The organism is Streptomyces sp. NPDC003379 (assembly GCF_053589195.1).
The window spans coordinates 34,903-90,703 of sequence record NZ_JBSFRK010000026.1 but is presented as its reverse complement, the minus strand read 5'-3'; the positions used below and the strand labels follow the sequence as shown (position 1 = coordinate 90,703).

Sequence of the window (55,801 nt, the reverse complement as noted above, 5' to 3'; positions counted from 1 at the left end):
TAGATGACCTCGATGGCCAGTGAGGCCACCGCCGCGATGGCGACCGCCGCCCACGGCATCGTCGTGCCCTCCAGCTTCAGCTGGAAGAAGTCCTGGAGCCAGGGCACGGTCAGTACGAGCAGGAAGCCGAGACCCATCGCGCCGATGAGGCCGATCCGCCACCACGTGTAGGGGCGGGCGATGATGGCGAGCACCCACATGGCGATCAGGAACAGCGCCAGGGTCGCCGCGCTGGTCTCGGCCTCCCGCGCGCCCGCGCCCTCGTAGTGGTGGCGGGCCAGGAGGTACGTCGCGAAGGTGGCGCCGCCCGCGATGACGCCGCCCGGGATCGCGTACCGCATGACCCTGCGGACGAAGTGCGGCTGCGCGCGCTCCTTGTTGGGGGCGAGGGCGAGGAAGAACGCCGGGACGCCGATCGTGAGGGTGGACAGCAGCGTCAGGTGCCGTGGCAGGAACAGGTACTCGACCTGCGAGCAGACCACGAGCAGCGCGAGGATCACCGAGTAGACGGTCTTCACTAGGAACAGCGTGGCGACGCGCGTGATGTTGCCGATGACGCGGCGGCCCTCGGCGACCACGGACGGCAGCGTCGCGAAGCTGTTGTTGAGCAGCACGATCTGGGCGACCGCCCGCGTGGCCTCCGAGCCCGAGCCCATCGAGACGCCGATGTCGGCGTCCTTCAGGGCCAGTACGTCGTTCACGCCGTCGCCCGTCATCGCGACCGTGTGGCCGCGTGACTGGAGGGCGCCCACCATGTCCCGCTTCTGCTGCGGGGTGACCCGCCCGAAGACCGCGTTGCCCTCCAGCTCCCGCGCCATCTCGCCCTGCTCGGTGGGCAGTCGCCGCGCGTCGACGGTGTTCCCGGCGCCGGGCAGCCCGAGCTTGCCCGCGACCGCGCTCACCGAGACCGCGTTGTCACCGGAGATGACCTTGGCGGCGACGTCCTGCTCCTCGAAGTAGCGCAGGGTGTCGGCGGCGTCGGGGCGCAGCCGCTGCTCCAGGACGACCAGGGCGGTGGCCCGCGCCGAGGCGGCCACGTCAGGGGCGTCGAGGTCGCCGCCCACGCGGGCGAGGAGCAGGACGCGCAGGCCCTGCTGGTTGAGCTCCTCGATCTCGGTGAGGGACGGGTCGCCCTCGGGCAGCAGCACGTCCGGCGCGCCGAGCAGCCAGGCCGATGTGGTGCCGTCGCCCTCACTGAAGGAGGCGCCGCTGTACTTGCGGGCCGAGGAGAAGGGCAGGGACTCCGTGCAGCGCCACTCCTCGCTGTCCGGGTAGGCGTCGATGATCGCCTGGAGCGAGGCGTTCGGCCGCGGGTCGGACTCGCCGAGGGCGCCGAGGACCTTGCGTACGTACGTCTCGTCGCCGCCGTTCAGGGTGCGCAGCTCGGTGACGTCCATGCCGCCCTCGGTGAGGGTGCCGGTCTTGTCCAGGCAGACCGTGTCGACGCGTGCGAGCCCCTCGATCGCCGGGAGTTCCTGTACGAGGCACTGCTGGCGGCCGAGCCGGATCACGCCGATCGCGAAGGCGACCGAGGTGAGGAGCACAAGGCCCTCCGGGATCATGGGGACGATCCCGCCGACCGTGTACGCGACGGACTCCTTGAAGTCGTCGTCCTTGACGACGAGCTGGGAGATGACCAGGCCGATGGAGGTCGGCACCATCAGCCACGTCACGTACTTGAGGATCGTGGAGATGCCGGAGCGCAGCTCGGAGTGGACGAGGGTGAAGCGCGAGGCCTCCTCGGCGAGCTGCGCGGCATACGCCTCGCGGCCGACCTTGGTGGCGGTGAACGCGCCGCCCCCCGCGACCACGAACGAGCCCGACATCATCCGGTCGCCGGGCTTCTTGACGACGGGGTCCGCCTCGCCGGTGAGCAGCGACTCGTCGATCTCCAGGCTGTCGGTCTCGACGGCCTCGCCGTCCACCGGGATCTTGTCGCCGGGGCCCAGCTCCACCAGGTCGCCGAGGACGATCTCGGAGGTGGAGATCTCGGCGGCCCTGCCGTCGCGCCGCACGGTCGGCTTGGCCTCGCCGATGACGGCGAGGGAGTCCAGGGTCTTCTTGGCGCGCCACTCCTGGACGATGCCGATCCCGGTGTTGGCGACGATCACGAAGCCGAAGAGGCTGTCCTGGATCGGCGCCACGAAGAGCATGATCACCCAGAGCACGCCGATGATCGCGTTGAAACGGGTGAAGACGTTGGCCCGGATGATCTCGCCCAGGGAGCGGGAGCTGCGCACCGGTACGTCGTTGACCTCGCCGCGGGCGACCCGCTCGGCGACCTCGGCGGCGCTCAGCCCCGTGGACCGTGCCGCGGGGGGCGGCACCGGGTGGACCGGGTCGAGCTCGGCGCCCGCGTCGATATGCGTCATGCATTCGACGGTAAGGGCGGTGATGGGGCTTCACCCCTTGAATGCCCCAAAGATCCGACCACGGTAGGAGGCGTGCGGTCGCATGGGGTCCTGTGGTCGTACGGGCTGCCGTGGCCGCGGGGACCTACCGCGGCTGCGTGGTGACCTTCGACCTCTTGATAGCGGCGTCGCGCACCCGGACGTACCAGATGCCGATGAGGCCGAGCCCGCCGCCGGCCAGGCAGGTCCACACCCACCAGGTCGTGTCGCGGTCGTCGAACCAGCCGTAGAAGGGGAGCTGGGCCACGAAGAGGACGAACCAGAGGATCGTGCCGCCGGTGATGGTGGCGACCACGGGACCCTCAAGGGGCTCCGGCGCCTCGTGCTTGGGGGTCCACTTCGTCATGCGTACAGCTTATGCCCGGCCTCCGGGCCTTGAGCGGCGGGCGGTACCGCCCTTGCGGCGCAAGGGTCTACGCGCGGAGATAGCGATTTCGGCTTCATGTATTCATACTGAAACGGCTTATGAATGGCCGGTTACTTTCGTACGAATATACAAGTCACGAGGTTCTCCATGTCCCCCTCGGCCAGTGCCCCGGTCGACGCCAGTAAAGAGCCCGCGCAGCCCCCACAGGGTGGCCTCGACGGGTACTTCAAGATCACGGAGCGGGGCTCGACCCTGGTCAGGGAAGTCCGCGGCGGCTTCGCCACCTTCTTCGCGATGGCCTACATCATCGTGCTGAACCCGATCATCCTGGGCAGCGCGAAGGACATGTACGGGCACCAGCTCGACAACAAGCAGCTGGTCACCGCGACCGTGCTCACCGCCGCCTTCACCACGCTCCTCATGGGCGTCATCGGCAACGTCCCGATCGCGCTCGCCGCGGGCCTCGGCGTGAACACCGTCGTCGCCCTCCAGCTCGCGCCCCGCATGTCGTGGCCCGACGCCATGGGCATGGTCGTCCTCGCGGGCTTCGTCGTGATGCTGCTCGTCGCCACCGGTCTGCGGGAACGCGTGATGAGCGCCGTGCCGCTGGGCCTGCGCAAGGGCATCGCGATCGGCATCGGCCTGTTCATCATGCTGATCGGCCTCGTCGACTCCGGCTTCGTCTCGCGCATGCCGGACGCCGCGCACACCACTGTCCCGCTCCAGCTCGGCGGCGACGGACACCTCAACGGCTGGCCGGTCCTGATCTTCGTGCTCGGCGTGTTGCTCACGCTGGCGCTGATGGTGCGCAAGGTGCCGGGCGCCATCCTCATCAGCATCGTCGTCATGACGATCGTCGCGATGATCGTCCACTCCGTGGCCAAGGTGCCGAGCTGGGGGCTGACCAGCCCGGAGTGGCCGGGCAACCCCGTCTCGACGCCGGACTTCGGGCTCGTCGGCGAGATCAGCCTGTTCGGCGGCTTCGAGAAGGTCGGCGTCCTGACCGGCGTCCTCTTCGTCTTCACCGTGCTGCTTTCGTGCTTCTTCGACGCGATGGGCACGATCATGGGCATCGGCGACGAGGCCAAGCTGACCGACGCCAACGGCAACATGCCGGGCATCAACAAGGTGCTCTTCGTCGACGGCATCGCGGTCGCCGCGGGCGGCGCCTCGTCCTCCTCGGCCACCACCTGCTTCGTGGAGTCCACGGCGGGCGTCGGCGAGGGGGCGCGCACCGGCCTCGCGAACGTCGTCACCGGCGGCCTCTTCGCCGTCGCGCTGTTCCTCACGCCGCTCGCCACGATGGTCCCCTCCCAGGCGGCCACGCCCGCGCTCCTCGCGGTGGGCTTCCTGATCCTGTCCGGCTCCATCCGGCAGATCGACTGGGGCGACCCCACCATCGCGATCCCCGCGTTCGTGACGATGCTGATGATGCCGTTCACGTACTCGATCACGAACGGCATCGGCATGGGCTTCATCACCTTCACCGTCCTCCGGCTCGCCGCCGGCCGCGGCCGCGAGGTGCCGGCCGCGATGTACGCGGTGTCGGCGGTGTTCGCCTTCTACTACCTGATGCCGGCGCTGAACCTGACGTAGGCGCCCTGTCCAACCGCTCGCGGCCGACTGTCAGGAGACGGGGAACCAGGCCGCGATGCGCTTGGCGGCGGTCGGGGCGTCAATGTTGTCCTGTGCGACGTCCTCGACGAACGGGCCCGCGATGGAGACGTGCGGCGGGCGGGCCGCGGCGCTGACGCCGTTGACGCGCAGGAAGAAGCGCATGGCGAGCCAGGCTGTGGGCTTGTTGCCGTCGATCAGCGCGTGGTTGCGGGCGATCGAGTGCAGCAGGGCGGCGGCCTTCTCATGGAGGGTCGGGTACAGCTCGGCCCCGAACACGTCGGTCCGGGGCCGTTCGACCGCTGAGACCAGAAGCCCCATGTCACGCACGCTGTGTTCGGTGCCGTTGACCGTGCGGGCGATCGTGAGGATCTCGTCGATCTGTACGTAGCGCACGTCAGTCACTTCAGGTAGTCCAGGATCTCCGCGTCGCTGCCATCAGCTCGGCCAGGACGTCGTCGACCTTCAACTCGGCTCGGTCCTGAGCGTCACGGATGGCCTCGATGGCCAGCTCCTGCTTGCTGCGGCCCTCGCGGCGCGCGCGCTCGGTGAGCTTCGCGTCGAGGTCGTCGGGGAGTCGGAGTGTCATCGCCATATGTCGATGACACCGGACTGGTATCAGGTGGCGAGGTGATACCAGGAGCGCGTCGCGCGAAACAGAGTGGTCCTTAGTCAGGGTAATGAGTTACTCTAACGAACATGCCGGACCTCTCCCATGGCGACGATGCCGCCGCCGTGAACGCCTTGCGCTCCGCTGTGATGCGCCTGTCCCGTCGACTCAAGCACCAGCGGGTCGACGAGTCGCTGAGCCCCACCGAAATGTCGGTGCTCGGCACCCTTGCCCGCTGCGGCAGCGCCACTCCGGGCGAGCTCGCCCGCAAGGAGCATGTGCAGCCGCCGTCGATGACCCGCATCGTCGCGCTGCTGGAGGCCAAGAGCCTGGTCCGCCTTGAGCCGCACCCCGAGGACCGCCGCCAGAAGGTGGTCACCCAGACCGAGACCGCCGAGGCCATGCTCGAAGAGAGCCGCCGCAAGCGGAACGCCTGGCTGGCCGGGCTGACCGAGCATCTCGACGAGGACGAGTGGGCGCGGCTGCGCGCCGCCGCTCCCGTCCTGGAGAAGCTCGCCCACCTGTAGGCAGCGCCACCCGGTCCTCGTCCCCCGGAGGACCGGTCCTCGTACGCCAGAGGCAATGACCCTTCGTACGCCCAAAGGAGGCGAACGCACTTTGAGTACGGGATCCGGAGCAGACTCCGCCCCCGCACCGACCACCCTCGACAAGCCCGACCGCTCCCACAAGTCGTCCATGTTCAGCTCGCTGAAGATACGCAACTACCGGCTCTTCGCGACCGGAGCCGTCGTCTCCAACACCGGCACCTGGATGGCCCGCATCACCCAGGACTGGCTGGTGCTCAGCCTCACCGGGTCCTCCGCGGCCGTCGGCATCACCACGGCCATGCAGTTCCTGCCGATGCTGCTCTTCGGCCTGTACGGCGGCGTCATCGCCGACCGCTTCGCCAAGCGGAACCTCCTCTTCTGCACCCAGGGCGCGATGAGCATCAGCGGGCTCTTCCTCGCCGCGCTCACGCTCACCGGCAACGTCCAGGTCTGGCACGTCTACGTCGCGGCCTTCTTCACCGGCCTCGTCACCGTCGTCGACAACCCGACGCGGCAGTCCTTCGTCTCCGAGATGGTCGGCCCCGACCAGGTCCGCAACGCCGTCTCGCTGAACTCCGCGAACTTCCAGTCCGCGCGCCTCATCGGCCCCGCCGTGGCGAGCGTCCTGACCGCGGCCGTCGGACCGGGCTGGGCGTTCCTCGCCAACGGCCTGTCCTTCCTCGCGCCGCTCACCGGCCTGCTCCTGATGCGCACCGGCGAGCTGCACCCGACCCCGCGCAAGCCGCGCGGCAAGGGCCAGCTGCGCGAGGGCCTCACGTACGTCTCCAAGCACCCCGAGCTGATCTGGCCGATCGTCCTCGTCGGCTTCATCGGCACCTTCGGCTTCAACTTCCCGATCTGGCTGAGCGCCTTCGCGGACGACATCTTCCACGGCGGCGTGGGGATGTACGGGCTGTTCAACACCCTGATGGCCATCGGCTCGCTGGCCGGCGCGCTCCTCGCGGCCCGCCGCGGCACGTCGCGGCTGCGGCTGCTGGCCGGGGCGGCGATCGCCTTCGGCGTCCTTCAGATGGCGGCCGCGTTCGCGCCCGAGCTGTGGATGTTCATCGCGCTGATCGTGCCGATCGGCATCCTCGGCCTGACGGTGAACGTCACCGCGAACTCCTCGGTACAGATGGCCACGGACCCCGAGATGCGGGGCCGCGTCATGTCGCTGTTCATGATGGTCTTCACCGGCGGTACGCCGCTGGGCGGCCCGCTCTTCGGCTGGCTCGCCGACGCGTACGGCGTCCGGATCAGCATGGCCGTCGGCGGCCTGGTCTGCGCGATCGCCGCGGTCGGCGTCGGCCTGATGCTGGCGCGCGCCGCGAACCTGCGCCTGAAGGTGGACCTGCGCCGAGGCCGGCAGCATGTGCGGTTCGTGCCGAGGGAACGGGAGCTGACGACCGCGGCGTAGCCCGGCCGGGCGGCGGGCGTGCGTGCTGGGCGTCCCCTCCTCTCTCCGCCGCGGTTCTGCCGCCGGACTCCGTGGCCTGCGTGCGGGCCGCCGCCATGGCTGGGCTGGGCTGCGGGGGCTTGCCCGGTGGCTCTCCGTCGCGGGGAGACTCTGTCCATGAGACTGTTCGCGGCGGTTCTGCCGCCGGACTCCGTGGCCTGCGTGCTGGTTGCCGCCATGGCTGGGCTGCGGGGGGTTGCCCGGTAGCTCTCCGTCGCGGGGAGACTCTGTCCATGAGACTCTTCGCCGCGGTTCTGCCGCCGGACTCCGTGACCCGCGCGCTGGCTGCCGCCACGGCCGGGCTGCGGGGGCTGCCCGGCGCCGACGCCCTGCGCTGGGCGGGCCCGGACAGCTGGCACTTCACGCTGGCGTTCATGGCGGAGGTGCCGGAGGAGACCGCGGCGGACCTCACCGCCCGCCTGGAGCGCGCCGCGCACCGCACGCCCCCCTTCTCCCTCGCCCTGCGCGGCGGCGGACACTTCGGTGACCGGGTGCTGTGGGCGGGCGTGGCGGGCGACGTGGCCGTGCTGCGGCTCCTCGCCCAGCGGGCGGAGGCGGCGGCGCGCAAGGCGGGCCTCCCGAGGGAGGAGCACCGGCCCTACCGCCCGCATCTGACGCTGGCGCGCGGCGGCGGGGAGACCGGCCTTTGGCCGTACGCCGACGCGCTCGCCTCCTTCGCGGGCACGCCCTGGACGGTGGACGAGCTGACGCTCGTACGCAGCCACCTGCCGAGGAGCGGGGTGGCGGGGGAGCGGCCGCGCTACGAGGTGGTCGGACGGTGGCCACTGGGAGGCGGTTCCCGGGAGCGGGGCGCGGGCGGTTAACCTCGACGGTGTGGACCCGAAGACCAGAAACCGGATCATGGCCGGTGTGCTCGTGATGATGTTCGTCGTGGTGGCGGTGGCGGCCGCGCTCGGCGGTTAGCCGACCGCGGGCCGCCCCGCGTACGCCGCGTGCCCCTTGCCGGGGCTACTGGACGAAGGGCTACCAGGCGAAGGACTCCGGTGACGGGCCGGGACCCGGGAAGATCTCGTCCAGCGCGTCGAGAAGCTCCTGGGACAGTTCCAGCTCGACGGCGCGCAGCGCGGACGCGAGCTGCTCCGCGGTGCGCGGGCCGACGATCGGCGCGGTGACGCCGGGCCGCGTCAGCAGCCAGGCCAGGGCGACCTCGCCGGGCTCAAGGCCGTGCTTGTCGACCAGGTCCTCGTACGCCTGAATCCTCGCGCGGACCTCCGGCTTGGCCAGCTCGGCGGCGGCCCGCCCGCCGCTGCGGCGCGCGCCGTCGGCCTTCTTCAGCGCGCCGCCGAGCAGGCCGCCGTGCAGCGGCGACCAGGGGATGACGCCGACGCCGTAGTCCTGGGACGCCGGGATGACCTCCATCTCGGCGTCGCGCACGGCGAGGTTGTACAGGCACTGCTCGCTGACGAGGCCGTAGCTGCCGCGCCGCCGCGCGATCTCGTTGGCCTGGGCGATCTTGTAGCCGGGGAAGTTGGAGGACCCGGCGTAGAGGATCTTCCCCTGCTGGACCAGTACGTCGATCGCCTGCCAGATCTCCTCGAACGGCGTGCGCCGGTCGATGTGGTGGAACTGGTAGATGTCGATGTAGTCGGTCTGGAGCCGCTTCAGCGACGCCTCGACGGCGCGGCGGATGTTGAGCGCGGAGAGCCGGTCGTGGTTGGGCCAGACGGCCTCGCCGTCGGCGGTCATGTTCCCGTACACCTTGGTGGCGAGCACGACCTTGTCGCGCCGCTCGCCGCCCTGGGTGAACCAGGTGCCGATGATCTCCTCGGTGCGGCCCTTGCCTGCGCCCTGGCCGTACGCGTTGGCGGTGTCGAAGTAGTTGACGCCCGCGTCGAGAGCGGTGTCCATGAGCGAGTGGCTGTCGGGTTCATTGGTGAACGGCCCGAAGTTCATGGTGCCGAGCGTGAGCCGGCTGACTTTGAGCCCTGTGCGTCCCAGCTGCGTGTACTTCATGGGGTCTTAGCCAACGGGGTGGAGGGGACTCTAGGCAAGGGGGTTCGGATCAGTCGCGGGGGAAGTTGCCAGTCTTGAGGGTGAGGCCGAGGGGGGTGGTGGTGAGGTCGATGTCCTCACCGAAGCTGTACTTCGACTCGGTTGTGTACTCGCCATTCTTGGGGGCGGTGTGGACGTAGACCCTGCCCAGGTACGGGTCGGCGATGAGATAGACGGGAACGTCGGCTTCGGCGTACGCGGCTTTCTTCGGGCCGTAGTCGTTCATCGCCGTGCTCTTGGAGATCACTTCGGCGACGAACTCGACATCCTGGTAACTCCACTGCTCCTTGTCGTTCATGACGGCACCTTCCGCCACCAGTGTCACGTCACTGGCGAAGCCGTTGAGGTGTCCCGGGTAGTCGATGCGTACGTCGGACTTCTGCCGGTCGATCGGGAAGCGGGTGCTGAGCTGGGTCAGGATGCTGAAGGTGATGGTCCAGTGGGTGTCTCGCTGTGGCGACACGAAGATATGTCCCCCGACGATCTCGGTCTTGATTCCCTCGGGGACGGGCATCCTCTCAAGCCACTCGAACATGTTGTCCAAGGTGAGCTCGTCGCCGCTCTCAGCCATCTCGATCCTGTCGGTCTCTACGACGGTCATCGTGGCGCTCCTCCCCGGCCGCCCTCGGTCGAGTGCGGCCGCGCAGTACAACGATACGCACGGCGACAAGGTCACGTCCCGCCCAACCACCCCGCCGCGTCGAGCCGGAACGCCTCCGGTGGGACGACGGCGGACAGGTCGTCCTGGAGGGCGTCCAGGCGCCGTACGCCGATCCGCTCCGCCCACTCCGCCCGCAGCTCGTCGAAGATCACCGCAGAGCGGCGCAGCGCGTCGAGGCCGTGCGGGGTGAGGCGGATCAGCTTGCGGCGGGCGTCCGCGGGGTCGTCGGTGCGGGCCGCGTAGCCGAGGGCGACGAGGCGGTCGACGGTCTTGCCCGCGGCCTGCTTGGAGACACCGAGGCGCCGGCCGACCTCACTGGCGGTGGCGCCCGCCGCCCCGATGGCCTGCATGGCGAAGCCGTGGGCGGGGCGGAGGTCGGGGTGGCCCTGGTGGGCGAGTTCGGTGTGCAGGCGGTCGATGAGGGTGCGGAAGCCGCCGAAGAGGAGGAGGGGCAGCTCGTACCCCCTGCCTTCCCTCTCGCTCTCTCCCTTGCGCCGACCGTCAACCTGGTTTACCTTCTCATCGTCAACCACGTTGTCGATAGTAGGGGGTACGTCATGTTCACCGAGCACACCGTGGAGACCGCGCCGGCCGAGTCCCGCCCCGCGATGGAGCGGGTGACCCAGGCCTTCGGCCAACTCCCGAACGCCGTCGCCCGCCTCGCCGAGTCCCCGGAACTCCTCAACGGCTTCCTGGAGTTGAGCGCGGCCTTCGAACGTACGACCCTGGACCCCGTGGCCCGCGAGGCCGTCATCATGACGGTCGCGACGCGCAACGACTGCCACGTGTGCGTTGCTCTGCACATCGGCAAGCTGCGCAAGCTGGGCGCGGGGGCGGAGCTGGTGACGGCCCTGCGCGAGCAGCGGGAGCTGCCCGACGAACGGCTCGAAGCGGTACGGCGGTTCACGCTGACCGTGCTGGCCACGGCGGGCGGCGTCGGCGACGACGACGTGAAGACGTTCCTCTCCCACGGCTACACCGAGCGGAACGCCCTCGAAGTCGTCCTCGGCATCGGTACGTACACGATGTCGACGCTGGCGAACCGGCTGACGCGGGCGGCGTGAGCGGGCGCGGGGGCCAGGAAGGCGGTCCAGGTGGTGGGGGACACCTGGAGGGTGGGGCCGGTCTCGGGGGAGTTCTTTGAGTCGCGGATGTGGATGGTGGTAGGGGTGGCGGCTATCTCCAGGCATTCGCCTTCGCCGACGCTGTAGCTGCTCTTGAACCAAGTCATTCCGGTGTTCACAGTTCGCATGCCGTCTTCTCGATGAGTTGCGCGGAGTCCTCAGGGGTGAGCGCTTGGGTGCGGAGGGTTCCGTACTTGGCTTGCAGGTTGCCCAAGTCGGGCTGCTCGGTGACGAAGTAGCCGCCCTTGTGTCCTTCGATGTAGGCGATCTGTCGCCGCTCGGTCGTCTCCAGCAGGATCATGGGCCCCATGAGTCCGGCGTGGGCCTGCCTGTCGTGCGGCATGACTTGAATGGTGACGTTCCGAAGCTCTCCGAGCTCAACCATGCTACGTAGCTGCTCCTTGAGTACGGCAGTGCCGCCCAACGGGCGGGTCAGGGCGCTGTGCTCCACGATGAAGTGGAGAACGGCGATGGGCTTGCGCGCGAGAAGGTCTTGCCGCGCCAGCCGATTCGCCACTCGATCGTCGATCTCATCGTCGTCCAGAGGCGGGTAGACGCAGTTGAACACAGCTCGTGCGTAGTTTTTGGTCTGCAACAGGCCCGGCACCACGTGGTCTTGGTACGAGTGGATGGACATTGCCATCTTCTCGTGTTCCAGAAAGTCCTCGGTCCATAGCCGGAGCCCGCTCTTCGAAAACTCCTTCTCCGCGAGAAGAACAAGTGCACCCTGTGCATCCAGAACCTCGTCCGCGATCTCGACCAGCTTCCCCTTGGGCGCCCGCTCGCCCCGCTCCACCATCGCCACCTGCGACTTGGAGTACTGAACATGCGTGCCCAGCGCCTCCTGTGTCATCCCGGCCCGCTCGCGGTAAAACCGCAGCAGCGCGCCGAACGACTCCGAACCTCGTTCACCGGAGTGCACAACGTCCTCCCCAAGTGCACGGCCCCGCACGTACCTTGCGCGGCCCTGGTCACAGTATGTGAGCGTCCGGAAGCATCTGGTGCATGAACTCGGAAACCTCATCACTCAGGGTCCACGACTGGATCCCGACGGCGGGCCACGCGCTGCGGCACGCGGGCATCCATTTCGACGCCGTACGGATCGGCGGCGCGCTGGGCGAGCAGGTCGCGTACGACCTGATGCAGTTCACGGACTTCCGCGCGGGCCCGATCATCCGCGAGGCGACGGGCGGGCGTTACTTCTACTTCCTGCTGCCCGCGCGGGCGGCGGAACCGTACGTATGGCCGGTCGGGGTGCGGGCCCTGAGCCGGGGCGCGGGGAGCCTCGCGTACGTCGGGGTGCCCGCGCTGGACGGCTACACCTGGCCGCTGGACTGGAGGTCCCGGCCGACGGAGGAAGTGCCGTTCGTGGAGGGGGAGTCGCTGCATGAGGCGGTGCGAACCGCGGCACGGTGAGACGGCCGCGCGACCCCGCGGACCGGCACGCGCTCACACGCCCAGGCGCTGGCAGTTGCCCGGGCCGTCGACCACCATGAAGTACATCTTCTTGCGGGTGTTCGGGCCGTAGACGCCGTCGGCGGTCACGCCCTCCTTCCTCTGCACCCACTTGAGCGCCGACTCGGTCCCCGGGCCGAAGATGCCGTCCACGCCGATGTTGCGCTGATACCGGCTGCAGTACTTCATGGTGTGCTGCAACTGCCGCACGGCCTTGCTCTGGTTCCCCTTGCCCAGCAGGCAGTCCACCGAGCCGCCCGCGGTCGAGAACACGTACAGCCCCCGGTACGGCTTGTACGTGGTGCACGATGGCAGCGCCGCGGCCTTCGACTTCGCGGGCTGGTCCGCGGTCGGGCGGGGCGCGTGGGCGGCCGCCGTTCCGCCCGCTGCGGTCAGGCCCGCCCCCGCCAGGGAGGCGGCGGCGAGGGCTCCGATCAGAATGCGCTTCATGGAGGCGTCCTGTTCCGTGAGGTGTGGGTGGATGATCGGCCGCTGTCTCCTCGCGGCCGGTCATCAGAGTGGCCCACAGCCCGCGCGGGGCGCGTCAAACCAGCGGTGTATCGGCCCGTAAACCTGCGCCGTACCGGTACCGCCCCGGCGTCGTCCCGAACGTCCGTGTGAACGCGTGGGAGAGGGCGTACGGCGAGCCGTAGCCCACCAGGCGGGCCACCGTCTCCAGGGGGTGCGTCGTGTCGCGCAGGAGCGTGGCCGCCCGGGTCATGCGCCACCAGGTGAGGTACGTCATCGGGGCGCGGCCCACCAGGGCCGTGAAGCGGCGGGTGAGGGTGGCGCGGGAGACGCCCGTGCGGGAGGCGAGGGCCTCGTTGGTCCAGGGGGCCTCCGGGGCGTCGTGGAGGAGACGCAGGGCTGTGGCCACCACCGGGTCGGCGAGGGCGGCGGGCCAGCCCGAGCCCGACGTGTGGTCCGTCGTCCACGCCCGGACCATGTAGACAAGGAGCAGATCCAGGAGGCCGGGGACGGCTACGTCCGTGCCGGGGCGCGCCGCCCCCGTCTCGCGGCCGAGCAGGTCGATCGCCGCCCGCAGCTCCGGGTGGCGTCCGGCGCTGCCGCGCAGGTGCACGGTCTCCGGGAGCTCGGCGAGCAGCGGGTGGGCGTGACCGCCTCGGTCGAAGCGGTACTTGCCGCAGAGCAACTCGGCGGCCGGAGCGGTGGTGGGGTGTGCGGACATCGGATCGGCGTTCGTGGTCCGCCAGCGTTCGAAGGGGACGGCCCGTTCGACCGTGCGGGCGTCCGCGGGGGAGTCCGCGAGCACATGCCCCGCGCCGCGCGGCAGCAGCACCGCGTCGCCCGCCGCGAGCGTGAAGGGGGCGCCGCCGTCGTCCGGCAGCAGCCAGCAACCGCCCTCCAGGACCACGTGGAACCCCACCCCGTCGTACGCGGGCAGCCGGCAGCACCACGAGCCGGACACCCTGACGCGGTGGGCGTCCGGCCGCCCGATCCGCGCGGCCGCGATCGCGTCGCTCACTACGTCCATGGAGGGAGAGTAAGGGGCATCGCGATGAGGCGTACGCGTATTCAGGCGAGCTGAACAGGCATTGAGACGCTCACCTTGCCCGTCTTACGGTTCGAGCATGGTTGAACTCGTTGATGAACTCATGGTGTTGGGCGACGTCGAAGTCCGTCGCGTCGTGGAGCTGGAGGCCCCCTTCCTCCCTGCCACCGAGCTCGTGCCCGGCGTGCCCGAGGAGGTGTGGCGCGAGAACGAGGGCTGGCTCGCGCCCGACTTCTGGGACCCGGACAGCGGCCGGGTCGTGGCCGCCGTACAGACCTGGGTGCTGCGCAGTGAGGGCAAGGTCGTCCTCGTCGACACCGGGGTCGGCAACGGACGCGTACGGCCGGACGCCCCGCACTTCGCGCACCTCGACACCGACTTCCTGGCCCGGCTCGCCGCCGCCGGAGTGCGTCCCGAGGACGTCGACGTCGTCGTCAACACCCACCTGCACGGCGACCACGTCGGTTGGAACACCCGGGAGAGCGGGGACGGCTGGGTGCCCACCTTTCCCAACGCCACCTACCTCATGCCGGCCGCCGACCACGCCCACTTCGGCCCGCGCGGCGCCGACGAGGAGAGCCGCGACCCGGTCTTCGCTGACAGTGTCGCGCCCGTGGACAGGGCGGGGCGGACGCTGCTGTGAAGCGGCACCCACCGCATCGACGCCCACCTCACCCTGGAGGCCGCCCCCGGCCACACCCCCGGCTCGTCCGTCCTGCGGCTCGCCTCGGGCGCCGACCGGGCCGTCTTCGTCGGCGACCTCCTGCACACCCCCGTGCAGATCCTCGAACCCGGCCACAGCAGCTGCCTCTGCGCCGACCCGCGCGAAGCCGCCGAGACCCGGGTCCGCGTCCTCGGGCGGGCCGCCGACGAACGGGAGCTGGTCGTGCCCGCGCACTTCCGCGGGGCGGGCGCGGCCCAAGTGCGGAGGCAGGGCGGGAAGTTCGCGGTCAGCCGGTGGGCTGCATGAGTGTCTGCGCGTAGGGGCCCCCGATGCCCCACGCCTGCGCCATCGCCTGCGCGAAGGCCTCCGCCAGCTTGTGTTCGCCGCTGGCGTTCGGATGCGTACCGTCGTAGGTGTCGATGTCGATGTCGTACGAGGGTGGCGGCGAGGCCAGGAGCAGCGGGGAGCGGCTCGTGTCCAGGTCCGCGACCGTCTTCGCGAGGAGGACGTTGAAGTGCGCGACCTCGGCGGCGAACGGCGCGTCCGAGGCGGCCCGGATGTTCGGGATCACCGGGAGCAGGACCATCCGGATGCGCGGGTTCGCCGTGCGGGCCCCGGCGATGAACGCCCGGACGTTCGCCGCGGTCTGCTCGGCGTTCGTGTAGAAGCCGAGGTCGATCAGGCCGAGGGAGATGAGGAGGACGTCCGCCTCGTCGCGGGCCAGCGCGCCCGCGATCCGGGGCGCCATGTGCAGCCAGCCCTCGCCCCAGCCCGCGAGGTGGTGGCGGGGGAAGTCGGGGGGCGCGTCGGCGTAGTCGTGGGAGAGGGGTTCCCCCGCCGCGTTGTCGTAGAGGGCGGTGCGCGGGCCCACCACGGCGACGCCCCCGGCGCCCAGGGTGTCGCGCAGGTGCCGCCACATCCGGTAGCGCCAGGTGTGTTCCCCGGCGCTTCCGATCGTCATCGAGTCGCCGACGAACATGAACCTGAGCATCCGCACATCATGGCGGATCACCGCCGCCACCTGCGATGTGAGGCTGAGCACCCCGCGCGGCCGCGCGGATGGCACGCTTGGGCCCATGCGTTCGCTTCGGGCTGTTCCTGCTGTCCTTCGGGCTGTTCCCTCCGTCCTCGCCGGTGCCGTGCTGCTCCTGACCGTGGCGGGGACCACCACGCCCGCCGTGGCCGACGACCACGAAGGGTTCACCATCAAGGACCCGCGGATCGTCGAGTCCAGCGGCCTGGCCGCGTCCCGCGCCCACCCCGGCGTCTACTGGACGCACAACGACCAGGACAAAGGTGCCTTCCTGTACGCCGTCGACTCCAGGACCGGCAGGACGGTCGCCACCGTCACGATGACCGGCGTCGGCGTGCCCCGTGACGTGGAGGCCGTCTCGGTCGGCGCCGACGGCAATCTCTACGTCGGCGACATCGGCGACAACCGCGGCGGCACCTGGTCGCACGTGTGGATCTACAAGCTGCCCGAGCCGAAGACGCTGAAGGACCAGCCCGTCCGTGCCACGCAGTACGTCGTGAAGTACGCGGACGGCGCGCGGGACGCGGAGGCGCTGATGGTGCATCCGAAGACCGGGCGGATCTACATCGCCGACAAGAAGGAGGAGGGCGGCAGCCTCTACGAAGGGCCCGCCGAGATGTCCGCCTCCCAGACGAACGTCTTCCGGCGCATCGCCGCCACCGACCTGTGGGTGACCGACGGCGCCTTCTCGCCCGACGGCGGACAGCTGGCCCTGCGCGGCTACTTCGGCGGGACCTCCTTCGCCTGGAAGGGCGAGGGGAGGAAGCCCGTGCGGGAAGGGCGGTTGAGCGTGCCCATCCAGCGGCAGGGCGAGTCGGTGACGTACACCCTGGACGGTACGAACCTGATGTACGGCACCGAGGGCGCGCAGAGCGCGGTCACGCCCGTGGAGGTGCGCGGCAAGGGCGGGGGCGGCGGCGACTCGTCGAACGGCGGCGGGAGTTCGGGCGGCGTGGGCGCCGGGTCGGGCGGCGTCGGCGGGGGTGTGGGGAAGGGCGCGGTCGTGGTCGCGGCCGTACTGCTCGCCTTCTTCGGGCTGAAGCGGCTGCTGCGCAAGCGCTGAGCGGAAGATCCGCCCGGGGCCCCGAGGGGTCATGCCCCCTGTTCGCGGCGGGCCACCAGGGCGTCCAGGCCGTCCAGGATCCGCTGCAGCCCGAACTCGAAGTGGTCGAAGTCCGAGCCGAACGCCTCCTCGGACAGCGCCGCGAGAGACGGGTAGTTGCCGCTCCGCATGATCTTGTCGAGGGCCGGCGCCTGCGCCTCCCAGAACGCCCGGTCCGACAGGCCGCTCTTCTGCACCGCCTCCATCTCGTGCACCTGGGTGCGGGCGACCCCGGTGACGTACCCCTCGACCATGACGATGACGCCGATCAGCTCGGGGTCGGTCAGGCCCATCGGCTTGATGCGCGACAGGGTGCGGTCCAGGCCGCCGACCGCGCCGGGGCCGAGCACCGGACGGGCCTGGTTGACGTGGAGCAGCCAGGGGTGGCGGCGGTAGAGGACGAGGGTCTCGCGCGCGTACTCCTCCACGCCCTCGCGCCAGCCGCCGGTCCAGGCGCCCTCCTCCTCCGGCGGCGTGAACACGCGGTCCAGCATCAGGTCCAGCAGGTCGCCCTTGCCGGGGACGTAGCGGTACAGGGACATCGTGCCCGTGCCCAGCTCCGTGGAGAGGCGGCGCATCGAGACCGCTGCGAGCCCCTCGGCGTCCGCGAGGCGCACCGCCTCGGTGACGATCCGGTCCAGGGTCAGGGCCGGCTTGGGCCCTCGCGTCGGGCGCGCGCTCTCGCCCCAGAGCAGCTCCAGACTGCGGGTGATGTCGCTGCCGGTGCGCCGGTCGTCGCTGCCGCTCGTGCTCGTCATGGCTTCACCCTAATCGCCCGGGAAGGAATTGGGTACGCCGTACCCAGGAATTGGGTACGGCGTACTTGCGTGGGACTGGGTACGGTGTACTCTCCACTGGGTACGACGTACTCAAAGGTGCGCGGCAGAGGGACCTGGAGGGGCAGGCAATGAACGGGAACGGCTTCGCGGTACGAGCCGAAGGGCTCCAGAAGCGGTACGGGGAGAAGTACGCCCTGAACGGCTTCGATCTGCACGTCGAGCAGGGCACGGTGCACGGACTGCTCGGACCCAACGGCGCGGGCAAGACCACCGCCGTACGCATCCTCTCCACGCTCGTACGGCTCGACGGCGGCCGCGCAGAGGTGGCCGGCGCCGACGTGGCGCGCGAACCCGCGCTCGTCCGCGGCCGCATCGGCCTGACCGGGCAGTACGCCGCCGTCGACGAGGTCCTCAGCGGGCGGCAGAACCTGGAGATGTTCGGCCGCCTCTTCCACCTCGGCGCCAAGCGGGCCAGGCGGCGCGCCCAGGAACTCCTGGAGCAGTTCCACTTGGCGGACGCGGCGGAGAAGAGCGCCGGTCAGTACAGCGGCGGCATGCGGCGCAGGCTCGACCTCGCCGCCTCCATGATCCTCGCGCCCGCCGTGCTCTTCCTGGACGAGCCGACCACCGGACTGGACCCGCGCGGCCGTCTCGAAGTCTGGGACAGCGTGCGCGACCTGGTGGCGCGCGGCACGACCGTGCTGCTCACCACCCAGTACCTGGAGGAGGCCGACCGGCTCGCCTCCCGCATCACCGTCCTCGACCGGGGCCGCGCCATCGCCGACGACACCCCCGACGGCCTGAAGAACACGGTCGGCGGCAGCCACCTCGACGTCGTGGTGCGCGAGCCCGCCGACCTGCCCGCAGCCGTCAAGGCCGTCAGCCGGGTCAGCGCGGGCGAACCCCTCGTCATCGACGCGGAGCGCCGCGTCCAGGCCGCCGTCACCGACCGGGTCGCCGCCCTCACCGACGTCGCACGGACCCTCCAGGACGCGGGCGTCGCCGTCGAGGACATCGGCCTGCGCAGGCCCAGCCTGGACGACGTGTTCCTGCGCCTCACGGGAGAGCCGTCCGACCCCACCACTGACGCCGTCGACACCGCCGGCACCACTGCCCACCTGGAGAAGGAGGCCGCGGCATGAGCGTCACCGTCACCCGCACCGCCCCCGAGCCGTACGGCACCTCGCGCGGACGGCTCTTCTGGGCCCTCGCCGACTGCTGGAACGTCACCCGCCGCTACCTCACGCACTTCCAGCGCCAGCCCATCACCATCGCCTGGCAGCTGGGCTTCCCCATCATCTCCGTACTCCTGTACGGCTTCGTCTTCGGCGAGGCCATGAAGGTGCCGGGCGGCGGGAACGACGGCGACTACAAGCAGTTCCTGATGCCCGGCATGTTCGTGATGACCATGGCCTTCGGCTTCATGAACACCGCCATGGCCGTCGCCACCGACGCCTCCAAGGGCGTCATCGACCGCTTCCGCTCCATGCCGATGGCCCCCTCGGCGGTGGCCTCCGGACGCGGCGTCGCCGACCTCGTCGTGGCCTGCGCGGAACTCGCCATCCTCGCGCTGACCGCCCTCGCCATCGGCTGGCGCTCCAGCGCCGGACTCCTCGACACCGCCCTCGCCTTCGCGCTGCTGCTGCTCCTGCGGTTCAGCCTGATCTGGGTCGGCGTCTACCTCGGCCTCGTCGTACCGACGCCGGAGGCCGCCGGCGGGCTGTACGCGGTGGCCTTCCCGCTCACGATGATCTCCAGCGTCTTCGTGGCGCCGTCCCTGATGCCGGGCTGGCTCGCCCCGATCGCCGCCTGGAACCCCGTCTCCTCGACGGGCACCGCCACGCGGGAGCTGTTCGGCAACCCCGGCGCGGGCGGCAGCAGCTGGGTCGAGCAGAACGCTGTTCTGATGGCCATGGTGTGGCCGGTGGTGCTCTCTCTGGTCTTCCTGCCGCTGGCGGTACGGAAGTTCAAGCAGCTGAGCCGCTGAGCCGCTGAGCGGTTGTCTCGCGGTACGTGAAAGGGGGCGCCTGCACTTGCACAGTGCCGGCGCCCCCTTTCACGTAGAGACGACTACAGCTTGTCGATCAGGTAGTCGACGCACTTCGTGAGCGCCTCGACGTCCGCCGGGTCGATCGCCGGGAACATCGCGACCCGCAGCTGGTTGCGGCCCAGCTTGCGGTACGGCTCCGTGTCCACGATGCCGTTGGCGCGCAGCGCCTTGGCGACCGCCGACGCGTCGATCTCGTCCGCGAAGTCGATCGTGCCGATGACCTGCGAGCGCTTGGCCGGGTCCGTGACGAACGGCGTCGCGTACTTCGACTCCTCCGCCCATCCGTACAGCGCCTTCGAGGACGCCGCCGTGCGGCCGGTCGTGAAGGCGAGACCGCCCTGGCCGTTCATCCACTCCAGCTGCTCGCCGAGCAGGAAGAGCGTGGCGAGCGCCGGGGTGTTGTACGTCTGGTTCTTGCGGGAGTTGTCGATCGCCGTGGGCAGGCTGAAGAACTCCGGGACGTGGCGGCCGGACGCGTGGACACGCTCGGCGCGCTCGATCGCCGCCGGGGAGAACACGGCGATCCACAGGCCGCCGTCCGAGGCGAACGACTTCTGCGGGGCGAAGTAGTAGACGTCCGTCTCGGCGATGTCGACCGGCAGGCCGCCCGCGCCGGACGTGGCGTCCACCAGGACGAGGGAGTTCGCGTCCGCGCCCGCGACCCGCTTGACGGGGGCCGCGACGCCGGTGGAGGTCTCGTTGTGCGTGAAGGCGTAGGCATCGACGCCCGCCTCCGCCTTCGGGTCCGGATGCGTGCCCGGGTCGCTCGTGATCACGGTCGGCTCGGCCAGCCACGGGGCGAGCTTCGCCGCCTTCGCGAACTTGGAGGAGAACTCGCCGAAGCTCAGGTGCTGCGACTTGTTCTCGATCAGACCGTGCGTCGCCACGTCCCAGAACGCGGTGGAGCCGCCGTTGCCGAGGACGACCTCGTACCCCTCGGGGAGGGAGAAGAGGTCCTTGACGCCCTCGCGCACGCGGCCCACCAGGTTCTTGACCGGGGCCTGGCGGTGGGACGTACCGAGGAGGGAGGTGCCGGTGGCGGCCAGGGCCTCCAGCGCCTCCGTACGCACCTTGGAGGGGCCCGCGCCGAAACGGCCGTCGGCGGGCTTCATGTCAGCGGGAATCTGGATCTCAGCCACGGGGGGAGCCTAGCGGCTCAGGGCGCGGGGTTCTTGTGGTGTCCGGCCGGTGAGATCCGCTCCCCGCGTCGGGGCGGGCGCCACGGGGCTCTGCCCCGGACCCCGCTCCTCAAACGCCGGAGGGGCTCAACCTGACGGGCAGGGCGTAGAGGTCGTTCTGTGTTACCACCGGCTTGTTGCGGAGTTTCTCGTGCGGGACCGCCAAGGTGAGGTTCGGGAAACGGCCGTACAGGGCCGGGAGGGCCACGCCCGCCTCCAGGCGGGAGAGTGCCGCTCCGGGGCACACGTGCGGGCCGTGGCCGAAGGAGATGTGGCGCGTGGCGGACGCGCGGGTGATGTCGAACTCGGCGGCCGTGGGGCCGTGCGCCGCCTCGTCGCGGCCGATCGCGCCGTACGAGACGATCAGCGCGTCCCCCTTGGGGATCACCTTGTCGCCCACCGGGACGTCCTCGGCGGCGAAGCGGATCAGGACGTGCGAGGTGGGGGTGGAGTGGCGCAGGGTCTCCTCCACCACCGCGTCCCAGCCGATCTCGCCCGAGAGGACCAGGGCGAGCTGCTCGGGGTGCTCGGAGAGGTTCACGACGGCGTTGACGATGAGGGAGATCGTCGTCTCGTGGCCCGCCGCGACCATCAGCTGAAGGGTGGAGACGATCTCGTCGTCGGTGAGGTGGTCGCCGTCCTCGGAGGCGGCGATCAGCGCGCTCGTCAGGTCGTCGCCCGGCTCCGCGCGGCGGGCGGCCACGGTCTTGCCCATCATCGCGGCCAGCTCGCCGAGCGTCGCCACGACCTCCTCCGGCGGCGTCTGCGTGGAGAAGAACTTGTCGAACAGGACCTTAAGGCGCGGGTGGTCGGCCTCGTCGATGCCCATCAGGTCACTGATGACGTACATCGGCAGCGGGTAGGCGAACTCCGCCTTCAGGTCGACCGCTTCGGAGCCCGACGCGGGCAGCTTGTCGAGCAGGCCGTGGGTCAGCTCCGCGATGCGCTCCCGCATCCGCTCCACCCGGCGCGGCGTCAGCGCCTGCGCGACCAGCGTCCGCATCCGGCGGTGCTCCTCGCCGTCCACCGTCAGCATGGAACGCCCGGGGTTCGCGAGGCCGATCAGCGGCCAGTCCGCCGGTATCTCGCCGCGCCGCCACGCGCCCCAGACCCCGATGTCCTTCACCAGGCGCTTGTCGGTGAGGAGTTGGCGGGCCTCCGCGTGGTGCGTGACCGCCCATACCGGCACCCCGCCCGGCAGCTCCACCTCGGCGAGCGGGCCCGCCGCGAGCAGCCGGGCGCTCTCGCCGTCCAGGTCGGTGACGAACGGGTCCAGGGCGATTCTGCCGGAGGGGGAGCCGGAGCCGGAGCTGGTCATCTGAGGTCTCCAAACGCTGAGGTCGGGGTCGGGGTGAAGCTCACCGGCAGATCGGTCAGGCCGCGCAGCCAGGGCGAAGGGCGGCGCGTCAGGTCCTGCGCCGGGACGGCCAGGTCGAGGTCGGGCAGGCGGTCCAGGAGCACCTCGATGCCCGTCCGCGCGATGACCTCCGCGACCTCCTGGGCGGGGAAGGGGCAGCGGTGCTCGCCGTGGCCGAACGCGAAGTGGGCGCTGTTGCCGCCGGTCAGGGCCGAACCGTCGGTGCGGACCAGCGGGTCGGCGTTGGCGGCGCCGAGGCCGAGCAGCAGCAGGTCACCGGCGTTGACGCGGCGCCCGCCGAGCCGGGTGTCGCGCGAGGCCCAGCGCCCGGCGACGTTCTGCGTGGGAGTGTCCTCCCACAGCACCTCGTTCATCGCCTCGGCGACGCTGTGCCGGCCGCCGAAGAGGGACGCGGCGAAACGGTCGTCGGTGAGCATCAGCCGCAGCGAGTTGCCGATCCAGTCGGCCGTCGGCTGGTGCCCGGCGGCCATCATCACCATCAGGTCCTGCGCGATCTCCTCGTCGCTGAAGCCGTCGTCCGCCGCCTCGGCCTCCGCGTCCTGCGACTCCAGCATGTACGAGGCGACATCGGCGCCCGGCTTCCCGTGCTTGTCGGCGATGAGCCGCGCCATCGAGGAGGCGAGGTGCTGCTGGCCCGCCAGCGCCCGCTCGCGGCCGTCGATCATGTCGTTCATGGCCGTGACGAGACCGGGGCCCTGCTCGTCGGAGAAGCCGTAGATACGGGCCAGGACGCGCACCGGAAGCAGCATCGCGTACTCGGCGATGATGTCCGTGGCGCCCTTGCCGCAGAACTGGTCGATCAGCTCGTCCGCGAACGTCTCCGCGTGCGCCTTCAGCTCGTACGGGTCGACCGCTTCGAGCGCGTGCGCGATCATCGCGGCGCGCCGGGTGTGCCGCTCGCCCACCGTGTAGAGGATCGACGGCTGCTTGTGGCCGATCATCGGCAGGAGGGGCCAGTCGGCGGGGATGTTCGGCCACTGGTTCCACAGGTCGGAGTCGCGGCTGAACAGCACCGGGTCGCCGGTGACCTGGTGCAGCTCGCGGTAGCCGAGCACCAGCCAGGCCGGCACGTCGCCGTCGAGCAGCACGGGCGCCACGGGGCCGTGGTCGCGGCGCATCTCCCGGTAGAGCTGCATGGGTTCGGTGGCGAAGCGGGGGCCGGAGAGCGGGACGGGGCCGGGGGCGGCGCCGGTCACGGGGCAGGTCACTGGGCGTTCTCCTGAGGGGCGTGCTGCTGACCGACGTTCTGTTGAGCGACGTACAAAGATTTCACGTGCTCCACGAGCGTGATCAGTACGTCCTTGCTGGACTGGCGCGAACGCGCGTCGCAGTCCACGAGCGGCACCCCCGGATCGAGGTCGAGCGCCTCGCGCAGCTCCTCGGAGGTGTGGGCGGGCCCGCCGAAGTCGTTGCGGGCCACGATGAACGGCGTGCCGTGGTGTTCCAGGCGGTCGATCGCGTACCAGGAGTCCTCCAGGCGGCGGGTGTCGACGAGGACGACCGCGCCGAGCGTGCCGGAGAAGAGGCGGTCCCACAGGAACCAGAAGCGTTCCTGGCCGGGCGCGCCGAAGAGGTAGAGGACGTTGCGCGCGTCGAGGGTGATGCGGCCGAAGTCGAAGGCGACCGTCGTGGACGTCTTGTCGCGCAGCCCGTCCAGGCCGCCGGTCTCGTCGATGCCCTTGCCGGCCTGCGTCATCGTCTCCTCGGTGCTGAGGGGACGGATCTCGCTGACCGAGCGGACCAGCGTCGTCTTGCCGACGCCGAAGCCGCCGACCACGACGATCTTCAGACCGTTGTCGGCGGTCGCGGTCAGCTCTCTTCGGCCGGCACCGGTCGCGCTGCGGTTCGCGCTGCGGTTCGCGCTGCGTTCAGAGATTGCGGAGTCCAACGAGCACCTGCTCCAGGAGTTCGAAATCGGGAAGAGTGTGGGCGGGGCCCGAGCGGGGGTGGCGGGCGCTGATCCGACCGGCGTCGAGCAGGTCGGACAGCAGGATGCGGGTGATGCTCACCGGCAGGCCCAGCTCCGCGGCGATCTCCACGACCGCCGTCGGCAGCCCGCACATCCGCAGGATCGCGGCGTGCTCCGACTGCATGCCGGGCACCGGAGCGGACTCGGCGACGATGAGCGTCACCAGGTCGAACGGGGCGTCGGGCGCCGACCGGCTGCGGCCTCCGGTGAGGGTGTACAGCCGGTCGGGGGAATCGTCCCGGCCGGGGCGGCGCACGCTCATGCGGTGGGCTGGGTGCGGGGGCCGGTGCCGGGGCCGGGGCCGTCGTCCGCGCGGGGCGCGGCACGCAGGTGCTCGCCGAGCTGCTCGACCAGCTCGCTCATGGTGTGCCCGACCAGGCCCGCGTCGGCGTCCTCGGCGGCGATGACGGCGAGGTGCGCGCCCTCGCCGGCCTCGACGATGAAGAGGATGCCGCCGTAGAACTCGGCCATCGCCGAGCGCACCCCGCCGCTGCCGTCACCGAACTCGGCGGACGCGCCGTGCGACAGGGACTGGATGCCGGCGGCTATCGCGGCGAGCTGGTCGGCCTGGTCGACGGAGAGCTCCGGGGTACGGCACAGCTTCAGCCCGTCCCGCGAGAGCACGAGGGCGTGGCGGGCGCCGGGGGTGCGCTCCAGGAGCCCCACGAGGAGCCAGGTCAGCTTCTCGTCGGTGGTGGAGGAGGAGGTGATGCCGGTGGTCATTGGGGGGTGTCGCCTTCCGGGTGCTGGGGAGTTGCGGGGTCGTCCGTGCCGCTCGGCGGACCGGAGGAATCCGGCGGAGTGGCACGAACGGCCTGACGGAAGCTGCTGAAACGGGCCGCGGTACTGGCCGCACCGGCGGCACGCGGCCGCGGATTCTCCCCGGTGTCACTATCGGCCCGGGCCCGCTCGGCGGCAGCGAGCGTACGGCCGCGGGGGCGCTTGGGGAGGGGGGCCTCGACGGGGGTCGGGGTGGGGGTGGTGCGGGGGGTGTGCGAGGCGGCGCTGGGGGACTCGGCTGTGGGGTCGTGCGGGGCGGCCGTGGACTCGTGGGTGGGCACGGGGTCGCGGTCGACGCGGTCGAGGCCGGGGTCGGGCGCGGATGCGGAGTCGGGGGTGTACGTGGTGAGGGGCGGGGCCTTTTGGGCGGGTGCCGGAGTCTGCGGGGCTTCGGCGGGTGTCGGCTCTGCCGGGGCATGTGGGGCTTCGGGGAGCACCGGGGCCCCCGAGGTGTGCGGGCCTCCGGGGAGCGGTGAGGCTGCCGGGGCGTGTGGGGTTCCGGGGAGCCCCGGGGTGGCCGTGGCGGGCCCGGCTTCAGGGAGCACCGGGGACGCCGATCCCTGCGGGACCCCAGTGCCCTGCCGGGGCTCAGGGAGCGTCGGGGCCGTCTGGGTGTTCGGGGTTTCGGTGAGTGCCCGGGCCGGTGGAGGCTGGGGGGTGTTCGGCGGCAGGGCGTGGGTCGGGGGCGGGGCCGGGAGGGCGGTCTGGGGCGGGGCCGTTTCCGTGGGGCCGGAGAGGAGCTCCTGCGGGATCAGCAGGAGTACGCCCGTGCCGCCGCGTGCCGAGGGGCGGAACGACACCGTCAGGCCGTGTTTGCGGGCCAGCCTGCCGACCACCGCGAGGCCGAGCCGCGTACCCGTGAGACCGCCGAGGCCCCTCGTCTCGCCGGATACGGCACGTTCGGCGCGGCGCTGCTGCACCGGGCCCATCACCAGGCCGCTGTCCTCGACGGAGATGATGACGCCCGCCGCGACCTCCTCGATGTAGACGTGCACCTCGGAGGTGGGCGGAGAGAAGTTCGCGGCGTTGTCGAGGAGTTCGGCGAGCGCGTGCATGACGCCCTCGGCGGCGTGACCCGCGACCGCGACCTCGCTGGCCGAGTGGACGCGTACACGCTGGTAGCCGCCGATGCGGCCCATCGCGCCGCGCAGGATCGACTCCATGACGATGGGTCGGGCCCAGCGACGGCCGGAGCGGGCGCCGGTGAGGACTGCCACGGAGTCGGCGATGCGGCCGGCCTGCGCGGTCCTGTGGTCCAGGTGGAGGAGGTCGGTGAGGACGTCCTCGTCGGCGTGCCTGCCCTCCATCTCACGCAGGTCGGCGAGCATGCCGGTGGCCAGGGCCTGCATGCGGCCCGCCGCGTTGGCGCACGCGGCGAGCGCGGCGGCACGCTCCGACTCGGCGGTGCGGACGCGCTCGGTCAGCTCGGTCCGTACGCGGGTGTTCTCGGCGGTCAGCTCCGCCTGTACGCGGGTGTTCTCGGTGGTGAGTTCGGCGCGCACACGGGCGTTTTCGGCGGTCAGTTCCGTGCGTACGCGGTCGCGTTCGGACGTGAGCTCCTCCCGCACCCGCGTGTTCTCGGCTCTCAGCTCGGCCAGCGCGCGGTCGTGATCGGCGGTGAGGCGGGCGTGCTCCTGCCCGAACTCGGCGGCTCGACGGGCCTGTTCCTGCTGGAGGCGGCCGGCCTCCTGGCGGGACGCGGCCAGCTGACGCCGCGACAGGGCGAGCCCGCGCAGGGCGTGGAAGGCGACGGTCACGGCGGCGCTGAGCGCGAGCGCCGCGGCGCCGGCGCCCCAGGCCAGGGGGGTCCGCGTGGACGCGGGCGCGAGGGCGACGGCCGTCCCGGCGAGCGCCGCGGTGACGAGGGCGCAGGCCAGCAGGACGTACGCGGCGGGACGCAGCGGAGGGCGCTCCGTCCCGGGGCGCGCTATGGGGGTTGGCGCGGTCATCAATCGGGGTCCTCGATCGGAAGCGACACACTCTGCTCGAACATGCTCGGGCTTGTCTCAAGCTCAGCTCAAGTTGTGGTCACTATAGGAGAGTTGGTGCGCGTGTTGGGAATGTTCCCTTCCGGATCGTGACATATTGGGTGAGGCGGGGTGTCTCCGGGGTGCCTCCGGAGTGCCCCTGGGTGCCTCCGGCGGGCCGCGGCGGGGGCATCCTGGACCGCATGAGCGACCTCGACGGCGACCTCGGCGACCTCGGAGACCTCGGAGACCTCGGCGGACTGGAGCGGGACCTTCGCGCGGCGGTGCGCGGCGCGGTGGACCTCTCCGTGACCGCGCGGGCCCTGCACACGATGGACGCCTCCAACTACCGCCGCGTGCCCGCCGCGGTGGTGGCCCCGCGCGACGCCGACGACGTGGCGGCGGTACTGGACGTCTGCCGGCGGCGCTCGGTGCCGGTGGTGGCGCGCGGCGCCGGCACCTCGATCGCCGGGCAGGCGACGGGCGTCGGGGTCGTCCTCGACTTCACCCGGCGGATGAACCGCGTCGTCTCCCTCGATCCGGAGGCGCGGACGGCCGTGGTGCAGCCGGGGGTCGTCCTGGACGACCTGCGGGCCGCGGCGGCGCCGCACGGTCTGACGTTCGGGCCCGATCCGTCCACGCACAGCCGGTGCACGCTGGGCGGGATGATCGGGAACAACTCGTGCGGATCGCACTCGGTGGCCTGGGGGACGACAGCCGACAATATCCGTCAGCTGTCGGTCATCAGCGGCCGGGGCGATGCCCTCCGCCTCGGCCAGGGCTGGGACGGCGCCCCCGCCGGCCTGCGCGCACTGGCGGACGCCCATCCGGCCCTCCTGCGCACCGGCTTCCCCGACCTTCCCCGCCGCATCTCCGGCTACGCCCTCGACGCCCTGCTCCCCGAGCGCGGCACCGACCTCGCCCGCGCCTTCTGCGGCTCGGAGGGCACCCTCGGCATCGTCACCGAAGCCGTCGTACGTCTCGTCGAGGCGCCCCGCGCCCGCGCCCTCGCCGTCCTCGGGTACGCCGACGAGAGCGCGGCGGCCGAAGCCGCGGCCGGCCTCCTCCCGTACGGCCCGCTGACGGTGGAGGGCATGGCCGCCGACCTCGTACGCCGCGACCCCCAGAGGAGCTCCCTGCCCCGGGGCGGGGCATGGCTCTTCGTCGAGACGGGCGGCACGGACCCGGCCGAGGCACGCGCGCGTGCCGAGACGATCGTGCGCGCGGCCGACGTCCTCGACGCCGTGGTCGTCGACGACCCCGCGCGGCAGCGGGCGCTGTGGCGGGTACGGGAGGACGCCAGCGGGACGGCCACGCGTATGCCGGACGACGGGGGAGAGGCCTGGCCGGGGTGGGAGGACTGCGCGGTGCCCCCGGCCCGCCTCGGCGCCTATCTGCGGGACTTCAGGGCGCTGCTCACCGGACACGGACTGCGCGGCACCCCGTACGGGCACTTCGGGGACGGCTGCATCCACGTACGCATCGACTTCGACCTGCTCGGCCCCGAGGGCGTGGCCCGTTTCCGGCGCTTCTCGGAGGAGCTGGCGGACGTGGTCGTGGCGCACGGCGGTTCGCTGTCCGGCGAGCACGGTGACGGGCAGGCCCGCGCGGAGCTCCTGCCGAAGATGTACGGGCCCGAACTCGTACGCCTCTTCGAGCGTGTGAAGGACGTATGGGACCCGGCGGGCCTGCTCAACCCGGGCATGCTGGTGCGGCCCGCGCCCCTCGACGCGAACCTGCGCTTCGCGCCCCTGCCGCGCGAGCCCGTCGACGTCGCCTTCGGCTACCCCCACGACGGCGGCGACTTCTCGGCGGCGGTCAGGCGGTGCGTGGGGGTCGCCAAATGCCGTACGGCGTCACCGTCCTCACCCAGCGGGGTCATGTGCCCGTCGTTCCGGGTGACCGGCGAGGAGGAGCACTCCACGCGCGGGCGGGCGCGCCTGCTGCACGAGATGCTGGCGGGCGAGGTGGTGACGGACGGCTGGCGTTCCACGGAGGTCAGGGACGCGCTCGACCTCTGTCTGTCCTGCAAGGGGTGCCGTTCGGACTGCCCGGTGGGCGTCGACATGGCCACGTACAAGGCGGAGTTCCTGCACCACCACTACGAAGGCCGCCGCAGGCCCGCGGCCCATTACGCGATGGGGTGGCTGCCGCGCTGGCTGCGGGCGGTCGCCGTGACGCGTACGGCCCGGGTGGTGAACGCCCTCGCCCGGGTCGGCCCCTTGGCGGCCGTCGCCAAGCGGCTCGGCGGGATCGCCCCGGAGCGATCGATTCCACGGGTGGCGCCGCGGACGTTGAGACAGTGGTGGCGCAGAAGGCCGGAGCCGGAGCCGGAGCCGGGGCTGACGCCGAAGCCGGAGCCGAGGTCGCAGGGCGGCATGCCCCGGCTCGTGCTCTGGCCGGACACCTTCACCGAGCACCTGTCGCCGTCCGTGGGCAGGGCCGCGGTACGGGTCATGGAGGCGGCCGGGCTGACCGTCGCGCTGCCGCCGACGGGCGTGTGCTGTGGGCTTACGTACGTCTCGACGGGGCAGCTGGAGCGGGCTCGCTCGGTGCTGCGCGCCACGCTGGACCGCATGGAACCGCTGCTGGAGGCGGACGTGCCGGTCGTCGTCCTGGAGCCGAGCTGCGCCGCGGCCCTCAAGACGGACCTCGTCGAGCTGCTGGGCGACGACCCGCGCGCCCACCGCCTCGCCGCGTCCGTCCGGACCTTCGCGCAGGCCCTGGAGGAACTGGCCCCGCACTGGCGACCGCCGCACGTCGGGCGCCCGGCGGTCGGCCAGACGCACTGCCATCAGCACGCGGTCCTCGGCGACGAGGCGGAGCGGCGGCTGCGGGCGAAGGCGGGGCTCGCGGGCGAGCTGAGCGGCGGGTGCTGCGGGCTGGCCGGGAACTTCGGGTTCGAGCGGGGGCATTACGAGGTGTCGGCGGCCTGCGCCGAGGAGCAGCTGCTGCCCTCGGTACGACAGGCGCCGGGCGACGCGGTGGTGCTGGCCGACGGATTCTCCTGCCGGACCCAGCTGGGGCAGCTGGCGGGGGTGCGGGGGCGGCATCTGGCGGAGGTGCTCGCGGAGGCGCTGAGCGCGCTGGAAGCGGAACGGGGTCATGTCAGCGGCGCATAACCGCCGCCCGATCGGCATTTCCCGCGCCTCGCACGGAGCCGTACCTTCGATATGTGGGCGGCGCCGTGGACGCGGTCGCCATGTGGACCGCGTACAGGAGCAAAACGGCTCCACAATCCTGACGTGGTCCATTACTGTGTACGGTGGAGTCCAGAACACTGAACTACCGTGAGCGGCGACAACGGCAGGAAGGCTCAGGCGTGAACGTCTCGCACAGCGATCAGGCGGCACCGGCGGCCCCTGCCAACCAGGTCACCCAGGCCACTGAAACCACCCAGGCCACTGAAACCACCCCGGCCACTGAAACCACTCAAGCCACCCAGGCCACCCAGGCCGTCCGAGCCGCCCAGGGCCTCCGCGCCCGGTTCGGGCCGGTCGGGCTCGTCCTCGCGGGCGGCATCTCCGTACAGTTCGGCGGCGCTGTGGCGGTGAGCGTGATGCCGCGAGCAGGGGCGCTCGGCATCGTGACGCTGCGGCTCGCCTTCGCCGCGCTCGTGCTGCTCGCCGTCTGCCGGCCGAAGGTGCGCGGGCACTCCCGCGCCGACTGGGGCACGGTCGTCGCGTTCGGCGTGGCCATGGCCGCGATGAACGGCCTCTTCTACCAGGCCCTGGCCCGTATCCCCATGGGCGCCGCCGTCACCCTCGAAGTCCTCGGACCGCTCGCGCTCTCCGTCATCGCCTCGCGCCGCGCGGTGAACCTGATCTGGGCCGGGCTCGCGCTCTGCGGCGTGTTCCTGCTCGGCGGAGGGGGCGGCTTCAGCGGCCTCGACCCGGTCGGTGTCGCCTACGCGCTCGGCGCGGGCGCGATGTGGGCCGCGTACATCGTCTTCAGCGCACGCACCGGGCGGCGCTTCCCGCAGGCCGACGGGCTCGCGCTGGCGATGGTGGTCGCGGCGGTGCTGTTCCTGCCGTTCGGGATCGCCGAGTCCGGGTCGAAGCTCGTCGATCCGGGCACGCTGGCCCTGGGCGCGGTGGTCGCCGTCCTGTCGTCCGTGCTGCCGTACACCCTCGAACTCCTCGCGCTGCGGCGGCTCCCCTCGCACACCTTCGCGGTCCTGATGAGCCTGGAGCCGGCCATCGCCTCCCTCGCGGGGTTCCTCGTACTCAGCCAGGCCCTGTCCCTGGCGGAGGCGCTGGCGGTCTCCCTGGTCATCGTGGCGAGCATGGGCGCGGTGCGGACGCAGGTGGGGCGGGGCAGGAAGACGGTGAGTGGTGAGGCGTGAGCCGTCACCGCGCGCCACGTATCGCGAGAACGTACGCAGCGGTGAGCGCGACGCCACGGTCCTCGTCGTGGGAGAGGTCCGCGAGGGCGCGTGACGCCGTGGCTCCGGGGATGTCCGCGAGCGCCTGCGCCAGCCGTCGACGCACGGACGGCGCAGACGGCGCAGACGGCGCAGACGACACGGACGTCGCATGCGTCGCGGGCGGCGCGGACGGTCCGGCTCCGCCGCCCTGCGCGAGGCGGTCCACGAGCCCGGCGGCGATCTGATCCGCCAGCGCCGGACAGCTCGCCAGCGCACTCAACGCGTCGGCCGCGTCGACGTCATTGGCCTCCTCGACGACCATGTCGATGAGCGTAGGGATCGCCTCGGCCACCCCACGTGCCCCGAGCGCCAGAGCCGCGCGCCTGCGGACCACGACGTCGGGGTTGGCGAGGGCGTCCCGCAGCAGCGCGGTCGCCTCGGCGTTCGTGATCTCGGCGAGGGACTGGACGGCACGTTCGCGCACCTCGGCCGCCGGTGAGGTGAGGCCCTCCGCCAGCAACGCCCATCCGCCGTCGCCGGATCGCGCCAGAGCCCACCGCAGGGCTCCGGCGACGTGCGGGTCCGTCTCGCTCAGCGCCGCCTCGACCAGTGCTTCCACCGGCACGGGAATCTCCTCGCCCGAGGACAGGGCCGCGCGCTGGCGCTTCCCGGCGCTCTTGGACCCCAGCGCCTGGAGCAGCGCGACGGTCTGGAGGACGTCCTCCCAGCCGGAGGGTTCCGCCGCGTCGATCCGACGGAGCCGGGTGAGCAGTTCCGTCTCGTCCGCGATGCGTTCCCGCGTCCGGCGGATGAGGTCGTCGACGAGCTCCGAGGGTGCGAAGCCGGGGTCGTCGAGCGCGCGCCCGACGTCACGCAGCGACATCCCCAGGGACCGCAGGCTCTCGATATGGAAGATCCGCCGGATGTCGTCGTCGGAGTACTCGCGGTAGCCGCCGTCGGTACGGCCCGTCGGCCGCACCAGGCCCAGCGAGTCGTAATGCCGGAGCATGCGGGCGCTGACCCCGGACCGCCGAGCCACCTCACCGATCAGCACGGCCGCTCACCCCTCCTGACCCCTTCCGCCCTCCTGGCCGGCCCCGCCGAGGGCGACGACGCGCTTCGCCTCCTCGACGGCGAACTCGAACCCGGCGTCCGGGTCGCGCAGCAGCCGTTCCGTGGCGAGCGCGTGTGTGCGTACGCGAGGATGGGGCCCCGGCGTACTCGCCGTACTCGCCGTACTCGCCGTACTTGTCGTCCCCGCCGTCCCCGCCGTCCCCGTCGTCCTCGTCGCGGCGCGCAGAGCCGGCAGGATCACCTCGCCGAGCGCGATCAGCGCCCGGCTGAGGCTCAGCTGCGTCTCCCGTCCGCCGCGCCCGAGCTGTGTCGCCAGTGCCGTGGCCAACCCGGGCTCCTCACCGTCGGGTACGAGCGCGACCGCCGCCCGCCAGGCGCTCCGCGCCACCTCGTCATCGGGGTCGGACAGCAGCGCCGGTGTGATCGCCGGCCACGCCCGGCGGTCGCCGATCTTGGACAGTGTGTGCAGTGCCTGGCTCCGTGCCTGCGCACGCTCCGAGCGCACTTGGCGGAGAAGCGCCGGGACCGTCGTCGACGCCGGGTGGCGGGTGAGCGCCCAGGTCAGCATCTCGCGTACGGAGAACTCGGGTTCGGTCGCGCAACGCTCGATGAGCTTGTCGATGAACCGCGGGTCGGGGGACGTGCCGAGCGCGAGCGCCGCGCGCAGCCGCACGGACGAGCGGCTGTCCTCCAGTCCCCGCAGAGCGCGAAGCGTGTCCTGTCCCGGCCCCTTTTTCGGGTCCTGTTCCGGGTCCTGCTCCGGCATGACCATCGGGATCACTGAGATCACCTCCTCGGCACAGTGAAGACCTTGTCACGGTGTCAAGGTCAAGCCCCCGCCGCCGCCACCGCCTCCGCCATCGCCCCCCAAACTCATGCAAGCACGCTTGCTTGTTTCTGTGTGCGCTGCCATGCTCCCAGGCACACCGCCGTCCCCCGAGGGGAGCGTTCCGTGCCCGACGCGTCCGATGCCCTGTCCGTGCTCGACGACCTGCGCGGCGAGAGCGAGGAACTCGACGGGCTCGTCGCGGGGTTGAGCGAGGAGCGCTGGGCCCTCGCGACGCCCGCGCCCGGCTGGACGATCGCCCACCAGATCGCCCACCTCGCCTGGACCGACCGGGCCGCCCTGCTCGCCGCCACCGACCCGGAGGCCTTCGCCGCCGAGGTCGAGAAGGCGGTCGCGGCTCCCGGCTCGTTCGTCGACGAGGGCGCCGAGGAGGGGGTCGCGCTGCCGCCCGCCGAACTGCTCGCCCGCTGGCGGGCCGTCCGCGGCGAGCTGGGGCGGGTCCTCGGCGAGGCCCCCGCCGGGACGCGTCTGCCCTGGTACGGGCCGCCGATGGCCGTGCCGTCCATGGCGAGCGCGCGGCTCATGGAGACCTGGGCGCACGGCCAGGACGTGGCGGACGCGCTCGGCGTGACGCGCGTGCCGACCGACAGGCTGCGGCACGTGGCGCGGATCGGCGTGCGGGCGCGGGACTTCGCGTTCGCCGTACGGGGGGAGAGCGCGCCCCGCGAGGAGTTCCGGGTCGAGCTGACCTCCCCTGTGACGGGGGAGGTGTGGACGTACGGCCCGACGGACGCCACCCAGCGCGTGACCGGGCCCGCGCTCGACTTCTGCCTCCTCGTCACCCAGCGCGCCCACCGCACGGACCTCGCGCTGCACGCGGAGGGCGCGTCCGCCGACCACTGGCTGGACATAGCCCAGGCCTTCGCAGGCCCACCGGGCGACGGCCGCGAGCCGCGTGCACCGCGTGAGCCTCGTGACCCGGGCGAGCCGCGTGCACTGCGTGACCCGCGCGAGCCGCGCGAGCCGCGCGAGCCGCGCAAGCCGCACGAGCGGCGCGACCCACGTGATTCGCGCGAGCCGAGCGGCCCGGGCGAGCCGCATGAGCCACGTGATTCGAGCGGGTCACGCGAGCCGCACGTGCCGCACGTGCCGCACGTGCCGCACGTGCCGCACGTGCCGCACGAGCCGCGTGAGCCGCGCGAGCTGCACGAGCCGCAGGACCCGCACGAGTCGCGTGCGCGGAGCGAGTCACGTGATTCGCGCGAGCCGCGCGATTCGAGAGGCCCGGGCGGGCCGCATGAGCCACCCGATTCGGGCGATCCGCGCGAGTCACGCGACCCATGCAAGCTACGCAACCCCCGCCAGGAAGCCGACCGATGACCCCACCCCCCCTCCGCATCGGCAACGCCTCCGGCTTCTACGGTGACCGCTTCGACGCGATGCGCGAGATGCTCAGCGGTGGCCCCCTCGACGTCCTCACCGGTGACTACCTCGCCGAGTTGACCATGCTCATCCTCGGTCGTGACCGGCTCAAGGACCCCACGCGCGGGTACGCCAAGACGTTTCTGCGGCAGCTGGAGGAGTGCCTCGGCACCGCCCACGAGCGGGGCGTGAAGATCGTCGTCAACGCGGGCGGGCTCAATCCGGCCGGGCTCGCCGACGCCGTGCGTGAGCTGGCCGCACGGCTCGGCGTCCCCGCGCGGGTCGCGCACGTCGAGGGCGACGACCTAGGGGGGCCGGACGGCCGCTTCCCCCGCGCCCTCACCGCCCACGCCTACCTCGGCGGCGCCGGAATCGCGGCGTGCCTGAGCGCGGGCGCCGACATCGTCGTCACCGGACGCGTGACCGACGCCGCCCTGGTCACCGGACCCGCCGCCGCCCACTTCGGGTGGGAGCCGACCGCGTACGACCGGCTCGCGGGCGCGGTCGTCGCCGGGCACGTCCTGGAGTGCGGGACGCAGGCCACCGGCGGCAACTACGCCTTCTTCGCCGAGTACGACCCCACGTCCGTACGCCGCCCCGGCTTCCCGCTCGCCGAGATCCACGAGGACGGCTCGGCCGTCATCACCAAGCACGACGGCACCGGCGGCTTCGTCGACGTCGGCACGGTCACCGCGCAGCTCCTCTACGAGACGGCGGGCGCCCGCTATGCGGGCCCGGACGTCACCGCCCGGCTCGACACGGCCGTCCTCACCCAGGAGGGCCCGGACCGCGTACGGATCGACGGCGTGCGCGGCGAGGCCCCGCCGCCCACCCTGAAGGCCGGGCTGACCCGGATCGGAGGCTTCCGCAACGAGGTCGTCCTCGTCCTCACGGGACTGGACACCGAGGCCAAGGCCGCGCTCGTCCGCGCCCAAATGGAGGACGCCCTCGACCGCGCCGAGTCCCGCCCCGCCGAGGTGCGGTGGGAGCTGGCCCGCACCGACCGCGCGGACGCGGCCACCGAGGAGACCGCGTCCGCCCTGCTGCGGCTCGTCGTGCGCGACCCGGACGCGGACACGGTGGGCCGCGCCCTCAGCGGCGCCGCCGTCGAACTCGCCCTCGGCAGCTACCCCGGCTTCCACGTGACCGCGCCGCCCGGCAGGGGCGCGCCCTACGGCGTCTTCGAGGCGGCGTACGTCGACCGGTCCGGCGTCGCGCACGTGGCCGTGCTGCCGGACGGGGAGCGGCGCCCCGTACCGTCCGGCGACGACACCCTCGTACCGGAGGAAGTGGAACCGCCACCGCTGCCCGAACCCCTGCCGCCCGTGCCCACCCGCCGCGTGCCCCTCGGCCTCGTCGCCGGGGCCCGCAGCGGCGACAAGGGCGGGGACGCCAACGTCGGCGTGTGGGCGCGCACCGACGACGCCTGGCGGTGGCTCGCCCACGAACTGACGGTCGACCGCTTCCGGGAACTCCTCCCGGAGACCGCCGACTTGACCGTCGTGCGCCATGACCTGCCCAATCTGCGCGCCCTGAACTTCGTCGTGGAGGGCCTGCTCGGCGAGGGCGTCGCCGCGCAGGCGCGCTTCGACCCGCAGGCCAAGGGCCTCGGCGAGTGGCTGCGCGCCCGCCACCTGGACATACCGGAGGTCCTGCTGTGACCGTCCTCGCCTCCGCGCTCGACCCCGCGAGCGCCGAGTACGCCGAGCACCGCGCCGCCATGCTGGAGAAGCTGGCCGCACTCGACGCCGAGCAGGCCAAGGCCCTGGAGGGCGGCGGCGAGAAGTACGTCCAACGGCATCGCGAACGAGGCAAGCTGCTGGTCCGGGAGCGGATCGAGCTGCTCCTCGACCCGGACACGCCGTTCCTGGAACTGTCCCCGCTGGCCGCGTGGGGCAGCGACTACCCCGTCGGCGCCTCCATGGTCACCGGCATCGGTGTCGTCGAGGGCGTCGAGTGTCTGATCACCGCCAACGACCCGACGGTCAGGGGCGGCGCCTCCAACCCCTGGACGCTGAAGAAGGCCTTCCGGGCGCATGAGATCGGGCACGCCAACCGGCTGCCGTCGATCCACCTCGTGGAGTCGGGAGGCGCGGACCTGCCCTCCCAGAAGGAGATCTTCATCCCGGGCGGCGCCCTGTTCAAGCACCTCACGCAGTCCTCGGCGGCCGGGATTCCGACGATCGCCGTCGTCTTCGGGAACTCGACCGCCGGCGGCGCCTACGTCCCCGGCATGAGCGACCACGTGATCATGGTGAAGGAGCGGGCGAAGGTCTTCCTCGGCGGGCCGCCGCTGGTGAGGATGGCGACCGGCGAGGAGAGCGACGACGAGTCGCTCGGCGGCGCCGAGATGCACGCCCGCACCTCCGGCCTCGCCGACTACCTCGCCGAGGACGAGCGCGACGCGCTGCGGCAGGCGCGCAGGGTCGTCTCCCGTCTCAACTGGCGCAAGGCGTACGCGGAACCGGGCACCGCCGAGCCGCCCATGTACGACGAGGACGAACTCCTCGGCATCGTGCCCGGCGACCTGAAGAAGCCCTTCGACCCCCGCGAGGTCATCGCCCGCATCGTCGACGGCTCCGACTTCGACGAGTTCAAACCGCTGTACGGCACGAGCCTCACCACGGGGTGGGCCGCCCTCCACGGCTACCCGGTCGGTGTCCTCGCCAACGCGCAGGGCGTGCTGTTCAGCGAGGAGTCCCAGAAGGCCGCCCAGTTCATCCAGCTGGCGAACCAGCGCGACATCCCGCTCCTCTTCCTGCACAACACCACCGGCTACATGGTCGGCAAGGAGTACGAGCAGGGCGGCATCATCAAACACGGCGCCATGATGATCAACGCGGTCAGCAACTCGCGCGTACCGCACCTGTCCGTCCTCATGGGCGCCTCGTACGGCGCCGGGCACTACGGCATGTGCGGGCGCGCCTACGACCCGCGCTTCCTCTTCGCCTGGCCCAGCGCGAAGTCCGCCGTCATGGGCCCGCAGCAGCTCGCCGGGGTCCTGTCGATCGTCGCCCGCGCGTCCGCCGCAGCCAAGGGGCAGCCCTACGACGACGAGGCCGACGCGGGGCTGCGCGCCATGGTGGAGCAGCAGATCGAAGCCGAGTCGCTGCCGATGTTCCTCTCCGGGCGGCTCTACGACGACGGGGTCATCGACCCGCGCGACACCCGCACCGTCCTCGGCCTGTGCCTGTCCGCGATCCATACGGCCCCCTACGAAGGCGCGCGCGGCGGCTTCGGCGTCTTCCGAATGTGAGGGTGTGAGGCAGTGACCATGATCAAGTCAGTACTGGTGGCCAACCGCGGCGAGATCGCCTGCCGCGTCTTCCGCACCTGCCGCGACCTCGGCATCGCCACGGTCGCCGTCCACTCCGACGCCGACGCGGGCGCCCTGCACGTGCGGGAGGCGGACACGGCGGTACGGCTGCCCGGCGCGGCGCCCTCCGAGACGTATCTGCGCGGCGACCTCGTCGTGAAGGCGGCGCAGGCCGCGGGCGCCGACGCCGTCCACCCCGGCTACGGCTTCCTCTCCGAGAACGCGGGCTTCGCGCGCGCCGTCCTGGACGCGGGCCTCGTCTGGATCGGCCCGCCCCCGGAGGCGATCGAGGCGATGGCGTCCAAGACGCGCGCCAAGGAGCTGATGGGCGTCGAGCCGCTCGGCGACGTCACCGAGGCCGATCTGCCGGTCCTGGTGAAGGCGGCGGCAGGGGGCGGCGGGCGCGGCATGCGCGTCGTACGGGACATGGCGGATCTGGCGGGGGAGCTGGCGGCGGCGCGCGCCGAGGCGGCCGGTGCCTTCGGTGACGGCGAGGTGTTCGTCGAGCCGTACGTCGAGGGCGGCCGGCACGTCGAGGTGCAGGTGATGGCCGACGCGCACGGCACCGTGTGGACGCTCGGCACCCGCGACTGCACCCTCCAGCGCAGGCACCAGAAGGTCATCGAGGAGTCCCCGGCGCCGGGCCTCGCCCCGGACCTGGTCGCCGAGCTGCACGCGCAGGCGGTACGGGCCGCGCGCGTGACCGGGTACCGGGGCGCGGGCACGGCCGAGTTCCTCGTCACGCGGGACGGGCGGGCGCACTTCCTGGAGATGAACACCCGCCTCCAGGTCGAACACCCCGTCACGGAGGCAGTGTTCGGGCTCGACCTCGTCGCGCTGCAGCTCCAGATCGCCGAGGGAATCGCCCTGGAGAAGGACCCGCCGCCCGCACGCGGGCACGCCGTCGAGGCCCGTCTGTACGCCGAGGACCCGGCGGCCGGCTGGGCTCCGCAGACCGGCACCCTGCACCGCCTGGACGTGCCGGGCGTCGTCCGCCTGGACACGGGCTACACGGACGGCGACACGATCGGCGTCCACTACGACCCGATGCTCGCCAAGGCCATCGCGTACGCGCCCACCCGCGCACAGGCCGTGCGCAAGCTGGCGGGCGCGCTGGAGCGGGCCGACGTCCACGGGCCGGTCACCAACCGCGACCTGCTCGTACGCTCCCTGCGCCACCCCGAGTTCACCGACGCCCGCATGGACACCGGCTTCTACGACCGGTACGCCACCGAACTCGCCGCCGCCCCGCCCGACCCACAGGCCCCGCTCGCCGCCGCCCTCGCCGACGCGCACGGCCGCTCCCGGTTCGGCGGCTGGCGCAACCTCCGCTCGCAGCCCCACCTCAAGCGCTACCGCACCGAGCCCGACGGCACCGAGCACGAGGTCCGCTACGACCACACCCGGGGCGGCCTGACCGCCGAGAGGGTGCGGGTCCTCACCGTGACGCCGACACTCGTCGAGCTCGAAGTGGACGGGGTACGCAGGAAGTTCGCGGTCGCGCGGTACGGGGAGCGCGTGTACGTGAGCACTCCGCGCGGCGACACCGTCCTCACCGCGCTGCCGCTGCTCCCCGAGCCCACCGCGCGCCGCGCACCCGGCTCGCTGCTCGCCCCGATGCCGGGCACCGTCGTCCGGGTCGCCGAAGGGCTCGTCGAGGGCGCGCCGGTCACGGCCGGGCAGCCCCTCGTCTGGCTGGAGGCCATGAAGATGGAGCACCGCGTCTGCGCTCCCGCCTCCGGCACGCTCACCGCGCTGCACGCCGTGCCCGGCCGCCAGGTCGAGGTAGGCGCGCTGCTCGCCGTCGTCCAGGCCGCTTCCCCGGAGGAGTCCGTATGAGCACCGCTCGCAGCACTGCACGCATTACCCCACGCAGCTCCGCTCGCACCGTCCTGGAAACCGAAGAGCACCGGGCCCTGCGCGCCGCCGTCGCGGCCCTCGGCAAGCGCTACGGCCGCGCCTACATGACCCGTGTCGTGGCGGGCGACGGCCACCCCGACGAGCTGTGGGCGGACGCCGCCAAGCTCGGCTACCTCGGCGTGAACCTGCCCGAGGAGTACGGCGGCGGGGGCGGCGGCATCTCCGAACTCTCCATCGTGCTCGAAGAGCTGGGCGCGGCGGGCTCCCCGCTTTTGATGATGGTCGTCTCGCCCGCGATCTGCGGCACCGTGATCGCCCGCTTCGGCACCGAGGAGCAGAAGCGGGCCTGGCTGCCCGGCCTCGCCGACGGCTCCCGCACCATGGCCTTCGGCATCACCGAGCCGGACGCGGGCTCCAACTCCCACCGCATCACCACCACGGCCCGCCGCGACCCCGACTCCGGCGACTGGCTCCTGACCGGCCGCAAGGTGTTCATCTCGGGCGTCGACATCGCCGACGCCACGCTCATCGTCGGCCGTACGTCGGACGCCCGCACCGGCAACCTCAAGCCGTGCCTGTTCATCGTCCCGCGCGACGCCCCCGGCTTCCAGCGGCATCGGATCGAGATGGAGCTCCAGGCCCCGGAGAAACAGTTCGAGCTGGTCCTGGACGACGTACGGCTGCCGCCCGACGCGCTCGTTGGTGACGAGGACGCGGGGCTGCTCCAGCTCTTCGCCGGGCTGAACCCCGAGCGGATCATGACGGCCGCCTTCTCGCTCGGCATGGCCCGCTACGCCCTGGACCGCGCCACCGCATACGCCCGTGAGCGCACCGTCTGGAAGACGCCCATCGGCGCCCACCAGGCCATCGCGCACCCCCTCGCCCAGTCCCACATCGACATCGAACTGGCCCGCCTGATGATGCAGAAGGCCGCCGCGCTCTACGACGAGGGCGACGACATGGCCGCGGGCGAGGCCGCCAACATGGCGAAGCTGGCCGCCGCCGACGCCTGTGTGAAGGCCGTCGACCAGGCCGTGCACACCCTCGGCGGCAACGGCCTCACCAAGGAGTTCGGGCTCGCCTCGCTCATCGTGGCCTCCCGGGTGGCACGGATCGCCCCCGTCAGCAGGGAGATGATCCTCAACTACGTCTCCCACCAGACGCTCGGCCTGCCCAAGTCGTACTGAGGAGCGCCCATGAGCCTTGTCGTCTCCTCCCCGGCGCGTGGCGTCACCACTGTCCGCCTGGACTTCCCCGAGCGTCGCAACGCGCTCTCGGCGGACCTGGTGGGCGCCCTCGCCGAGGCGCTCCACGACCTCGGCGAGGACCCCGGCGTACGCGCGATCGTCCTGGCCCACACCGGGACGACGTTCTGCGCCGGGGCCGACCTGCGCGAGCCACCGGACCCCCGGGACTTCGTACGGCTGCTCCGGCAGATCGTGGAGCTGCCGAAACCGGTGCTCGCCCGGGTGGACGGCCATGTCCGGGCGGGCGGGCTCGGGCTGCTCGGCGCGTGCGACCTGGCGGTCGCCGGGCCCGCCGCGTCGTTCGCGCTCACGGAGGTCCGCATCGGCGTCGCGCCCGCCGTGATCTCCCTGCCCCTCCTGCCCCGCCTCGATGCGAACGCCGCCTCCCGCTACTGCCTCACCGGGGAGCGCTTCGACGCGGCGGAGGCGGCGCGGATCGGCCTCGTCACGGCGTACGCGTCCGACGTGGACACGGGCCTCGAACCGATCCTGGACGGGCTGCGGCGGGCGGCGCCGGGCGCCCTGGCCGAGACGAAGAAGCTGCTCACGGCTAGGGTGCTCGACGCGTTCGACGACCATTCGGACGCCGTCCTCGCCCTGTCCGCGCGGCTCTTCGGTTCCCCCGAGGCGCGGGACGGCATGGGGGCGTTCCTCGAACGACGGGACCCCCCATGGGTGCTGCTGTGACCACCGCCGACCGGGCGCCCAAGCAGGACCGCAGCCGCGCGACCCGGCAGAAGCTCCTGGAGGCCGCGGTCTCCTGCCTCGCCGAGCACGGCTGGGCGGGCTCCACGGTCTCGGTGGTCGCCGAGCGCGCCGGGGTCTCGCGGGGCGCGGCACAGCACCACTTCCCGACCCGGGAGGACCTCTTCACCGCCGCCGTCGAGTACGTCGCCGAACAGCGCTCCACGGCCCTGCGCGGCCTGCGGGCGCAGGACCGGGCGGCGGTCGTCGAGGCCCTGGTCGATCTGTACCTCGGCCCCCTCTTCCGTGCCGCGCTGCACCTGTGGGTGGCCGCGTCCAACGAGCCCCAGCTCGGATCCCGGGTCACGGAGCTGGAGGCCCGCGTGGGCCGCGAGACGCACCGCATCGCGGTGGAGCTCCTGGGCGCCGACGAGTCCGTCCCCGGCGTCCGCGAGACCATCCAGGGCCTTCTGGACATGGCCCGGGGCCTGGGCCTCGCGAACCTCCTCACGGACGACCGCGCCCGCAGGGACCGGGTGATCGCCCAGTGGACGGTCCTGGTGGAGGGGGCGCTCACCGGAAAATTCAGCCCCTCCGGCGTTTGAGGAGCGGGGTCCGGGGCGGAGCCCCGAGGCGTCAGCGGGCGATGTCCGCGTACCCTTCGATGGCCTGCGGTCCCCGTGACCCGGGTCCCACATACCGAGCCGAGGGCCGGACCAGCCGCCCCGTCCGCTTCTGCTCAAGAATGTGCGCCGACCACCCGGCGGTCCTCGCACACGTGAACATGGACGTGAACATGTGCGCCGGCACCTCCGCGAAGTCGAGGACGATCGCCGCCCAGAACTCCACGTTCGTGGCGAGGACACGGTCGGGCCGGCGCGCGTGCAGCTCGTCCAGGGCGGCCTTCTCCAGTGCCTCCGCGACCTCGAAGCGAGGCGCCCCCAGCTCACGGGCGGTGCGGCGCAGCACCCGCGCACGGGGGTCCTCGGCCCGGTACACCCGGTGCCCGAAGCCCATCAGCCGCTCACCCTTGTCCAGCGCCTGCTTCACGTACGCCACCGCGTCACCCGTGCGCTCGATCTCCTCGATCATGCCGAGGACCCGGGACGGCGCCCCGCCGTGCAGCGGACCGGACATGGCGCCGACCGCGCCGGACAGCGCCGCCGCCACGTCCGCGCCGGTGGAGGCGATGACGCGGGCGGTGAAGGTGGAGGCGTTCATGCCGTGCTCGGCGGCCGACGTCCAGTACGCGTCGACGGCCTGGACGTGCTTGGGGTCGGGCTCCCCGCGCCACCGCTTCATGAACCGCTCGACGACGGTCTCCGCCTTGTCGATCTCCCGCTGCGGAACCATCGGCAGGCCCTGGCCGCGGGCCGACTGGGCGACGTAGGACAGGGCCATGACGGCGGCGCGCGCCAGGTCCTCGCGGGCCCGCTGCTCGCTGATGTCGAGGAGCGGACGCAGTCCCCACACGGGGGCGAGCATCGCGAGCGCGGACTGGACGTCGACGCGGATGTCCCCGGAGTGCACCGGGATCGGGAAGGGCTCGGCGGGCGGCAGACCGGGGTTGAACGCGCCGTCGACGAGCAGGCCCCACACGTTCCCGAAGGAGACGTGGCCGACCAGATCCTCGATGTCGACGCCGCGGTAGCGAAGCGCGCCGCCTTCCTTGTCCGGTTCGGCGATCTCCGTCTCGAACGCGACGACTCCTTCAAGTCCGGGTACGAAGTCGGACATCAGGCGGCTCCTCGTGATGGGTTCGACATGATGGTTCGCGGAGGGGTGGGTTGCGACCAGCTCATGACCATGTGTCAAAGATGGGCGATTACGATCCGGTTCCGCGGTCAATTGCGCCCTTGTCCGGCGAATTCGACGACTCGCGGTCCGAAGCGGTCATCCCGGTGATGCCCCGTGAGGCTGGTGGTCACCCAACCGATTCGGCAGCAGGACGATATCTCCTGGTGCCACCTTTGGCGATGGCATGCGGCACTCAGTGCCACAGGTCACCTCCCTCCTGTGTGATACGCCCCATCGGGCGCCCCTTCGTATACGGCAAGATGACCGTGTGACCGACTCCAGTGCCTCCTTCCCCGAATCTCTCCCCGAGCCGGCCGGCATGCGCGAGCAGTACGTCACCGAAGGCCTCGCCGAGAGTGAGCTGCCCGCCGATCCCATGGAACAGTTCGCGCGCTGGTTCAAGGAGGCGGCGCGCGACACGGACGCCGTGCACGAACCGAACGCCATGGTCGTCTCCACGGCCGACGCCGAGGGCAGGCCGAGCTCGCGCACGGTGCTCCTCAAGGGCTTCGACGAGCGGGGCTTCGTCTTCTTCACCAACTACGACTCCCGCAAGGCCCACGAGCTGGCCGCCAACGCGTACGTCTCACTGCTCTTCCCCTGGCACCCCATGGCCCGCCAGGTCATCGTCTCCGGCACCGCCGCGCGCGTCGGCCGCGAGGAGACGGTCGCCTACTTCCGCACCCGCCCGCACGGCTCCCAGCTCGGCGCCTGGGCCAGCGCCCAGTCCTCCGTGCTCACCTCACGGGACGAACTGGACCGCGCGTACGCCGACTTGGCGGCCCGCTACCCGGAGGGCGAACAGGTCCCCGCCCCGCCGAACTGGGGCGGATTCCGCGTGACGCCACAGTCGGTGGAGTTCTGGCAGGGCCGCAGGAACCGCCTGCACGACCGCCTGCGGTACACCCGGGACGGCAGGAGCTGGCGACTGGACCGCCTGAGCCCCTAGGTCAAGCCCGTCCGGTGTCACCCCCGCAGCACACCTTCCAGAAACGGTTCGATCGCCGCGCGCCAAGCGCCCGGCTGGTCGTAGTGGACGAGGTGCCCCGCGTCGACCACCTCCGCGTACTCCCCGCGGGGCAGCACACGGACCATCTCCTGGGACTCGGCCCGGCCCAGCTCGCCGTCCAGACCGCGGACGACGAGCGTGGGGCAGCGCACCTGGATCAGCTCCTCCCAGTGCGCGTCGTGCACCCACGGCTCGCGGGACTTGAGCATCTGGGCGCGGTCGAACACGGGCCGCCAGCCGTCCGGGCCCTCGGCCATCACCTCGGTGAAGAACTCGCCGCGCGCCGGATTGGGCCGCTCCACCCACGGGTCGTCCTCGCCGAACCACTTGCGTACGTCGGCGAGCGTCGCGAACGGCACGGGCCAGGACTTGAACCAGTTCTCCCACTCGCGCTGCGAGGCCGCGCCGAGCGCGGAGGCCCGCATGTCGCAGATGATCAGGCCCCGGACGAGGTCGGGGCGGCGCGCGGCGAGCTGCCAGGCGGTGAGCGCCCCCATGGAGTGGCCGATGAGGACGGCGGGCGCGAGACCGAGCTGGAGGAGGACGGCCTCGGCGTCGTCCACGTACGCCTCGCGGGTGTAGGGCCCCTCCGAGGGCTTCTCGCTCCGGCCGTGGCCGCGCTGGTCGAGGGCGATCGCGCGGTGCCGCTCGGAGAGCCAGCGGGCGGTGCCCGCCCAGTGGGACGCGCGCCCCATCAAGCCGTGCAGCAAGAGCACGCCGCCCGGCGCTCCCTCGGCCTCCCTCAGTTTGGGAGGATCGGCGAACTCCCAGGCGGCTAGGCGTACGCCACCCGCGCCCGTCACGTCGATGCGCCGCACCATGATTCCTGGCACCCCCCTTGATTCCGCTCGGGATCCACGCCTGGTCCTGCCCCGCACCCCCGCACGCTATCGAACTCCCTTTCGAAAGCGGGCGGATTGCCGGTAACACCCCTCGTTCGGGTGACCACGCTCAAGGATTGACGGGCGTGGCCGAGGGGAGATCTTCATCGGGAAGCGGGCCGCTCGGGGATATCGGCCCGTGGGGATCGACTCTGAGAGCTCGGGGCTCCGGGTCGGCACAGGGGAGGACAGGTCCCGGCGCCTTCGGGCGCCGGGACTCTCGCGTCCAGGACCACCAGACGGGCACATCCTCCCGCCCCCTCTCCGGCCGTGCGGCCAGACCCGGTGCCGACACGGTCAAGAGCCCTCAGGTCATATGCCTCTCGCGACAGCCTCGCACGCTAAACGCTCGCGCGCTGCGATTCCGCACACTGAATCTTGGATTCCGCAAGATCTCGTGGAGATCGTGTAGACCCGTCAACTACCCCTCCAGTAGCGGAAGTTGACGGAAGTGTCCGCACGCGGCGGCCTGCGCCCCGAACGGGGGCCGGCCACCGCGTGCGCGCGGTGGCTCAGCGCTTGGCGACGAAGACGTGCGAGGCGATCTCCGAGGACAGCTCCGCGGCCTCGCCGCTGCTGCCCACGAGCACGCCGCCCGCCGACTCCGTCACGCTCACCACGGAGCCCGGCTGCACACCGGCCCGCCGCAGCGTGTACATCAGCTGGGCGTCCGTCTGGATCGGCTCGCCGATGCGGCGCACGACGACCGTCTTGCCCTCGGTGCCCGGATCGAGGTCCGTGAGGGAGACCATGCCCTCGTCCAGGAACGGGTCCGCGCCGTCCTTCTCGCCCAGCTCCTCGAGGCCCGGGATCGGGTTGCCGTACGGAGACTCTGTGGGGTGACGCAGGAGCTCCAGGACGCGGCGCTCCACGGCCTCGCTCATCACATGCTCCCAGCGGCACGCCTCGGCGTGCACCTGCTCCCATTCGAGCCCGATCACATCGACGAGCAGGCACTCCGCCAGGCGGTGCTTGCGCATCACACGGGTGGCCAGGCGGCGGCCCTCCTCGGTGAGCTCCAGGTGCCGGTCGCTGGCGACCGCCACCAGACCGTCGCGCTCCATGCGCGCCACGGTCTGGCTCACCGTCGGTCCGCTCTGGTCGAGCCGCTCGGCGATCCGGGCGCGCATGGGGACGACACCTTCCTCCTCCAACTCGAGGATGGTGCGCAAATACATCTCAGTGGTGTCAATCAGCCCCGACATGGGTGCCCCTCAGAATTCGCTCGTGCGCTGGCCCTGCCCTCAAGTCTGACGCATACCACTGACAACCGTGCCGCGCCGTGGGAAAACCCGCCCCAGACCGTCCGGAGACAGTGTTGACAGGGCACTGGTCCAGACCGCAACGTGATGCGAATGAGCTCCAAGAGCGAGAGCAAGCTGGCAGGTCAGTATTTCGACGCCGCCATCGACCTGCTCCAGCGGGTCCGCGACGAGGAGTCCGGGAACATCGCGGAGGCCGGCACCCTGCTCGCCGACGCGGTCGCGTCCGGCGGCCGTCTTTTCGCCTTCGGCGCCGGACACTCCTCGCTCGCCGCGCAGGACGTCGTCTACCGCGCCGGCGGCCTCGCCCTGATGAACCTCCTGGCCGTGCCCGGCGTCGTCGGCGTCGACGTGATGCCCGCCACCCTGGGCTCCGCCCTGGAGCGCGTCGACGGCCTCGCGGGCGCCGTACTGGACTCCTCGCCGGCCCGCCCCGGCGACGTACTCGTGATCATCTCGCTCTCCGGGCGGAACTCCCTGCCGGTGGAGATGGCGATGAACGCCCGCGCGCTGGGCCTGAAGGTCGTCGGCGTGACCTCGGTGGCGTACGCGACCGAGACCAGGTCGCGGCACGTCTCCGGGAGCTTCCTGAGGGACCACTGCGACGTGGTGATCGACTCGAAGATCGCCGTGGGGGACGCGGAGCTGTCCCTCGACGGCGTCGACGCGCCGTTCGGCCCCGCGTCCAGCGTCGTCACCAACGCGCTGATGCAGGCGGTGACCGCCACCGCGGTGGAACAGCTCGCCGAGCGGGGCATCCAGCCGCCGCTGCTCCGTTCGGGGAACGTGGACGGCGGCCACGACTGGAACGGCCGGGTCTTCCAGCAGTACGCGGACCGGATCTTCTACCGCCACTGACCGTCTGCGGGGTCTGCGGGGGAGCGGCGGGTGGGTGGGAAAGGTCCTTGCGGAGGCGGATCAGGAACCGAGCACCTGGGCGAGGTCGAGCGAGGCCGCGACCCTCGCCGCGACGCTCTCCGCGTACGTCGCGTCCGCCCGCTCGAACTGACCCCGCCCCGGACCTCGTAGGAACGTCACGACCCCCCGCGTCCGCCCCCGGCTGCGCAGCACCGCGCACAGGGCGTGCACGGTGTCCTCCGGCCACTGCCGGGCGCACGCCCACTCCCGGGCCCGCTCCGGCGCCGCCGCCCCCGCGCTGGCCCGCACCGACCCGGCCCGCTCCACGCACTGCGGCGCCGGATGCCCCTCGGGGTAGCGGACCGGTATGCCCGCCATGGCCACCGGCAGGCACGGCCCCGGCACCCCCGTGGGCGTCGCCGCGACCCGCACGAGCCGCACCGGCTCCTCGCCGGTCACCAGGTCCACCAGGGCGTGGTCGGCGAACCCGGCGAGCGCGAAGTCGAGCTGGACGGTGGCCGCCTCCGTGGGGTCCTCGCACTCGGCGGCGGCCCGCGCCGCCCGGTGCAGCTGCTGGGAGCGGAAGCGGAGCTGCGAGGCCTCCTGCTCGGTGAGCTTCGCCTCCGTGACGTCCAGGAAGAGCCAGCCGACACCGAGCGGAACCGGCTCCTCCGCGAGCGGTGAGGCAAGCCGCAGAAAGCCGCTGCGCCAGCACCGCCGCTCGAACCCGTCTTCCTGCCCGCCGCCGGCCCGCACCGACACCCACAGCTCGGCCGGGGCGGGCGGCGCCCCCTCGGCGAGCACATGCGCCAGCGCGCTCTCCAGCTCCTCGACGCCCTGCCCGAGCAGATCGGCGAGGGGCCGTCCGAGGACCGCCGTACGCCCGAGTCCCAGGGCGCGGGCGGCGTGTTCGTTCACCACGGCGGGGCGGAGGTCCGCGTCGACGAGCACCACCCCCCAGGAGGCGTTCTCGAAGAGCGCCTCGCTCAGGGCGATGGACCGCTCCAGGTCGATCTGAGCGTGGACCTCGCTGAAGGCGCAGTACACCCCGGCGGGCTTGCCGTCGCCGCCGCGCACGGACGCGGACTGCATCCGTACGAGGACCCGCCCGCCGTCCTTGGTCACCAGGGCGAACTCGTGCACCTGCCGCCCCGGCGCGTCCATCGCCGACAGCAGCCGTCCCTCGATCTCCCCGGCGTCGGCGGCCCGCACGGCCCACCCGGAGAATCCCCGCCGCCCGACGGCCTCCGCCGCCGACCACCCGAGAATCCGCTCGGCCTCGCGGTTCCAGTGCGTCACCACGCCGTCGGCGTCGAACGCGCACAAGGCCGCGTCCATCCCGTCCAACAGCGCCGCGAGCAGCTCCGCCCCGCTGGGCTCGGGCTCCTCGGGGCCCAGTTCGTCAGTAGTTCCGCTCCGCCGCGAAGCACTCACCCGGAACCCCCTGCAGGCCGTGTCCTCGTTCTCAGATCATTCAACTCGACCGCGCCGCACCTCCACAGGGAGTTCCCGGAAGTCGGAGGTAAATCGTTGTGCGGGAAATTCGGTTGTGCGGCTTCCGGGGCGGTTCCTAGGGTGGTGCGCACACGAGAAGGGAGGTGGTTCGGCCGATGTATGGAAACCGGACGCGTGAGGTGACTGCGGGCTAGCGGCCCGTCGTCGCAACTCGAATTCGGCGCCGGACCAGCACGTGTGTTGTGCGTGCAGCCGGCCCTATTCCCAAGCAGTCACCCGACCCGCGAGCCGCCGGTACGTCCGGCCGGCTTCCTCCGCCCGGCTCCGCCGGTGCGGCAGGAACCACGGCTCGCGGGTCGTCTGCGTTCCCGGCCACCGCACCCGCCCGGGGCCGGAGTCGGGGCCGGGTCAGCGGACGACGTCGAAGACGTTCTTCTGCAGGCCGTTGGCGTACGCCTCGTGCTCGACGAGCCGCAGCTTCTGCGTGTCCTTGTCCGTGTCGCTGAACAGCCGCTTGCCCGCGCCGAGCAGCAGCGGGAAGACGAGCAGGTGGTAGCGGTCGATCAGCCCGGCGTCCGAGAGGCTCCGGTTGAGGGTGGCGCTGCCGTGGACGATGATCGGGCCGCCCTCTGTCTCCTTCAGCGCGGCCACCTCGTCGAGCGAGCGCAGGATCGTGGTCGGGCCCCAGTCCGACACCAGGTCGTCGTCGCCGAGGGTGCCGGAGACGACGTACTTGGGCATCGTCCTGTAACCGGCGAAGTCCTCCATGCCCGGCCAGACCGGGCTGAACGCCTCGTAGCTGACCCGGCCCAGCAGTATCGCGGTGGCTTCCTGCTGCTCCCGGCCCTTGATCTCGAAGGCCTCCGGGAGGAACTCCATGTCCTTGAAGGTCCACCCCGAGTTGCGGTAGCCCGGTTCGCCGCCGGGGGCCTCCACGACGCCGTCGAGCGAGACGAAGGCGGTGCTGATCAGGGTGCGCATCTTGGTTCTCCCGGTATCTCGTTCATCAACTGCTCACCACATCAGACCGTTGTTCGTCGGAAAAGTCATCGGTCGACGGCTATCCCTTGCTGACGGCCGTGAGGATCTCCGGGAGGCGGCGGGCCAGCCGAGGAGCCGCGAGGCGCAGGCCCGCCTCGGTGATCGCCCAGCCGTAGGCCGTGCCCAGGGGCAGCAGGAGCCAGGTCGAGGAGGCCGCGTCCGAGGCGTGCAGCCAGATCGTGAGGGCCAGGACGGGGGCGCAGAGCAGGGCCGCCGCGACCATGCCGCCGAAGATGGAGATCCAGGCGAGGCCCGCCTGGCCGGGGGCCACGTTCTTGTAGCCCTCCTGCGGGATCGAGTACGGGAAGCGGGTCGAGGACCAGGCGCCCGTGGCCAGCATCGCGCCGAGCAGCGCGAAGGAGAGGCCGATGACCTCCGGCAGGGCGGGCCAGTCGCCGAGCATGGCCGTGGTGATGACGGTGACCAGGGCGGCGTAGGGGAGGGTGATGACCAGGAGGGCCAGGGTGCGGCCCCGCAGCTCCACGTAGGCGTCGCGTGTCGAGGAGATCGTCATCGCCACCATCCAGAACGCCGAGGTGTCCTGGCCGAACTGGTTGTACGTCAGGACGCCGAGCATCCCCGCCGCGAAGCACGCGAAGTACACCGAGCCGGTGCCCTGGAGGGCGTTGAAGACCGGCACGATGAGGCCGATGGCCAGGGAGGTCACCCAGGCCGCCTTCGTCTTCGGGTCACGCCAGACGTAGCGCAGGCTGCGGTCCATGACGGTGCCGGTGCGGCCCGCGGGGAGCAGGCCGCCGAGGAGCCCGGAGGCGCGTGAGGTGCCCTTCTCCGGTTCCGCCGCCGCCAGGGTGGAGCCGTCCGGCGCCGTCATCAGACGGGTCAGGCTGCGCTGCCAGAGGGCGAGCAGCGCCAGCAAGGCGGCCGCCGACAGGGCGAGTTGGGCGGCCCCTGTCGCGTACGAGCCCTCGCTCACCGAGTCCACCGCGCCGAGCGCCGCGCCCGGCGGGATCCAGCGGACGGCGGCCGCCGCCGGGTCGAGGGTGGAGAGCCCGGACGAACCCAGCTTCTGCGCCCCGAAGTTCACGGCCTGCGCGCCGACCGCGATGACCAGACCGCTCAGGACAGCGAGGTCGCGGCCCTTGCGGCTGGTGAGGAGGCGGATGTTGGCGGCGGCGACCGCGCGGGCCAGGGCGACGCAGATGAGGAGGGTGAGGGCGCTCGCCAGGACGCCCGTGACGGCGGCCGCCGCGCCGCGCGCCAGCGCGATCGTCGCGCCGACGGCCAGGCAGAGCGTGAACAGCGGGCCGATGCCGACCAGCGACGCCACGAGCAGCGCCCGCACCAGCGGGCGGGGGCGCAGCGGCAGCATCACCAGGCGGGTGGGGTCGAGGGTCTCGTCGCCGCTGGGGAAGAACAGCGGCATGACCGCCCAGCCGAGGGCGAGGACGCCGACGAGGAGCACGCAGAGAGTGGCGGCGTGCGTGTTGCCGCGCAGCACGATCAGGCCGAGGAGCTGGAGCGCGGCGACGAGGAGGGTGAGGGCGACCGACGCGATGTAGGCGGCCCGGCGTCCGGCCGACTGCCGTAGCCCGTTGCGCAGGAGCGACAGCTTCAGCCGTACGAAGACGGGGGTGATCGCCGCTGTGCCCGCGGAGGCCGTCATCGGGTCCCGCCGCCCAGCCAGTCGAGGTCGGAGGCCGTGTCGCGGCCGTTCGCGCCGACGAGTTCGAGGAACGCCCGCTGGAGGGAGGGCGCCGAGCCGCGCACCTCGGCGAGGGTGCCCTGCGCGCGGATGCGGCCGGCGGCCATCACGGCGACCCAGTCGCACAGCGACTCGACCAGCTCCATGACGTGGGAGGAGAAGACGACGGTGGCGCCGGAGGCGGTGTAGCGCTCCAGGACGCCGCGGATCGTCTGGGCCGAGACGGGGTCGACGCCCTCGAACGGCTCGTCGAGGAAGAGCACTTCGGGGTTGTGGAGCAGCGCCGCGGCCAGGCCGAGCTTCTTGCGCATGCCGGTGGAGTAGTCGACGACCAGCTTGTGCTGGGCACCGGCGAGATCGAGTACGTCGAGGAGCTGGGTGGCGCGCTTGTCGACCTCCGCGCCGGGCAGTCCGCGCAGCCGCCCGGTGTACGCGAGGAGTTCGCGCCCCGAGAGCCGCTCGAAGAGCCGCAGACCCTCGGGGAGTACGCCGATACGGGCCTTGACCTCGACGGGGTCGCGCCACACGTCGTGGCCGACGACCTCGACGGTGCCCTGGTCCGGCCTGAGCAGTCCGGTGACCATGGAGAGGGTGGTGGTCTTCCCGGCGCCGTTGGGCCCGACCAGACCGATGAACTTCCCCGCGGGCAGGGCCAGATCGATCCCGGCCACCGCGACCTGCTCGCCGAACCGCTTCCAGAGTCCCTGGACCCGTACCGCCGCCGCCTCGGTCACTGTGCCGCCCTTCGCCGCCTTCGCCGCCTTCGCCGTGTCAGCCGTGTCCGCACGATACGTCGGAGGCGGCCCACGGGTGCGGCGGACGGCTCAGCGGCGGGCTTCCCTGCCGCACGCGTACGCCAGCGGGGAGATGATCTCCTCCGCGTCCGGCAGCCAGCGGTTGGCGGCGGTCGGGCGGCAGGCCCACTGGACGGCGCCCGAGGCGCCGAAGCGGGTCGGGGGAGCGGCCACGTAGGCCCCCTCGCCGAGCGTGACCAGGTCGATGGCGGCCGGTGGCCAGCCCAGTTTGCGTACGAGGTCGGGGACCTTGGCGGTGGCCCCGGGGAGTACGAAGAACTGCATGCGCCGGTCCGGCGTGCACGTCACGGGGCCGAGCGTGAGCTCCATGCGCTCCATGCGGGCGAGCGCGAGGAACCCGGCGGTCTCCGGCACGTCGATCGCGTCGAACGTACGCCCCGTGGGCAGCAGGATCGACGCCCTGGGCTGCTTCTGCCACAGCCGCCGGGCCACGGTCGCGCTGCCGGTGGCCTGGGTCGGCCAGTCCTCGCGCGCCGGATGTGCGCCGGGGGAGGCGCACACGGCGCTGCCGCACGAGCACCGCTCGGTGCCCTCGGCATCCTCCAGCCATGTACCGGGGAAGATGTCCCAGTGACGCTCCTCCGCGTATCGCACGGCCGTGTCCAGCAAGGCTGCTCCGCGCTGCTTCGGGATCTGCGCGGCTGACGTGACTCCCATGGTCTCTTCCACGGAGTTCTCAACTCCCGCCGCCACCCCGGGTTACGGGCGCACGCGAGGGCGGGGGAGGGGCATCGATCCTGCGAACGGGCGCACGGGTGCACGGGTGGGGGCGCGCGGGGGAAATGGCATCCATGTGCGGGTAGCCAGGTCAAGGGCAACCGGAAGACGCCTCGGAGGGAGCCTCCGAGGAAGCCTCTGAGGAACTCCGAGCAGATCCGTACATCTTCTTACTTGTGGTTCTTCATGGCTTCTTATGCCTCTTTCGTGGCGCATCTTCGCCTTGCCCCAAGGGCATTGATCGTCGTGAGGCGGCCCCGGCGGCCGCCCCGTATCCGATGGTCCACGGTGCACACAGGGGGTACGCCATGGCCGCCAGGCCTCTCGTCGCGCGGCAGCCCAACGAACGGCTGCAAGCGCTCATCCAGGAAGCCGGCTGCTCCAACGCCGGCCTCGCCCGCAGGGTCAACATGTGCGGCGCGGAGCACGGTCTCGATCTGCGCTACGACAAGACGTCGGTGGCCCGCTGGCTGCGCGGGCAGCAGCCGCGCGGCCGGGCACCCGCCATCATCGCGGAGGCGCTCGGCCGCAAGCTGGGCCGCACCGTCACCATCGACGAGATCGGCATGGCGAACGGCAAGAACCTCGCCTCCGGTGTGGGACTGCAGTTCTCGCCGACCGTCCTCGGCGCCATCGAGCAGGTCTGCGAGCTGTGGCGCAGCGACGTGGGCCGCCGGGACTTCCTCTCCGGTTCGACCGTGGCCGCCTCCGCGCTCGTCGAGCCCAGCCGCGACTGGCTGATCTCCTCACCGGACCCGCAGGTCGGACGGACCGCCGGGCCGCGCGTCGGGATGGCGGACGTGGCGGCGGTCAAGGCGATGACGGAGGCACTGACCCGCCTCGACCACCAGTACGGGAGCGGTCATGTGCGGCCCGTCGTCGTGCACTACCTCAACTCCGTGGTCTCCGGGCTGCTCGCGGGCTCCTACCGGGAGGCGGTCGGGCGGGAACTGTTCGCGGCGGTCGCCCGGTTGACGGAGCTGGCGGGCTACATGGCCGTGGACACGGGCCAGCCGGGTCTCGCCCAGCGGTACTACATCCAGGCGCTGCGGCTCGCCCAGGCGGCCGGGGACCGGGGATACGGCGGGTACGTGCTGGCGGCGTCGATGAGCCATCTCGCCGCCCAGCTCGGGAACCCGCGCGAGATCGCGCAGTTGGCGCGGGCCGCGCAGGAGGGGACGCGCGGGCGGGTCACGCCCCGCGTGGAGTCGATGTTCTGCGCCGCCGAGGCACGCGGGCACGCGCTGCTCGGGGACGCGCGGGCCACGCAGGCGGTGGCGGGACGCGCGACCGAGGCGATGGACCGGGCGGCCGGCGAGGCTGACTCCGGTGACGACCCGGTGTGGATCCAGCACTTCGACCATGCGTATCTGGCCGATGAAATGGCGCATTGTCACCGGGACCTGGGGCAGGCCGAGGCGGCGGCGCGCAGCGCGCAGGAGTCTTTGGACGGACATCCGGAGACGCGGGCCCGGCGCCGCGCGATCGGCCTGGTCCTGCTCGCCACGGCGCAGGTGCAGCGGCGCGAGGTGGAACAGGCGTGCCACACGGGCATGAAGGCCGTGGAGCTCCTCGGCACGCTGCGGTCCAACCGCGGCGCGGACTACCTGGAGGACTTCCAGCAGCGCCTGGAGCCTTACCAGGAGGAGCCGGTGGTACGGGAGTTCGGAGCGCGGGTCGACGTGCAGGCGGCGTGAGGCGCGGGGGCGCGCCCTGTATCAGCGTACGCGTGAAAGGTTTTGTTACTCCCACCACTGGGCAGGAGACGCCGCCCCTGGCTGCGTGGCAGAGGGCTGCGGGGACCCGGTAGCGTGAGCCGACGGTTCCGTAGGTCCCCCATGTGTAGGAGTCCCGGTGACGCAGCAGAGCGGTCAGGGCGCTGCTTCCTCCGATCCGCGGCAGCCCGCGGACCGGCCCGCCCACGAGGGCGTCGTGCTGCCCGCGGACGGCAGCGAGCCACTGCTTCCCGGCACCGCGGGCCGGCAGACCACCCCGGCGGGCGGCACGCCGTGGGGCCAGCCGTGGGGCCCCGAGGACGGCCGCCCCCAGCCGTGGGACGGCCGACAGCCCCAGGCGATGCCCCTCCCCCCGGAGGACGCGAACGCCTCGTACGACGCCCAGCAGGCCTACGTCCCTCAGCCCGCCCAGGACCACGCCGCGCAGCCTGAGCAGGGCGGGCAGGGCTACGCCGCTCAGCCTGAGCAGGCCGCGCAGGGCTACGCTGCTCAGCCTGGGCAGTCGGCTGCGCAGGGCTACGCCGCTCAGCCTGAGCAGGGCGGGCAGGGATATGCCGCCCCGCCCGGGCAAGGCGTTCCTGCCGCGCAGCCCGCCCAGGGCGACGCTTCGTACGGCGGCCAGCAGGGGTATGGTGCCCAGCCCGGCTACGGCGCCCAGCCCGCGCATGGGCCCCAGCCTGGCCACGGCGTCCAACCCCCGCACGGTGTCCAGCCTGGATACGACCCTCAGCCCGCGCATGGGGCCCAGCCTGGCCACGGCGTCCAGCCCGCGCACGGTGCCCAGCCTGGGTTCGACCCTCAGCTCGGCCACGGTGCTCAGCCCGCGCATGGGGCCCAGCCTGGCCACAGCGTCCGGCCCGCGCGCGGTGCCCAGCCCGGGTACGGTCCTCAGCCCGGCGATGGCGCTCAGCCCGTGCAGGGAACCCAGCCCGGCCACAGCGTCCAGCCCGCGTACGACGTCCAGCCTGAGTACGACTCTCAGCCTGGCCATGGCGTCCAGCCCGCGCGCGGTGCCCAGCCTGGGTACGGTCCTCAGCCCGGCCATGGCGCTCAGCCCGTGCAGGGAACCCAGCCCGGCCACAGCGTCCAGCCCGCGTACGACGTCCAGCCTGAGTACGACTCTCAGCCTGGCCATGGCG

General features: G+C 72.0%; 49 protein-coding genes and 4 pseudogenes (1 of these 53 cut by a window edge). 23 read left to right on the top strand and 30 right to left on the bottom strand.

Annotated features, from left to right (window positions below):
- Both ACWDVB_RS24975 and ACWDVB_RS24970 read right to left on the bottom strand, forming a co-directional pair.
- A protein-coding gene (locus ACWDVB_RS24975; protein WP_451518745.1) for an HAD-IC family P-type ATPase crosses the window boundary here: on the bottom strand, positions 1-2,372 show its 5' portion. The gene continues 31 nt to the left of window position 1, outside the view; only the first 2,372 of its 2,403 coding nucleotides appear in the window; it begins with the start codon at positions 2,370-2,372; its stop codon lies beyond the left edge, outside the window.
- Between the two features lie 124 nt (positions 2,373-2,496).
- Positions 2,497-2,757, bottom strand: a complete 261-nt coding sequence (locus ACWDVB_RS24970) for a DUF2530 domain-containing protein (RefSeq protein ID WP_451518744.1) — start codon at positions 2,755-2,757, stop codon at positions 2,497-2,499.
- Positions 2,758-2,925: 168 nt separating this feature from the next.
- On the opposite strand from ACWDVB_RS24970, the gene ACWDVB_RS24965 reads away from it, so the two are divergent.
- Positions 2,926-4,374 (top strand): NCS2 family permease, encoded by a 1,449-nt coding sequence (locus ACWDVB_RS24965; RefSeq protein WP_451518743.1) that lies wholly within the window; start codon positions 2,926-2,928, stop codon positions 4,372-4,374.
- A gap of 30 nt (positions 4,375-4,404) precedes the next feature.
- Here ACWDVB_RS24965 and ACWDVB_RS24960 read toward each other — a convergent pair whose 3' ends face one another.
- Together ACWDVB_RS24960 and ACWDVB_RS24955 are read right to left on the bottom strand one after the other, a co-directional pair.
- The gene (locus tag ACWDVB_RS24960) at positions 4,405-4,797 is read right to left on the bottom strand and encodes a type II toxin-antitoxin system death-on-curing family toxin (RefSeq protein ID WP_451518742.1); all 393 of its coding nucleotides are present in this window, start codon (positions 4,795-4,797) and stop codon (positions 4,405-4,407) included.
- A pseudogene (locus ACWDVB_RS24955) lies at positions 4,794-4,987 on the bottom strand (ribbon-helix-helix protein, CopG family). Before ACWDVB_RS24955 ends, ACWDVB_RS24960 begins: the two are co-directional and overlap by 4 nt.
- A 104-nt stretch (positions 4,988-5,091) precedes the next feature.
- On the opposite strand from ACWDVB_RS24955, the gene ACWDVB_RS24950 reads away from it, so the two are divergent.
- The 3 genes from ACWDVB_RS24950 (at position 5,092) to thpR (ending at position 7,830) form a co-directional block, all read left to right on the top strand.
- Positions 5,092-5,529: a MarR family winged helix-turn-helix transcriptional regulator gene (locus ACWDVB_RS24950; RefSeq protein ID WP_451518741.1), complete on the top strand. Its 438-nt coding sequence runs from the start codon at positions 5,092-5,094 to the stop codon at positions 5,527-5,529.
- Between the two features lie 91 nt (positions 5,530-5,620).
- The gene (locus ACWDVB_RS24945) at positions 5,621-6,967 is read left to right on the top strand and encodes an MFS transporter (protein WP_451518740.1); all 1,347 of its coding nucleotides are present in this window, start codon (positions 5,621-5,623) and stop codon (positions 6,965-6,967) included.
- Between the two features lie 272 nt (positions 6,968-7,239).
- Positions 7,240-7,830, top strand: coding sequence for an RNA 2',3'-cyclic phosphodiesterase (thpR, locus tag ACWDVB_RS24940; protein ID WP_451518739.1), 591 nt, complete (start codon positions 7,240-7,242; stop codon positions 7,828-7,830).
- Between the two features lie 160 nt (positions 7,831-7,990).
- Here the strand turns inward: thpR and ACWDVB_RS24935 are convergent, their stop codons facing one another.
- From ACWDVB_RS24935 to ACWDVB_RS24925, 3 genes are all read right to left on the bottom strand, one after another.
- Positions 7,991-8,980 carry an aldo/keto reductase gene (locus tag ACWDVB_RS24935; protein ID WP_451518738.1) on the bottom strand — a complete coding sequence of 330 codons (990 nt, stop codon included), beginning with the start codon at positions 8,978-8,980 and terminating at the stop codon, positions 7,991-7,993.
- A 49-nt stretch (positions 8,981-9,029) separates the two neighbouring features.
- The gene (locus ACWDVB_RS24930; protein WP_451518737.1) at positions 9,030-9,620 is read right to left on the bottom strand and encodes a Uma2 family endonuclease; all 591 of its coding nucleotides are present in this window, start codon (positions 9,618-9,620) and stop codon (positions 9,030-9,032) included.
- Between the two features lie 71 nt (positions 9,621-9,691).
- Positions 9,692-10,213: a MarR family winged helix-turn-helix transcriptional regulator gene (locus ACWDVB_RS24925; protein WP_451518736.1), complete on the bottom strand. Its 522-nt coding sequence runs from the start codon at positions 10,211-10,213 to the stop codon at positions 9,692-9,694.
- Positions 10,214-10,237: 24 nt separating this feature from the next.
- Here ACWDVB_RS24925 and ACWDVB_RS24920 point away from each other — a divergent pair, with 24 nt between their 5' ends.
- On the top strand, positions 10,238-10,744 hold the full coding sequence (locus ACWDVB_RS24920) for a carboxymuconolactone decarboxylase family protein (protein ID WP_451518735.1): 507 nt from the start codon (positions 10,238-10,240) through the stop codon (positions 10,742-10,744).
- Here the strand turns inward: ACWDVB_RS24920 and ACWDVB_RS24915 are convergent.
- The gene (locus tag ACWDVB_RS24915; RefSeq protein ID WP_451518753.1) at positions 10,654-10,911 is read right to left on the bottom strand and encodes a DUF397 domain-containing protein; all 258 of its coding nucleotides are present in this window, start codon (positions 10,909-10,911) and stop codon (positions 10,654-10,656) included. The two genes, ACWDVB_RS24920 and ACWDVB_RS24915, sit on opposite strands and share 91 nt — an antisense overlap.
- Positions 10,912-10,919: 8 nt before the next feature.
- Positions 10,920-11,726, bottom strand: coding sequence for a helix-turn-helix domain-containing protein (locus tag ACWDVB_RS24910; RefSeq protein ID WP_451518734.1), 807 nt, complete (start codon positions 11,724-11,726; stop codon positions 10,920-10,922).
- Positions 11,727-11,809: 83 nt separating this feature from the next.
- Here ACWDVB_RS24910 and ACWDVB_RS24905 point away from each other — a divergent pair, with 83 nt between their 5' ends.
- Positions 11,810-12,220, top strand: a complete 411-nt coding sequence (locus tag ACWDVB_RS24905) for a hypothetical protein (protein WP_451518733.1) — start codon at positions 11,810-11,812, stop codon at positions 12,218-12,220.
- Positions 12,221-12,253: 33 nt separating this feature from the next.
- On the opposite strand, the gene ACWDVB_RS24900 is transcribed toward ACWDVB_RS24905, so the two are convergent.
- Both ACWDVB_RS24900 and ACWDVB_RS24895 read right to left on the bottom strand, forming a co-directional pair.
- Complete coding sequence (locus ACWDVB_RS24900) at positions 12,254-12,709, bottom strand: peptidoglycan-binding domain-containing protein (protein ID WP_451518732.1); 456 nt, start codon at positions 12,707-12,709, stop codon at positions 12,254-12,256.
- 94 nt (positions 12,710-12,803) lie between these two features.
- Positions 12,804-13,754 carry an AraC family transcriptional regulator gene (locus ACWDVB_RS24895; protein WP_451518731.1) on the bottom strand — a complete coding sequence of 317 codons (951 nt, stop codon included), beginning with the start codon at positions 13,752-13,754 and terminating at the stop codon, positions 12,804-12,806.
- Positions 13,755-13,851: 97 nt separating this feature from the next.
- Here ACWDVB_RS24895 and ACWDVB_RS24890 point away from each other — a divergent pair.
- Positions 13,852-14,742, top strand: a pseudogene (locus tag ACWDVB_RS24890) (MBL fold metallo-hydrolase).
- On the opposite strand, the gene ACWDVB_RS24885 reads toward ACWDVB_RS24890, so the two are convergent.
- Complete coding sequence (locus tag ACWDVB_RS24885) at positions 14,723-15,427, bottom strand: GDSL-type esterase/lipase family protein (protein WP_451518730.1); 705 nt, start codon at positions 15,425-15,427, stop codon at positions 14,723-14,725. The pseudogene ACWDVB_RS24890 and the gene ACWDVB_RS24885 overlap by 20 nt on opposite strands.
- An 85-nt stretch (positions 15,428-15,512) precedes the next feature.
- Between ACWDVB_RS24885 and ACWDVB_RS24880 the strand changes: the two genes are divergently transcribed.
- A complete protein-coding gene (locus tag ACWDVB_RS24880) occupies positions 15,513-16,532 on the top strand; it encodes a WD40 repeat domain-containing protein (protein ID WP_451518729.1) in 1,020 nt (339 codons plus the stop codon).
- Positions 16,533-16,561: 29 nt separating this feature from the next.
- On the opposite strand, the gene ACWDVB_RS24875 is transcribed toward ACWDVB_RS24880, so the two are convergent.
- Complete coding sequence (locus ACWDVB_RS24875; protein WP_451518728.1) at positions 16,562-17,329, bottom strand: TetR/AcrR family transcriptional regulator; 768 nt, start codon at positions 17,327-17,329, stop codon at positions 16,562-16,564.
- Between the two features lie 149 nt (positions 17,330-17,478).
- Here ACWDVB_RS24875 and ACWDVB_RS24870 point away from each other — a divergent pair, with 149 nt between their 5' ends.
- Both ACWDVB_RS24870 and ACWDVB_RS24865 read left to right on the top strand, forming a co-directional pair.
- The gene (locus ACWDVB_RS24870) at positions 17,479-18,492 is read left to right on the top strand and encodes an ATP-binding cassette domain-containing protein (protein ID WP_451518727.1); all 1,014 of its coding nucleotides are present in this window, start codon (positions 17,479-17,481) and stop codon (positions 18,490-18,492) included.
- Positions 18,489-19,337 carry an ABC transporter permease gene (locus tag ACWDVB_RS24865; protein WP_451518726.1) on the top strand — a complete coding sequence of 283 codons (849 nt, stop codon included), beginning with the start codon at positions 18,489-18,491 and terminating at the stop codon, positions 19,335-19,337. Before ACWDVB_RS24870 ends, ACWDVB_RS24865 begins: the two co-directional genes overlap by 4 nt.
- Positions 19,338-19,420: 83 nt before the next feature.
- On the opposite strand, the gene serC is transcribed toward ACWDVB_RS24865, so the two are convergent.
- From serC to ACWDVB_RS24830, 7 genes are all read right to left on the bottom strand, one after another.
- Positions 19,421-20,539, bottom strand: a complete 1,119-nt coding sequence (gene serC / locus ACWDVB_RS24860; RefSeq protein WP_451518725.1) for a phosphoserine transaminase — start codon at positions 20,537-20,539, stop codon at positions 19,421-19,423.
- Between the two features lie 109 nt (positions 20,540-20,648).
- Positions 20,649-21,896 (bottom strand): cytochrome P450 family protein, encoded by a 1,248-nt coding sequence (locus tag ACWDVB_RS24855; RefSeq protein WP_451518724.1) that lies wholly within the window; start codon positions 21,894-21,896, stop codon positions 20,649-20,651.
- Positions 21,893-23,092: a cytochrome P450 gene (locus ACWDVB_RS24850; protein WP_451518752.1), complete on the bottom strand. Its 1,200-nt coding sequence runs from the start codon at positions 23,090-23,092 to the stop codon at positions 21,893-21,895. The genes ACWDVB_RS24855 and ACWDVB_RS24850 overlap by 4 nt, the downstream gene beginning before the upstream one ends.
- A 68-nt stretch (positions 23,093-23,160) precedes the next feature.
- On the bottom strand, positions 23,161-23,844 hold the full coding sequence (locus ACWDVB_RS24845) for a GTP-binding protein (protein ID WP_451518723.1): 684 nt from the start codon (positions 23,842-23,844) through the stop codon (positions 23,161-23,163).
- Positions 23,825-24,181, bottom strand: coding sequence for a DUF742 domain-containing protein (locus ACWDVB_RS24840; protein ID WP_451518751.1), 357 nt, complete (start codon positions 24,179-24,181; stop codon positions 23,825-23,827). The genes ACWDVB_RS24845 and ACWDVB_RS24840 overlap by 20 nt, the downstream gene beginning before the upstream one ends.
- A gap of 2 nt (positions 24,182-24,183) precedes the next feature.
- Positions 24,184-24,648, bottom strand: coding sequence for a roadblock/LC7 domain-containing protein (locus tag ACWDVB_RS24835; RefSeq protein ID WP_451518722.1), 465 nt, complete (start codon positions 24,646-24,648; stop codon positions 24,184-24,186).
- Positions 24,645-26,654: an ATP-binding protein gene (locus ACWDVB_RS24830; RefSeq protein WP_451518721.1), complete on the bottom strand. Its 2,010-nt coding sequence runs from the start codon at positions 26,652-26,654 to the stop codon at positions 24,645-24,647. The genes ACWDVB_RS24835 and ACWDVB_RS24830 overlap by 4 nt, the downstream gene beginning before the upstream one ends.
- A 221-nt stretch (positions 26,655-26,875) precedes the next feature.
- On the opposite strand from ACWDVB_RS24830, the gene ACWDVB_RS24825 reads away from it, so the two are divergent.
- Both ACWDVB_RS24825 and ACWDVB_RS24820 read left to right on the top strand, forming a co-directional pair.
- Positions 26,876-29,794 carry an FAD-binding and (Fe-S)-binding domain-containing protein gene (locus ACWDVB_RS24825; RefSeq protein ID WP_451518720.1) on the top strand — a complete coding sequence of 973 codons (2,919 nt, stop codon included), beginning with the start codon at positions 26,876-26,878 and terminating at the stop codon, positions 29,792-29,794.
- 200 nt (positions 29,795-29,994) lie between these two features.
- Positions 29,995-31,017, top strand: a complete 1,023-nt coding sequence (locus ACWDVB_RS24820; RefSeq protein ID WP_451518719.1) for an EamA family transporter — start codon at positions 29,995-29,997, stop codon at positions 31,015-31,017.
- A 4-nt stretch (positions 31,018-31,021) separates the two neighbouring features.
- Here the strand turns inward: ACWDVB_RS24820 and ACWDVB_RS24815 are convergent, their stop codons facing one another.
- Positions 31,022-32,092 carry a HEAT repeat domain-containing protein gene (locus ACWDVB_RS24815; protein WP_451518718.1) on the bottom strand — a complete coding sequence of 357 codons (1,071 nt, stop codon included), beginning with the start codon at positions 32,090-32,092 and terminating at the stop codon, positions 31,022-31,024.
- A 6-nt stretch (positions 32,093-32,098) separates the two neighbouring features.
- Entirely contained in the window at positions 32,099-32,884 is a 786-nt protein-coding gene (locus ACWDVB_RS24810; RefSeq protein ID WP_451518750.1) for a HEAT repeat domain-containing protein, read from the bottom strand.
- Positions 32,885-33,064: 180 nt separating this feature from the next.
- Here ACWDVB_RS24810 and ACWDVB_RS24805 point away from each other — a divergent pair.
- From ACWDVB_RS24805 to ACWDVB_RS24775, 7 genes and pseudogenes are all read left to right on the top strand, one after another.
- Positions 33,065-33,856, top strand: a pseudogene (locus ACWDVB_RS24805) (TIGR03084 family metal-binding protein); the annotation flags it as partial.
- A 419-nt stretch (positions 33,857-34,275) separates the two neighbouring features.
- On the top strand, positions 34,276-35,982 hold the full coding sequence (locus ACWDVB_RS24800) for an acyclic terpene utilization AtuA family protein (protein ID WP_451518717.1): 1,707 nt from the start codon (positions 34,276-34,278) through the stop codon (positions 35,980-35,982).
- Positions 35,979-37,577: an acyl-CoA carboxylase subunit beta gene (locus ACWDVB_RS24795; RefSeq protein WP_451518716.1), complete on the top strand. Its 1,599-nt coding sequence runs from the start codon at positions 35,979-35,981 to the stop codon at positions 37,575-37,577. Before ACWDVB_RS24800 ends, ACWDVB_RS24795 begins: the two co-directional genes overlap by 4 nt.
- 18 nt (positions 37,578-37,595) lie before the next feature.
- Positions 37,596-39,476: an ATP-binding protein gene (locus ACWDVB_RS24790; protein WP_451518715.1), complete on the top strand. Its 1,881-nt coding sequence runs from the start codon at positions 37,596-37,598 to the stop codon at positions 39,474-39,476.
- Positions 39,473-40,684: an acyl-CoA dehydrogenase family protein gene (locus ACWDVB_RS24785; RefSeq protein ID WP_451518714.1), complete on the top strand. Its 1,212-nt coding sequence runs from the start codon at positions 39,473-39,475 to the stop codon at positions 40,682-40,684. The genes ACWDVB_RS24790 and ACWDVB_RS24785 overlap by 4 nt, the downstream gene beginning before the upstream one ends.
- A 9-nt stretch (positions 40,685-40,693) precedes the next feature.
- Entirely contained in the window at positions 40,694-41,431 is a 738-nt protein-coding gene (locus ACWDVB_RS24780) for an enoyl-CoA hydratase family protein (RefSeq protein WP_451518713.1), read from the top strand.
- On the top strand, positions 41,416-42,033 hold the full coding sequence (locus tag ACWDVB_RS24775; RefSeq protein ID WP_451518712.1) for a TetR/AcrR family transcriptional regulator: 618 nt from the start codon (positions 41,416-41,418) through the stop codon (positions 42,031-42,033). The genes ACWDVB_RS24780 and ACWDVB_RS24775 overlap by 16 nt, the downstream gene beginning before the upstream one ends.
- Before the next feature lie 31 nt (positions 42,034-42,064).
- Here ACWDVB_RS24775 and ACWDVB_RS24770 read toward each other — a convergent pair whose 3' ends face one another.
- On the bottom strand, positions 42,065-43,165 hold the full coding sequence (locus tag ACWDVB_RS24770; protein WP_451518711.1) for a citrate synthase 2: 1,101 nt from the start codon (positions 43,163-43,165) through the stop codon (positions 42,065-42,067).
- 379 nt (positions 43,166-43,544) lie between these two features.
- On the opposite strand from ACWDVB_RS24770, the gene pdxH reads away from it, so the two are divergent.
- Positions 43,545-44,174 (top strand): pyridoxamine 5'-phosphate oxidase, encoded by a 630-nt coding sequence (pdxH, locus tag ACWDVB_RS24765; RefSeq protein ID WP_451518749.1) that lies wholly within the window; start codon positions 43,545-43,547, stop codon positions 44,172-44,174.
- Between the two features lie 17 nt (positions 44,175-44,191).
- Here the strand turns inward: pdxH and ACWDVB_RS24760 are convergent, their stop codons facing one another.
- A complete protein-coding gene (locus ACWDVB_RS24760; protein ID WP_451518710.1) occupies positions 44,192-45,055 on the bottom strand; it encodes an alpha/beta fold hydrolase in 864 nt (287 codons plus the stop codon).
- Positions 45,056-45,627: 572 nt separating this feature from the next.
- The gene (locus tag ACWDVB_RS24755; RefSeq protein ID WP_451518489.1) at positions 45,628-46,320 is read right to left on the bottom strand and encodes a metal-dependent transcriptional regulator; all 693 of its coding nucleotides are present in this window, start codon (positions 46,318-46,320) and stop codon (positions 45,628-45,630) included.
- A gap of 150 nt (positions 46,321-46,470) precedes the next feature.
- Here ACWDVB_RS24755 and ACWDVB_RS24750 point away from each other — a divergent pair, with 150 nt between their 5' ends.
- A complete protein-coding gene (locus ACWDVB_RS24750) occupies positions 46,471-47,235 on the top strand; it encodes an SIS domain-containing protein (protein ID WP_451518490.1) in 765 nt (254 codons plus the stop codon).
- A 60-nt stretch (positions 47,236-47,295) separates the two neighbouring features.
- Here ACWDVB_RS24750 and ACWDVB_RS24745 read toward each other — a convergent pair whose 3' ends face one another.
- From ACWDVB_RS24745 to ACWDVB_RS24725, 5 genes are all read right to left on the bottom strand, one after another.
- Entirely contained in the window at positions 47,296-48,669 is a 1,374-nt protein-coding gene (locus ACWDVB_RS24745) for a PAS domain-containing protein (protein ID WP_451518491.1), read from the bottom strand.
- Between the two features lie 429 nt (positions 48,670-49,098).
- Positions 49,099-49,671, bottom strand: a complete 573-nt coding sequence (locus ACWDVB_RS24740) for a dihydrofolate reductase family protein (RefSeq protein ID WP_451518492.1) — start codon at positions 49,669-49,671, stop codon at positions 49,099-49,101.
- 79 nt (positions 49,672-49,750) lie between these two features.
- The gene (locus tag ACWDVB_RS24735; RefSeq protein WP_451518493.1) at positions 49,751-51,355 is read right to left on the bottom strand and encodes a transporter; all 1,605 of its coding nucleotides are present in this window, start codon (positions 51,353-51,355) and stop codon (positions 49,751-49,753) included.
- Positions 51,352-52,128, bottom strand: a complete 777-nt coding sequence (locus tag ACWDVB_RS24730; RefSeq protein ID WP_451518494.1) for an ABC transporter ATP-binding protein — start codon at positions 52,126-52,128, stop codon at positions 51,352-51,354. Before ACWDVB_RS24730 ends, ACWDVB_RS24735 begins: the two co-directional genes overlap by 4 nt.
- A 90-nt stretch (positions 52,129-52,218) precedes the next feature.
- Complete coding sequence (locus ACWDVB_RS24725) at positions 52,219-52,866, bottom strand: bifunctional DNA primase/polymerase (protein ID WP_451518495.1); 648 nt, start codon at positions 52,864-52,866, stop codon at positions 52,219-52,221.
- 368 nt (positions 52,867-53,234) lie between these two features.
- Here ACWDVB_RS24725 and ACWDVB_RS24720 point away from each other — a divergent pair, with 368 nt between their 5' ends.
- Together ACWDVB_RS24720 and ACWDVB_RS24715 are read left to right on the top strand one after the other, a co-directional pair.
- Positions 53,235-54,623, top strand: coding sequence for a transcriptional regulator (locus ACWDVB_RS24720; protein ID WP_451518496.1), 1,389 nt, complete (start codon positions 53,235-53,237; stop codon positions 54,621-54,623).
- A gap of 157 nt (positions 54,624-54,780) precedes the next feature.
- A pseudogene (locus ACWDVB_RS24715) lies at positions 54,781-55,801 on the top strand (hypothetical protein); the annotation flags it as partial.

Coding starts and splice junctions, on each gene's coding strand:
- ACWDVB_RS24920 (WP_451518735.1), top strand. CDS start 10,238: ATGTTCACCGAGCACACCGTGGAGACCGCGCCGGCCGAGTCCCGCCCC.
- ACWDVB_RS24830 (WP_451518721.1), bottom strand. CDS start 26,654: ATGACCGCGCCAACCCCCATAGCGCGCCCCGGGACGGAGCGCCCTCCG.
- ACWDVB_RS24775 (WP_451518712.1), top strand. CDS start 41,416: ATGGGTGCTGCTGTGACCACCGCCGACCGGGCGCCCAAGCAGGACCGC.
- ACWDVB_RS24875 (WP_451518728.1), bottom strand. CDS start 17,329: ATGACGAGCACGAGCGGCAGCGACGACCGGCGCACCGGCAGCGACATC.
- ACWDVB_RS24880 (WP_451518729.1), top strand. CDS start 15,513: ATGCGTTCGCTTCGGGCTGTTCCTGCTGTCCTTCGGGCTGTTCCCTCC.
- ACWDVB_RS24895 (WP_451518731.1), bottom strand. CDS start 13,754: ATGGACGTAGTGAGCGACGCGATCGCGGCCGCGCGGATCGGGCGGCCG.
- ACWDVB_RS24950 (WP_451518741.1), top strand. CDS start 5,092: ATGCCGGACCTCTCCCATGGCGACGATGCCGCCGCCGTGAACGCCTTG.
- ACWDVB_RS24965 (WP_451518743.1), top strand. CDS start 2,926: ATGTCCCCCTCGGCCAGTGCCCCGGTCGACGCCAGTAAAGAGCCCGCG.
- pdxH (WP_451518749.1), top strand. CDS start 43,545: ATGCGCGAGCAGTACGTCACCGAAGGCCTCGCCGAGAGTGAGCTGCCC.
- ACWDVB_RS24900 (WP_451518732.1), bottom strand. CDS start 12,709: ATGAAGCGCATTCTGATCGGAGCCCTCGCCGCCGCCTCCCTGGCGGGG.
- ACWDVB_RS24760 (WP_451518710.1), bottom strand. CDS start 45,055: ATGGTGCGGCGCATCGACGTGACGGGCGCGGGTGGCGTACGCCTAGCC.
- ACWDVB_RS24785 (WP_451518714.1), top strand. CDS start 39,473: ATGAGCACCGCTCGCAGCACTGCACGCATTACCCCACGCAGCTCCGCT.
- ACWDVB_RS24740 (WP_451518492.1), bottom strand. CDS start 49,671: ATGCGCACCCTGATCAGCACCGCCTTCGTCTCGCTCGACGGCGTCGTG.
- ACWDVB_RS24865 (WP_451518726.1), top strand. CDS start 18,489: ATGAGCGTCACCGTCACCCGCACCGCCCCCGAGCCGTACGGCACCTCG.
- ACWDVB_RS24790 (WP_451518715.1), top strand. CDS start 37,596: ATGATCAAGTCAGTACTGGTGGCCAACCGCGGCGAGATCGCCTGCCGC.
- ACWDVB_RS24885 (WP_451518730.1), bottom strand. CDS start 15,427: ATGCTCAGGTTCATGTTCGTCGGCGACTCGATGACGATCGGAAGCGCC.
- ACWDVB_RS24935 (WP_451518738.1), bottom strand. CDS start 8,980: ATGAAGTACACGCAGCTGGGACGCACAGGGCTCAAAGTCAGCCGGCTC.
- ACWDVB_RS24970 (WP_451518744.1), bottom strand. CDS start 2,757: ATGACGAAGTGGACCCCCAAGCACGAGGCGCCGGAGCCCCTTGAGGGT.
- ACWDVB_RS24800 (WP_451518717.1), top strand. CDS start 34,276: ATGACCCCACCCCCCCTCCGCATCGGCAACGCCTCCGGCTTCTACGGT.
- ACWDVB_RS24905 (WP_451518733.1), top strand. CDS start 11,810: ATGAACTCGGAAACCTCATCACTCAGGGTCCACGACTGGATCCCGACG.
- ACWDVB_RS24750 (WP_451518490.1), top strand. CDS start 46,471: ATGAGCTCCAAGAGCGAGAGCAAGCTGGCAGGTCAGTATTTCGACGCC.
- ACWDVB_RS24915 (WP_451518753.1), bottom strand. CDS start 10,911: ATGACTTGGTTCAAGAGCAGCTACAGCGTCGGCGAAGGCGAATGCCTG.
- ACWDVB_RS24720 (WP_451518496.1), top strand. CDS start 53,235: ATGGCCGCCAGGCCTCTCGTCGCGCGGCAGCCCAACGAACGGCTGCAA.
- ACWDVB_RS24770 (WP_451518711.1), bottom strand. CDS start 43,165: ATGTCCGACTTCGTACCCGGACTTGAAGGAGTCGTCGCGTTCGAGACG.
- ACWDVB_RS24810 (WP_451518750.1), bottom strand. CDS start 32,884: ATGGTCATGCCGGAGCAGGACCCGGAACAGGACCCGAAAAAGGGGCCG.
- ACWDVB_RS24780 (WP_451518713.1), top strand. CDS start 40,694: ATGAGCCTTGTCGTCTCCTCCCCGGCGCGTGGCGTCACCACTGTCCGC.
- ACWDVB_RS24930 (WP_451518737.1), bottom strand. CDS start 9,620: ATGACCGTCGTAGAGACCGACAGGATCGAGATGGCTGAGAGCGGCGAC.
- ACWDVB_RS24725 (WP_451518495.1), bottom strand. CDS start 52,866: ATGGGAGTCACGTCAGCCGCGCAGATCCCGAAGCAGCGCGGAGCAGCC.
- ACWDVB_RS24870 (WP_451518727.1), top strand. CDS start 17,479: ATGAACGGGAACGGCTTCGCGGTACGAGCCGAAGGGCTCCAGAAGCGG.
- ACWDVB_RS24755 (WP_451518489.1), bottom strand. CDS start 46,320: ATGTCGGGGCTGATTGACACCACTGAGATGTATTTGCGCACCATCCTC.
- ACWDVB_RS24735 (WP_451518493.1), bottom strand. CDS start 51,355: ATGACGGCCTCCGCGGGCACAGCGGCGATCACCCCCGTCTTCGTACGG.
- ACWDVB_RS24825 (WP_451518720.1), top strand. CDS start 26,876: ATGAGCGACCTCGACGGCGACCTCGGCGACCTCGGAGACCTCGGAGAC.
- ACWDVB_RS24855 (WP_451518724.1), bottom strand. CDS start 21,896: ATGACCAGCTCCGGCTCCGGCTCCCCCTCCGGCAGAATCGCCCTGGAC.
- ACWDVB_RS24835 (WP_451518722.1), bottom strand. CDS start 24,648: ATGACCACCGGCATCACCTCCTCCTCCACCACCGACGAGAAGCTGACC.
- ACWDVB_RS24850 (WP_451518752.1), bottom strand. CDS start 23,092: ATGCAGCTCTACCGGGAGATGCGCCGCGACCACGGCCCCGTGGCGCCC.
- thpR (WP_451518739.1), top strand. CDS start 7,240: ATGAGACTCTTCGCCGCGGTTCTGCCGCCGGACTCCGTGACCCGCGCG.